General features: G+C 41.9%; 41 protein-coding genes and 1 tRNA gene (1 of these 42 running past the window's edge). 13 read left to right on the top strand and 29 right to left on the bottom strand.

Features of this window, described 5'->3' with window-relative positions; translation table 11 throughout:
• The 4 genes from M0Q51_06065 to M0Q51_06050 form a co-directional block, all read left to right on the top strand.
• Positions 1-967: the 3' portion of a hypothetical protein gene (locus tag M0Q51_06065; protein ID MCK9399544.1), read on the top strand. 26 nt of this gene lie to the left of the window's left edge; the window shows 967 of its 993 coding nt (coding positions 27-993); the start codon falls outside the window, past its left edge; its stop codon occupies positions 965-967.
• Positions 968-1,064: 97 nt separating this feature from the next.
• Positions 1,065-2,603, top strand: coding sequence for a YifB family Mg chelatase-like AAA ATPase (locus tag M0Q51_06060; protein ID MCK9399543.1), 1,539 nt, complete (start codon positions 1,065-1,067; stop codon positions 2,601-2,603).
• 185 nt (positions 2,604-2,788) lie between these two features.
• Positions 2,789-2,956 carry a lmo0937 family membrane protein gene (locus M0Q51_06055; GenBank protein ID MCK9399542.1) on the top strand — a complete coding sequence of 56 codons (168 nt, stop codon included), beginning with the start codon at positions 2,789-2,791 and terminating at the stop codon, positions 2,954-2,956.
• A gap of 92 nt (positions 2,957-3,048) precedes the next feature.
• Entirely contained in the window at positions 3,049-5,559 is a 2,511-nt protein-coding gene (locus M0Q51_06050; GenBank protein ID MCK9399541.1) for a tetratricopeptide repeat protein, read from the top strand.
• Positions 5,560-5,619: 60 nt separating this feature from the next.
• Here the strand turns inward: M0Q51_06050 and M0Q51_06045 are convergent, their stop codons facing one another.
• The 4 genes from M0Q51_06045 to M0Q51_06030 are packed head-to-tail and all read right to left on the bottom strand — an operon-like array spanning position 5,620 to position 10,683.
• Positions 5,620-6,267, bottom strand: coding sequence for a deoxynucleoside kinase (locus tag M0Q51_06045; protein MCK9399540.1), 648 nt, complete (start codon positions 6,265-6,267; stop codon positions 5,620-5,622).
• Between the two features lie 3 nt (positions 6,268-6,270).
• On the bottom strand, positions 6,271-6,768 hold the full coding sequence (folK, locus tag M0Q51_06040; GenBank protein MCK9399539.1) for a 2-amino-4-hydroxy-6-hydroxymethyldihydropteridine diphosphokinase: 498 nt from the start codon (positions 6,766-6,768) through the stop codon (positions 6,271-6,273).
• A 9-nt stretch (positions 6,769-6,777) separates the two neighbouring features.
• Positions 6,778-7,791: a type I glyceraldehyde-3-phosphate dehydrogenase gene (gene gap / locus M0Q51_06035; protein MCK9399538.1), complete on the bottom strand. Its 1,014-nt coding sequence runs from the start codon at positions 7,789-7,791 to the stop codon at positions 6,778-6,780.
• A 12-nt stretch (positions 7,792-7,803) separates the two neighbouring features.
• Entirely contained in the window at positions 7,804-10,683 is a 2,880-nt protein-coding gene (locus M0Q51_06030; GenBank protein ID MCK9399537.1) for a T9SS type A sorting domain-containing protein, read from the bottom strand.
• A gap of 240 nt (positions 10,684-10,923) precedes the next feature.
• Here M0Q51_06030 and M0Q51_06025 point away from each other — a divergent pair, with 240 nt between their 5' ends.
• On the top strand, positions 10,924-12,303 hold the full coding sequence (locus M0Q51_06025) for a dipeptidase (protein MCK9399536.1): 1,380 nt from the start codon (positions 10,924-10,926) through the stop codon (positions 12,301-12,303).
• A 139-nt stretch (positions 12,304-12,442) separates the two neighbouring features.
• Here M0Q51_06025 and M0Q51_06020 read toward each other — a convergent pair whose 3' ends face one another.
• The 14 genes from M0Q51_06020 to M0Q51_05955 all read right to left on the bottom strand — a co-directional run bounded on the left by M0Q51_06020 (position 12,443) and on the right by M0Q51_05955 (position 33,604).
• The gene (locus M0Q51_06020) at positions 12,443-14,572 is read right to left on the bottom strand and encodes a thioredoxin family protein (GenBank protein MCK9399535.1); all 2,130 of its coding nucleotides are present in this window, start codon (positions 14,570-14,572) and stop codon (positions 12,443-12,445) included.
• A gap of 212 nt (positions 14,573-14,784) precedes the next feature.
• Complete coding sequence (gene tilS, locus M0Q51_06015; protein MCK9399534.1) at positions 14,785-16,200, bottom strand: tRNA lysidine(34) synthetase TilS; 1,416 nt, start codon at positions 16,198-16,200, stop codon at positions 14,785-14,787.
• A gap of 29 nt (positions 16,201-16,229) precedes the next feature.
• Positions 16,230-17,891, bottom strand: coding sequence for a tetratricopeptide repeat protein (locus tag M0Q51_06010; GenBank protein ID MCK9399533.1), 1,662 nt, complete (start codon positions 17,889-17,891; stop codon positions 16,230-16,232).
• A 72-nt stretch (positions 17,892-17,963) separates the two neighbouring features.
• Positions 17,964-18,908 carry a substrate-binding domain-containing protein gene (locus M0Q51_06005; protein ID MCK9399532.1) on the bottom strand — a complete coding sequence of 315 codons (945 nt, stop codon included), beginning with the start codon at positions 18,906-18,908 and terminating at the stop codon, positions 17,964-17,966.
• Entirely contained in the window at positions 18,892-19,125 is a 234-nt protein-coding gene (locus tag M0Q51_06000; protein MCK9399531.1) for a hypothetical protein, read from the bottom strand. Before M0Q51_06000 ends, M0Q51_06005 begins: the two co-directional genes overlap by 17 nt.
• On the bottom strand, positions 19,122-19,940 hold the full coding sequence (locus tag M0Q51_05995) for a TonB family protein (GenBank protein ID MCK9399530.1): 819 nt from the start codon (positions 19,938-19,940) through the stop codon (positions 19,122-19,124). The genes M0Q51_06000 and M0Q51_05995 overlap by 4 nt, the downstream gene beginning before the upstream one ends.
• A gap of 32 nt (positions 19,941-19,972) precedes the next feature.
• Complete coding sequence (locus M0Q51_05990) at positions 19,973-20,596, bottom strand: biopolymer transporter ExbD (GenBank protein MCK9399529.1); 624 nt, start codon at positions 20,594-20,596, stop codon at positions 19,973-19,975.
• Between the two features lie 20 nt (positions 20,597-20,616).
• On the bottom strand, positions 20,617-21,219 hold the full coding sequence (locus M0Q51_05985; GenBank protein MCK9399528.1) for a biopolymer transporter ExbD: 603 nt from the start codon (positions 21,217-21,219) through the stop codon (positions 20,617-20,619).
• A gap of 21 nt (positions 21,220-21,240) precedes the next feature.
• Positions 21,241-22,047, bottom strand: coding sequence for a MotA/TolQ/ExbB proton channel family protein (locus M0Q51_05980; protein ID MCK9399527.1), 807 nt, complete (start codon positions 22,045-22,047; stop codon positions 21,241-21,243).
• A 677-nt stretch (positions 22,048-22,724) separates the two neighbouring features.
• A complete protein-coding gene (locus tag M0Q51_05975; protein ID MCK9399526.1) occupies positions 22,725-23,759 on the bottom strand; it encodes a 2-oxoacid:ferredoxin oxidoreductase subunit beta in 1,035 nt (344 codons plus the stop codon).
• A gap of 1 nt (position 23,760) precedes the next feature.
• Positions 23,761-25,611, bottom strand: a complete 1,851-nt coding sequence (locus M0Q51_05970) for a 2-oxoacid:acceptor oxidoreductase subunit alpha (protein ID MCK9399525.1) — start codon at positions 25,609-25,611, stop codon at positions 23,761-23,763.
• A gap of 218 nt (positions 25,612-25,829) precedes the next feature.
• Positions 25,830-27,359: a T9SS type A sorting domain-containing protein gene (locus tag M0Q51_05965; GenBank protein MCK9399524.1), complete on the bottom strand. Its 1,530-nt coding sequence runs from the start codon at positions 27,357-27,359 to the stop codon at positions 25,830-25,832.
• 170 nt (positions 27,360-27,529) lie between these two features.
• Positions 27,530-32,692: a hypothetical protein gene (locus M0Q51_05960; GenBank protein ID MCK9399523.1), complete on the bottom strand. Its 5,163-nt coding sequence runs from the start codon at positions 32,690-32,692 to the stop codon at positions 27,530-27,532.
• A 15-nt stretch (positions 32,693-32,707) separates the two neighbouring features.
• Positions 32,708-33,604, bottom strand: coding sequence for a T9SS type A sorting domain-containing protein (locus tag M0Q51_05955; protein ID MCK9399522.1), 897 nt, complete (start codon positions 33,602-33,604; stop codon positions 32,708-32,710).
• 770 nt (positions 33,605-34,374) lie between these two features.
• Between M0Q51_05955 and M0Q51_05950 the strand changes: the two genes are divergently transcribed.
• From M0Q51_05950 to nadB, 4 genes are all read left to right on the top strand, one after another.
• A complete protein-coding gene (locus tag M0Q51_05950) occupies positions 34,375-34,542 on the top strand; it encodes a 4Fe-4S binding protein (protein ID MCK9399521.1) in 168 nt (55 codons plus the stop codon).
• A 99-nt stretch (positions 34,543-34,641) separates the two neighbouring features.
• The gene (locus M0Q51_05945) at positions 34,642-37,497 is read left to right on the top strand and encodes a 2-oxoglutarate dehydrogenase E1 component (GenBank protein ID MCK9399520.1); all 2,856 of its coding nucleotides are present in this window, start codon (positions 34,642-34,644) and stop codon (positions 37,495-37,497) included.
• Between the two features lie 14 nt (positions 37,498-37,511).
• Positions 37,512-38,735: a 2-oxoglutarate dehydrogenase complex dihydrolipoyllysine-residue succinyltransferase gene (odhB, locus tag M0Q51_05940; protein ID MCK9399519.1), complete on the top strand. Its 1,224-nt coding sequence runs from the start codon at positions 37,512-37,514 to the stop codon at positions 38,733-38,735.
• A 31-nt stretch (positions 38,736-38,766) separates the two neighbouring features.
• A complete protein-coding gene (gene nadB, locus M0Q51_05935; GenBank protein MCK9399518.1) occupies positions 38,767-40,377 on the top strand; it encodes an L-aspartate oxidase in 1,611 nt (536 codons plus the stop codon).
• Between the two features lie 66 nt (positions 40,378-40,443).
• On the opposite strand, the gene M0Q51_05930 is transcribed toward nadB, so the two are convergent.
• The 9 genes from M0Q51_05930 to rsgA all read right to left on the bottom strand — a co-directional run bounded on the left by M0Q51_05930 (position 40,444) and on the right by rsgA (position 50,187).
• Positions 40,444-40,959, bottom strand: coding sequence for an OmpH family outer membrane protein (locus tag M0Q51_05930; protein MCK9399517.1), 516 nt, complete (start codon positions 40,957-40,959; stop codon positions 40,444-40,446).
• Between the two features lie 58 nt (positions 40,960-41,017).
• Entirely contained in the window at positions 41,018-41,758 is a 741-nt protein-coding gene (locus tag M0Q51_05925) for an OmpH family outer membrane protein (protein ID MCK9399516.1), read from the bottom strand.
• 77 nt (positions 41,759-41,835) lie between these two features.
• Positions 41,836-44,505, bottom strand: coding sequence for a BamA/TamA family outer membrane protein (locus tag M0Q51_05920; GenBank protein MCK9399515.1), 2,670 nt, complete (start codon positions 44,503-44,505; stop codon positions 41,836-41,838).
• Positions 44,506-44,516: 11 nt separating this feature from the next.
• A complete protein-coding gene (locus M0Q51_05915) occupies positions 44,517-45,272 on the bottom strand; it encodes an isoprenyl transferase (protein MCK9399514.1) in 756 nt (251 codons plus the stop codon).
• 35 nt (positions 45,273-45,307) lie between these two features.
• Positions 45,308-46,111: a DUF6089 family protein gene (locus M0Q51_05910; protein ID MCK9399513.1), complete on the bottom strand. Its 804-nt coding sequence runs from the start codon at positions 46,109-46,111 to the stop codon at positions 45,308-45,310.
• 54 nt (positions 46,112-46,165) lie between these two features.
• Positions 46,166-47,044 carry an NAD kinase gene (locus M0Q51_05905; GenBank protein MCK9399512.1) on the bottom strand — a complete coding sequence of 293 codons (879 nt, stop codon included), beginning with the start codon at positions 47,042-47,044 and terminating at the stop codon, positions 46,166-46,168.
• 64 nt (positions 47,045-47,108) lie between these two features.
• Positions 47,109-48,416 carry a hypothetical protein gene (locus M0Q51_05900; protein MCK9399511.1) on the bottom strand — a complete coding sequence of 436 codons (1,308 nt, stop codon included), beginning with the start codon at positions 48,414-48,416 and terminating at the stop codon, positions 47,109-47,111.
• Between the two features lie 159 nt (positions 48,417-48,575).
• On the bottom strand, positions 48,576-49,238 hold the full coding sequence (locus M0Q51_05895; GenBank protein ID MCK9399510.1) for a CBS domain-containing protein: 663 nt from the start codon (positions 49,236-49,238) through the stop codon (positions 48,576-48,578).
• Positions 49,239-49,254: 16 nt separating this feature from the next.
• On the bottom strand, positions 49,255-50,187 hold the full coding sequence (rsgA, locus tag M0Q51_05890; GenBank protein ID MCK9399509.1) for a ribosome small subunit-dependent GTPase A: 933 nt from the start codon (positions 50,185-50,187) through the stop codon (positions 49,255-49,257).
• A 67-nt stretch (positions 50,188-50,254) separates the two neighbouring features.
• On the opposite strand from rsgA, the gene M0Q51_05885 reads away from it, so the two are divergent.
• Positions 50,255-50,938: a PrsW family glutamic-type intramembrane protease gene (locus M0Q51_05885; GenBank protein ID MCK9399508.1), complete on the top strand. Its 684-nt coding sequence runs from the start codon at positions 50,255-50,257 to the stop codon at positions 50,936-50,938.
• 3 nt (positions 50,939-50,941) lie between these two features.
• Here M0Q51_05885 and dprA read toward each other — a convergent pair whose 3' ends face one another.
• Positions 50,942-52,048 carry a DNA-processing protein DprA gene (gene dprA / locus M0Q51_05880; GenBank protein MCK9399507.1) on the bottom strand — a complete coding sequence of 369 codons (1,107 nt, stop codon included), beginning with the start codon at positions 52,046-52,048 and terminating at the stop codon, positions 50,942-50,944.
• A gap of 51 nt (positions 52,049-52,099) precedes the next feature.
• Between dprA and M0Q51_05875 the strand changes: the two genes are divergently transcribed.
• Both M0Q51_05875 and lgt read left to right on the top strand, forming a co-directional pair.
• On the top strand, positions 52,100-53,212 hold the full coding sequence (locus M0Q51_05875; protein ID MCK9399506.1) for a hypothetical protein: 1,113 nt from the start codon (positions 52,100-52,102) through the stop codon (positions 53,210-53,212).
• 87 nt (positions 53,213-53,299) lie between these two features.
• The gene (gene lgt / locus M0Q51_05870) at positions 53,300-54,130 is read left to right on the top strand and encodes a prolipoprotein diacylglyceryl transferase (GenBank protein MCK9399505.1); all 831 of its coding nucleotides are present in this window, start codon (positions 53,300-53,302) and stop codon (positions 54,128-54,130) included.
• On the opposite strand, the gene M0Q51_05865 is transcribed toward lgt, so the two are convergent.
• On the bottom strand, positions 54,117-57,191 hold the full coding sequence (locus M0Q51_05865; GenBank protein ID MCK9399504.1) for a DUF2723 domain-containing protein: 3,075 nt from the start codon (positions 57,189-57,191) through the stop codon (positions 54,117-54,119). The two genes, lgt and M0Q51_05865, sit on opposite strands and share 14 nt — an antisense overlap.
• 141 nt (positions 57,192-57,332) lie before the next feature.
• Here M0Q51_05865 and M0Q51_05860 point away from each other — a divergent pair.
• Positions 57,333-57,405, top strand: a tRNA-Gln gene (locus M0Q51_05860).
• Positions 57,406-57,671 lie beyond the last annotated feature (266 nt).

Below are 57,671 nucleotides of genomic sequence, written 5' to 3'. Positions count from 1 at the left end.
CTGGTTTACATTAGTATTTATTGCTGCTGGTTGTCACCCGGGGATAAACACGCATGAACAGCAGACCCAGGTTGAGAAAGTCAGGATTGCCGATTACGGCAAGGCTCTTTTCGCGCTTGATCCTTTAAAAGTGAAGGAAGGTCTTGATTCCCTCTCAGGTGAGTTTCACTTTTTTATCGGAGATGACCCTGATACGCTGAAAGTGATCCAAATCCAGGATTTTATCAATGATCGGTTTAACCGTGAACTATTCAGAAAAAGCGGGGAAGTTTACCCTGACCTGAATTTTTTAGAAGATGGGCTGACAAAAACTTTCGGGAATATCAAAGCTGTTTACCCTGAATTCCAGATCCCTCGTGTATATACTTATATCTCCGGACTGTTATATGAGTTCCCGGTCCAATACATTGACAGTGTTATTGTTATTGGGATTGATATGTTCCTTGGTTGGGATTTCGAACAATACCGGGCAGCGGGCCTTCCTGTGTATTTGACACGCAGGATGGAGCCGGCAAATATCATCCCGGAATGTTCCCGACAGATTGCTTTTTCTTTACTGCCGGAAAACCCCCAGACCAAAACTTTGCTTGACCAGATGATTATTCATGGAAAAGTGTTGTATGCCATGGATTTATTCGTGCCTGGAACACCGGACAGCCTCAAGATCGGTTATACAAAAAGCCAGTTGAAATGGTGTTTTGAAAATGAATCAGAGCTCTGGCGTTTATTTATCGATCAGGAAATGCTATTCCGAAGTGATCCGGCATTGAACAGCCGTTTTATACAGGACGGTCCTTTCACGGCCGGGCTCCCTGATGGGTCACCGGCTATGCTCGGCAGATGGACAGGTTGGCAGATTGTCAGAAGCTTCATGAAAAAAAATTCTGGTATTACACTTCGCCAGCTATTTGAGCTTGCCGATTCACAGCAAATTTTGTCCCAATCGGGTTACAAACCAAAAAAATAAAAAAACCTTCCTGACCACCGGGTATATTTTACCTTTTTTCCGGATAAACAGACAAGGAAACCAGATCTGTTTTTCAAATCATTAATCCGGAAATAAAATGCTTGTAAAAACTTATGGATGTGCTCTTTATGGCATCAATGCCGTTACCATAACGGTTGAAGTAAATATCGAACAGGGGGTAAACTTTTTCATGGTTGGGCTTCCCGACAGTGCGGTCAAAGAAAGTCATCAGAGGATTGAGGCTGCACTCAGGTATATTGGTTACAGGATACCTGGTAAAAAAGTGGTGATCAATATGGCGCCTGCTGATATAAAAAAGGAGGGTTCGTCGTACGATCTGGCCCTTGCTATTGGTATTTTGGGTGCTTCAGATCAACTCATCCCAACTCATATCGGGGATTATGTGATCATGGGAGAGCTTTCTCTTGATGGTGGAGTTATGCCAATAAAAGGAGCACTTTCTGTTGCGATAGAAGCCCGCCGCAAAGGATTCAAAGGGTTGATCCTTCCCATGGCCAACGCCAGGGAAGCCGCTATTGTGGACGGCCTGGAAGTCCTTGGTATCGAAAATATTACCGAAATAATCGATTTTTTCAATGGCAAGACTTTGATAAAACCGGTTAAAGTGAACATTGAGGAAGAGTTTTTCCGGAACCTGAATAATTATGAGTTCGATTTCGCAGATGTGAAAGGGCAGGAAAACATTAAGCGAGCACTTGAAATTGCAGCGGCCGGCGGCCACAATGTTATACTCATCGGGCCGCCGGGATCAGGAAAAACCATGCTGGCCAAACGATTGCCGTCCATCCTTCCTCCACTGAGCATTGATGAGGCACTGGAAACCACCAAGATCCATTCTGTAGCGGGCAAATTGAGGAGAAACGATGCCCTTGTCACTATCAGGCCATTCCGGTCGCCGCATCATACTATCAGTGATGCCGGGCTGGTGGGAGGTGGGTCGTTTCCACAACCCGGCGAAATTTCTCTCGCACAAAACGGGGTGCTGTTCCTGGATGAACTGCCCGAATTTAAACGATCTGTCCTGGAGGTTTTACGCCAGCCTATGGAAGAAAGAGTGATAACTATCTCGCGAGCCAGGTCATCCATTGAATTCCCTGCGAATTTCATGCTTGTAGCCGCCATGAATCCCTGTCCATGCGGCTATTATAACCATCCAAAGCAGGAATGCGCCTGCTCGGCCGGGATAGTGCAGAAATACCTGAATAAAATTTCAGGTCCCCTCATGGACCGTATCGATCTGCATGTGGAAGTTATCCCTGTTCTATTCAGGGAACTATCTGCTTTTGCCCGTCCGGAAAGCAGCAGCATTATCAGGGAAAGGGTGATTAAAGCAAGGAAAATACAGGAACAGCGGTTTAAAGGAAGCCAGGGCATCTATTGCAACGCACATATCCCTTCTAAAAAACTGCTCTCAATCTGTCAGATCGGGGAAGAAGGTCAGGCTTTACTTAAAAATGCGATGGACAGGATCAACCTGTCAGCCCGTGCTTACAGCAGAATCCTGAAAGTTTCCAGAACTATTGCAGACCTGGAAGCAAGCAACTCCATACTTACCGAGCACCTGGCCGAGGCTATCCAATACCGGAGTCTTGACAGGGAAAGCTGGGGAGCATGATATAATTGCAGTAAAGTACAGGCCTGTTAAACACAAATGTGTGAATGATGTAACTAATTCCTATAATTATGTAACGATTGCCGGAATAGAGAGACCTATCTTTGTTAATCTAACAATATAATCACAAACTTTTTAAACTTACATTCATCGGAGATCTACTTTACATAATAGCAGTAATCTTAATTATCGGTTGGGCAGTCGGATTTTTTGCCTTCAGTGCTGGAAGCATCATACACATGCTTCTTGTTATTGCATTTTTTGCAATAATATTGAGGATTATCAGAGGAAGAAGAGTCTTAAAAAAGCATCGCTATATTAACAATATTTATATTTATCAGACAAAAAATAATTAACCTTTTTTTTTATTTGGATTTTTTATATTACTCCTTATCTTTGTATCTTAATAATTGCCAAATATTCCGTAATTAACCTAAAATTACTTCATATGAAAAAAATTTACGATTTTATTTTAAGTTGTATCATTGTATCAATGATTGGCATTTTACCCATCCTGACTTTTGCGCAGGATGAAGGGACAGATTCCACAATGACCAGAAAAGAGAAAAGGCAACAATTTGACAAGTACTTTTTCGTCAATCTGAATGCCGGAATCAAGTTTAATCACGCAGACATCGCCCTCGATAGATGGCCGGCCCCTATTGATAGCTGGCGTTTTGGTTATGGAGGCATGTTTGGCTGGCAGTTCCATCCTGTCTTTGGTGTCAGGACACAAGTTTCTGCCGGAAAACTCAATGGTGAGCGTAAGACAGAATGGTGGCTGCCTTATGATAAAGTTTATTATAATGCAAAAATTTTCGACTATGCCCTGGACGTTACTATCAACTTCAGCAATCTGATCTCCGGATACAACCCGGACAGGCTGCTTGATGTATACGGAATCATCGGTGCTGGCCAGACACAATGGAGAACCGAAGCATTCGATGCCACAACTGACCTTTTGATCAATAGAAATGGCTACGGTGATGATCCAGTAGAAATGGACGGAACAAAGAAAGGTTTTGGTGAGAGAACAATGGTACTTGAAGGTGTCACCGGACTTGGTCTGGCATTTCACCTGAGTCCCAAATTTGACATTAACGTGGAATATGAATTGAAATTTGTCGACTCCGACCGCCTTGACGGTTTTGCAGTTGGTTCAATGCCGGTTTATAGTGATATGTACGGCTATGGCTCTCTTGGTCTGACGTACAAATTTGGAAAGACTGACCCATTGAAGAAAATGGAAAAGGAATTCAATACAGTTATCTGGAAAGCTGAACCTAATCCGCTGGAAGCTAATGGTGGCAAAGTTGCTATCAAAATTACAGGCACGTTCCCCGATGGCTATTTCAGCCCGAAGGCCGCTATGTACGCCGAACCTTATCTTGTTTGCGACGGCAACAAGATCCCGCTGAAACCCATCCTGCTGAAAGGCACGGATGTCGGTGGAGAAGGGATTGTCATTTCAGAAGATGGAGGCTCTTTCACCTATGAAACAGTTGTGGATTACAATGAAAGTTGCCGGGTCGCTGAATTGTATGTCGAACCTATTGCTTTCATTCCTAAAACTGATCTTCCGGCAGATTTAACCAAAGAAGCCATCGAGAAGGATTATAAGTATGTGCAGCTCCCGGCTATAAAACTGGCTGACGGAACCATTGTCACCTCGACAAGGTTTGCTTTCAACCAGACAGGAGTAATCGTTCCTCACGGATATCAGAAAGAAGCCATCATCAGTAAAGAGGCTAAAATCTTCTTTGAAGTGAATAAATATAACCTTAATTGGAATGTGCCGTTGAACAAGGTGGACGCTAACAAAGCCAAGCTTGCCGAACTGGTTGAATTCGTAGGATTAGGTTATAAGATCAAGGACATCAATATCGATGGCTGGGCATCACCTGAAGGAGAAGAAACCTTTAACCAGGGCTTGTCAGAAAACAGGACCAAAACAGCTCAAGGATATATGATCGATAAGATCAAGGGTCTCATTAAAGCCAAAGGTTCCAAGCTGACTATCAAAGATGCAGCAAAGGATATCACTTACAACCTGGCTCATCACGGACCTGACTGGAACGGATTCATATATGGTATCCAGAATTCCGATATCAAGGATAAAAACATCATCCTGAACGTGATCAATTCCGCTGGAACCCCGGCTAAGAAAGAACAGGAAATCAGGAATATGGTTGTGATCTATCCTGAAATTGAAGCAAATTTCCTGCCGCCGCTCAGAAGAGCTGAGATCGTTGTGAATTGTTATGAACTTAAGAAGACTGATGAAGAAATCATCGGGCTTTCTACTTCAAATCCTCGTGGATTAACTGAGCAAGAGTTGCTTTATGCTGCTTCTCTCCAGAAGGATAAAAAGGCACGCCTCGATATATACAAATCTGCTATCAACATTTACCCTGACAGCTACAAGGGTTATGCTAATGCCGGAGCCATCGAAATTGAGATGAATGATCTTACAGCCGCCAAGGCTCACCTCGAGAAAGCTGCCAGCATGAACCCGAACAGCGGGGAAGTCCATAACAACCTGGGTATTATTTACGCCCTCGAAGGTAATTATGCAAAAGCCGATGAACATTTCACCAAAGCCGGTCAGCTTGGCACCGATGCCAGTTACAACCTGGGCGTGATCAGTATACAAAGGGGTGAATACTCCAAAGCTATCAGCCAATTTGGTAATAAAACCTGCGATTACAATGTGGCCCTTGCTTACATTGCATCCAAGAATTACCCGCCGGCTGAAAAGCAGTTGAACTGTGCCCCGAAAGATGCCCAGACTCATTACCTGATGGCTATCCTGGGTTCAAGGACCGCCAATACTGCTATGTTATTTGAGAACCTTGGCATAGCCATCCAAATGAATCCGGCTTACAAGGAAGAAGCTAAGATCGACAGGGAATTTATTAAATACTATGCTGATCCCAACTTTACCAGCCTGGTCAAATAATTGAAATTAGGATAATATGAAAAGAGGCTGCTTTTTTGAAGCAGCCTCTTTTTTTTATAATCAGATAAAAACACGATGGATACCAATGTCATAATCCGTGCCGATAACCTTCAGAAATGCCTGGTAATCCTTCTCATTTTCCATAAAATCGGCCTTGTTTGTATCGATGATCAGAATCCTTAGACCGTTGAGGGAACGAAAATGGTTGAGGTAACCGGCCTGAATCTTTCCCAGATAGTCATCCTGGATCAGTCGCTCATAATCCCTTCCTCGTTTATTTATATTTTCTTTCAACCGGGGAATATCAAGATAGAGATAAACCAGTAAATCGGGCCGTGGGAGAAAAGTGCTGATGATCTGAAAAAGCCTGGAATAAAGATTGAATTCGTCCGCTTTCAGATTGTTTTTGGCGAAAATCAGGGATTTGTCGATAAAGTAATCAGCAATGGTGATGGTCTTGAACAGCTCTTGCATGGCCAGTTTTTCTTTCAATTGCTGATAACGGTCGGCCAGGAAAGACATCTCCAGTGGAAAAGCATAAATATCAGGCTGTTCGTAAAATTTGGGGAGGAAAGAATTGTCTTCAAATCTTTCCAGGATTAATCTTGCGTTAAATTCTTCAGACAAGCGTTTGGCCAGCGTTGTCTTTCCTGCTCCAATATTTCCTTCAATTACAATAAAATTATATTTAAGCAATGATGTTGTCACTATTTATAATTTGGGTCGATAAGGGTAAACATTCAATGTATCCGGGCACTCTCTCATAAGGTCCGATATAGATTTCCGGGAACCAGGGTGAATCATGGACCGGTCTATTTCAGATAAGGGCAGCAAGGTGAACATCCTTTCCGGAATTTTAGGATGAGGGATAGTAAGTTTATCTTCTGAAATAATCTCATCGTTATAAAAAAGGATATCTATGTCGATCGATCTGGAAGTATAGCCCTGATCATCAGCACGATGCCTGCCAAGTTTTTTTTCGATCCTTAAAATTTCCTCAAGCACCTGGATGGGCCTGTACTTGGTTTCAATCCTGATAACCTGGTTCAGGAACCGATGTTCAGATTGAAAACCCCATGGTTCGGATTCATAAACAGAAGATTCCCGGGTTACGTTGCCGATTCTTGATGATATGGCTTCCTTTGCTCTTTCCAACAAGGCAGAGCGGTTATCCAGGTTGCTTCCCAAAAGGAGATAAGCGAAATTCATCGCGGCAAGTTAAATAAATTTTCCGATCAGTTCAACCAGGCGGGAAGCATATCCCATTTCATTATCATACCAGGCAACAATTTTAACCAATTTGTTTTTTTCTCCAAGTACGGCAGTCAAACCCGCATCAAATACTGCTGAATGGGTATTTCCAATAACGTCCACCGAAACAATCGGATCTTCGGTATATTCGAGTATTCCTTTAAGACTTCCCTCAGCGGCTTCTTTAAACTTTAGATTGATTTCTTCCCTTGTGGCTGGATTTTTCAATGTGCACGTCAGGTCAGTCAGTGAGCCATCCGCAACTGGTACGCGGATCCCTGCCCCGCCCAAGTTGTATTTCAGATGGGGGAATATTTTTGTAGCAGCTTTAGCGGCCCCTGTGGAGGTGGGGACAATGGAACAGGCTGCGGCCCGGGCTCTGCGTAAATCTTTATGAGGAGCGTCAAGAAGGTTTTGATCTTTAGTATAAGAATGAACTGTTGTAATAAACGCGCTCTCGATACCCCAGTTATTATCCAGGATCATGATGAGGGGGGCGACATTATTGGTAGTACAGGAAGAATTGGAGATGATGACATCATTTTTGTCTATGATTTCGTCATTTACCCCTAAAACGACGTATTTCACATCATCGCTTTCATTTTTAGCAGGGGCGGATATGATCACTTTGCGAGCGCCTGCCTCCGTCACGTGACGGATAGCATCGGGTCTTGACACAAACTTACCGGTGGATTCTATCACAATATCAATCTGAAGATTTTTCCAGGGTAATTTTCCGGGATCTTCTTCAGAGAAAACAAGGACTTTGGTATCGTTCACAAGGAGATAATCCCCGTTATTCAGGATGGTGCCCGGAAAACGCCCATGCACGGAATCATACTTCAAAAGATGGGCCAGGGTCTTTGTGTCGGCCAGATCATTGACAGCCACAACTTCTATCTGGTCATTTTCCAATAGTTTCCTGAAAGTGATCCTTCCAATCCGCCCGAATCCATTAATCGCAACCCTGGTTTTTGCCATGATAATGAACGGCTATTGCAATAATATCTTCCTGACCAACACCTTTTCTTCACCCACCAATTTCAGCAAATAGATCCCTTTCGGTTGGCCTTCGAGGTGGAAAGAACCCTTATAATCGCCGGAAGGAGGTGCCATGATAATCTGGTCAAATATTAAATTTCCGTGAATATCAGATAATTGCATATCAACATTTCCACTCAGGCCCTTCCACTCAACCTGAACTTTCCCGGTTGTTGGATTGGGATAAATATAAACATACGTCTCATCTGATGCCTCATTTACTCCCGAGCATTGGGCAAAGTCAAACGTTACCTGTATTGTATCTGTTCCAAAACAACCCAGATCATTTTCAACGCGTACCCAGATCTTCTTCATGTCGAATCCAATCCCGGTAGTCCCGATGGAAACGGATGATTCATCAGATCCGTTCGACCAGTAATAAGTCATTCCAGGCAGGTTAACGCTGAGTTTTACTGTATCATAAGGGCAAGCCAGGATATCTGTTCCCAGGTTAACCAGTGGAGGCTGTGAGACTTCCACATCCACCGATGCCCCGAAATAATTAAACTGGTCAAAAACCTGAACGGTATAAGTTGTGCTGAGGACCGGAGTAATAAATGGTTCTCCTTCCGTCGAAGAAAAGCCTGCAGGCAAAGAACTCCAACTGTACGTATAATCTGGATTTCCCCCGCTGGGCAAAGCATGAAGCTGAGTAGTTTCACCCCGGCAGATGACAGGATCGGTTATGTCTGCAGTAACGGCCAATGGCCCGCCAATAACCACGACTGTCACCAGGTCTTCCCCCGCACTCACGCAACCGGTAGTGTTATCGGTAATGCTGAGCCTGAAAAGCGTTGTTTCATATAATTTTACCGTTGTAGGGGTCGGTGAATAAGGGTTGATCAGCTTATTGAATGGTTCCCAGAACCAGGAATAATTTCCGGATCCTTGTGAACCTGAGCCATTTAAATAGCCCACGGTGCCATGCCAGATTGTATCGTTTTCGCCGGCCTCCGGAACAGGTAGGTTCATCACTTCTACGGTCACATTTCCTGTTACAGAATTATAGCCATCGTTAATCGTTATATAATAGGTTGTGGTCACTAAAGGCTCCACTATCGGGTCCGGAATATCCGAATTAAATCCCGGGGGACTAGAAGTCCAGGAATAGCTATAATTTTCCGAACCCCCGGCAGCGTAAGAGAAAAGATGTGATGACTCACCCGGACAGATTGCACCGGGATAAGCCACCGGGCCTACATTCAGGGGTCCCCCGGTAACAAAAAGAACCATCTGGTCAATATCCTGGCAACCACCCGCCAGGTCTGTGACCGTAAGTGTGAATTGAGTTGTCTGCTCCATCAGAATGGTGGTGGGCATCGCGTCGGTAGGATTAACTAACTTATCTGCAGGTTCCCAGCTATAGGTATATTCACCTGAGCCCTGGCTTGCTGAGCCCTGGAGGTTGGTATTTGTCCCGTAAGGGATACTCAAATCCTGTCCGGCATTGGATTTGGGGCCATTTACCGTAACCCTTATACTGTCGGTGGTCATGGAATCACATAAGGCAGTAACAGCGACATGATAGGTTGTAGAGATCAGCGGGCTGACAGTAATGTATTCTGTTGTATCACCCGTACTCCAGCTAATGGAATAGGGTTCAAATCCATTGATATTTTCAATGCCAATATTGGCCTGCGTTGCGCAATTGATTATGGTATCCGGCGTCATGTCCAGGGATAGCTTATAATCCATCAGGGTGATAAGAATTGTATCGTAATCAATGCCGCAAAGTGAAGAGTTATAAACGATCCGGATATTTTCAACCCATTCGGTGAACTGGTCAGGGATGGTGATAATATCCATCCATGCCTGGGTGTAACCTTGCTGAAAGAAAACAGAATCAGGAATTCTTTCATAATCAACCCCGTTAATGGCTGACCCGGATATTGTCAAAGGCAGGTAAAAATCCTGATCAGGCTGCTCCGACAGTGTGAACAGGATGGAAGCATCGCTGCAACCTTCAATGGTAAAATTTACATCAGGTTGTGAATATTCAATTGCCGATGAAATACCCACACTGGAAAAACTGTTGGCCTCCAGGAATACTCCGGAATCATAAATATGATCATACCCATCCCCAATGGCTAACTTGATATGATAAGTTTCACAGGGAATGACAGTGGCCCAGGCTCTGAGGACCGTTGTGAATGCATCGTATTGAGTAAACTGCTGGGTATTATTCACAAAAAACACGCAATTTTCACAATTATCAGGACAATTATAAGGGTTCCCGCAATTTACTGTATTGATTGAAACGGCTATCTCGGAAAGTGGGATCAGTGCAATATTCTTGCTGTCGTTGGAGTAAGGCCCAGTAATGCCAGGGCCGCTGATAAAGAAACCAAATGCATCGTTGTATTGTTGATTAACGTATTCGTGATATTCTTCGGAACCAAAAACATATTTAAATGAAACCGTGCTGGATTGGGGAATAAAGTCAAATTCAAGCACACAGGCGTCGAAGGTTGCAATTCCCGCGATAGCGGTCAGGTCCGGATCGCCGGGCTGGCCCGAATCTTGACCTGCATTGCCAGCATTGTTTGGCCCAGGTGCAATAGTTACATTACCGGAAGTCAGAATTATCCCATCCTCGATGCCAATATTTCCCGGACCACCCCAAAATTCCCCCCGTGAAATATTATTTCCTGTATAAGTAATATTACTCGTGACCACGCCTCCGCCGATAAGAATTTCCTGCACCATTTGCTCAGGTGTTATATTACTTGATACATGAAGCGTATCAGCTTTAACCTGAAATGATACGAAAAAGGCTACAACCATAAATGTTGTAAGCGATGTAGACAGTTTGCGGGAGTAAGAATTTTTCATCTGGAAAGGTATTTATAAGGGATTGATCTTATGGATTTAACATGATTAGATTCCCTCTGATTTGCAAATATAATTAAAAAAAAGGTCGTTATCAATCTTAAATAAAATGAATAAAATGACTTTGACACCACCAGGGTCCTCTTTTCAGCTATATTACAATATTTTGCCCTTCTTTCAGTTAATATTTTTATTTATATCATTTTACAATCAATGCTACATCATTCAAATACCAGTTAACCTATGGAAGATATTAAAAACTACATTGAGCAAAACAAAGAAAATTTCCTTGAAGAATTATATGGTCTGATTCGCATTCCTTCCATCAGCAGTGAGACTGCCCACAAGGATGATATGTTGAAAGCGGCGGATTACTGGAAAGAAACCCTGCTGAAAGCCGGTGCAGATAAAGCTGAAATTTTCCCAACTGCAGGCAATCCTGTTGTTTATGGAGAAAAGATCATTGATCACGCAAAACCTACTGTATTGGTTTACGCGCATTATGACGTCATGCCTGTTGATCCTGTGGAACTTTGGCACACCCCTCCTTTTGAGCCCCGGGTAAGTGAAGGGAAGATATTTGCCCGCGGAGCTGATGATGATAAAGGACAGTCTTTCATGCAGGCCAAAGCATTTGAATATTTTGTTAAATCCAACACATTGCCATGTAATGTGAAATTCATGATAGAAGGAGAGGAAGAAGTCGGATCGGCTAACATGGGAAAATTCTGTGATGATTATAAAGAAATGCTTAAAGCAGATATCATACTGGTCTCCGATACGAGCATGATCGCTCCCGATATTCCTTCAATTACCAGTGGGCTGAGGGGGCTCAGTTATATGGAAGTTGAAGTGACCGGGCCGAACAAGGACCTGCATTCCGGTTTGTTTGGCGGAGCAGTTGCCAACCCCGCGAATGTACTGGTCGAAATGATTGCTTCCCTGAAAGATAACAAACAACGGATCACCATACCTGGTTTTTATGATGATGTAATTGAAATCCGTCAAGAAGAAAGGCAGAAAATGGCCACAGCGCCTTTTAACCTGGAAGCATACAAGAAATCACTCGATATTAGCGAGGTTTGCGGTGAGGCAGGCTATACAACCCCGGAACGCACCGGAATCCGGCCTACGCTGGATATAAATGGTATCTGGGGGGGCTATACCGGTGAAGGCGCCAAAACAGTCATCCCTTCAAAAGCTTATGCAAAGATTTCCATGCGGCTTGTGCCCAACCAGGATCATAAGAAAATCAGCAAACTGTTCGAAGATCACTTCAAAGCTATCGCTCCGCCTTATGTGAAAGTAAAGGTAACGGCACTTCATGGCGGGCAGGGTTATGTCTCTTCAACAGATATGCCTGCATACCTGGCCGCAGAAAAAGCCTACTTTAAAACTTACGGCAAAATGCCCGTCCCTGTGAGAAGTGGCGGCAGTATCCCTATCATTTCGACTTTTGAAGATAAACTTGGTATCAAATCGATCCTCATGGGCTTTGGGTTGGAATCAGACGCCATCCACTCACCTAATGAAAACTTCCCGCTAAATCAATTCTTCAAAGGGATCGAAACAATTGTGTATTTCTATGGGTTCTATGCTGAAGCAATGAAAAATAGAAGTTGAATTGTTTTAATTTTTTTTAACCACTAAGACACTTAGACCACTAAGAAACACTAAGGATATCAGCAAATAAAAATATATTAACCATTCTTTGAAAATTTTAGTGCCTATAAGTGCCCTTAGTGCCTTAGTGGTTAAAATACTACGGATGTAGTTTCCTGAATTCTTCAATCCCTTTATCAAGAAAACTGATATAATCATTGATATCAGGTTCAAACCCAATCGCCGGCGTGAGTGTGTTGCCGTTATTATCCATCAGGACATAGTATGGCTGCGCATTGACACCAAAATGAGTGATCTGGAGATCAGTGTTCTTCCGGCCGATTGTCTTTTTCACCTTCCCATCAAAGGTTGAAGTGACCCATTCATTTTCCGGAAGTTCATGATTATCATCGACATACAATGCGATAATTACATAATCGTTCTGAAGTCTTTTAAGAACTTCAGGGTCAGACCAGACATTCTTTTCTATAACCTTGCAGTTAGTGCAGGCATACCCTTTGACATCGAGGAACACCGGCTTATTAAGCTTTTTAGCGCAGGCAAGTCCCTGTTCGTAATCGAAATACCCTTTTAATCCATAGGGCAGGTCATAACGGTCCGAATACTTAGGTTCATCACACAAACCGCTGTAATTACTGTTGCCGGGAGACACAACGCTGATATTTTGTGTACTTTCCCGGATGATCTCATCGAGATCCCAGGAAGATTCCGAGGGCAGGTAACCGGACACAGCTTTCAGCGGTGCGCCGAACAATCCGGGGAACAGGTATAGGACAAAAGTGAAGGAAGCAATGATTAACAAAAGCCGGGGCACAGCGATATGCTCTAACGGGCTGTCGTGTGTAAATTTTATCTTTCCCAGCAGATAGAAACCTAATAAGGTAAATAGCACCATCCACACGGCGATATAAACCTCACGGCTGATCCCCCATCCGAGGGCCTGGTTGGGGACGAGGAGATATTTCATGCCAATCGCCAGGATCAGGAAGGCAAGGACGACTTTGACTGAATTAAGCCAACCGCCTGATCTCGGCATTTTATTCAACCATGAAGGGAAGAAAGCCAGGATGGTAAAAACAATGCCGAACGCCAGCGAAAAGCCAAACATCCCAACGATTGGCTTGATGACCTGTCCGGTTGCCGCTTCCACCAGGATACCGCCCACAAAAGGCGCCGTGCAGGAAAATGAAACCAGGACGAGGGTCAATGCCATGAAGAAAGCTCCGACGTAGCCTCCTCTGTCAGCATGCCGGTCTGACTTGTTAGTCACTGAGGCAGGGAGAACAAGCTCGAACATACCGAAGAAGGATATGGCAAAAAAAGCAAATAATAGGAAAAAGATCAGGTTGGTGATCCAGTGTTCACTGACCTGTTTGATCATATCGGCACCGAATAAGGCAGATACCAACACGCCGATAACTGTGTAAATGAATATGATAGAGAGGCCGAATACCAGAGCCTGTAATCTGGCTTTCAGTTTATTCTGGCTGGCATTCATAAAGAAAGTTACGGTCATGGGGATCATCGGGTAAACGCAAGGGGTAAGCAGACTTATAAATCCAATCCCGAGGGCGATAAAAAAGAAAGTCCAGAGGGAAATGGAATCCTCTTTTCCCCGAACTTTTAGAGTTTGGGTTTCCTGAAATGAAGAGGAAACCAAAGGTTTTGAATCGATCGGGGTAATTGTCGGGGATGATTCGGTCCTGGACTTTCCAGGATCGCTGGGGGTATTTTCTTCTTTTGTTTTTAGGAGTGATGATGATTCCTCTGCTAACCGCACTTCTTTATTTTTTTCTTTCCTTGTTTTTTCAATACCGGGCAAGTTAAAAGAGAATTCAACAATTTCCGGGGGAAGACACCTTCTATCGTCACAAGACATATATTCAAGCTCGCCGGTAACCTGGAAAGGCTTATCAGATTTCATCTTCACCCTTTGTTTAAACTTAGCGTTATCATTAAAGTAACGAAGATCCATCTCAAAAGCATTGTCGTACTTTTCGATCGCTTTGGGCATTTCCAGTTTACCCGCCAGCTCATAATCTTCAGACGGGTTGAATTTGAAGGATGTTGGAATCGGCCCCCCCTTAGGGATATCGGTTCCATAAATATGCCATCCTTTGTCCATTTCGGATTTCAGGATCAGTTCAAATTCTTCATTATTGATCTTCTTCGTGTCAAAAGACCATTTTACCGGCTGCAGGATTTGGGAATTCGTGGTAAATAAAAATGCCAGGAGCAGGAATAGCGTTGAAAAGAGGACTTTTTTCATTTTAAAAATATTCGGTTTTCACAAGTTGACAAAAATATAAAATAATCGCAAACCCTTGCTTAGTAAAACCTCTACGAGGTATTAAAAGTTTAAGGGGTAACTGATATTTTACAATAACAAATCGCCTATGGCGAATTCTGCGTAGCAGATAAAGTATTGTAGTAATGTGATATGCGATTTGCAAATAATTCCCCGGAGGGGATGAACAAAAGTTAATCAGGTAATAATGAATCAGGATTAAGCGTGATTTTTAATATTTTTTTGGAAGATGAGGTGATTTTAAAACGGTCATCGATCCGGTGGCCTATGATCCAAACAATCTTTTTGCCACTGCATAAGAGCCATTTCTTTTCCTTTTCGATCCTGGAAAACTTCTGGTCTGTAAAAAAATCACTGAGCTTCTTTCGCTGCGACATCCCAAGGGGATAAAAAAAATCGCCCTTTTGCCATTTCCGGATGGTTACAGGAAAATCCAGCTTGTCAAGGTCAATGTAAGCGGTACTGCCCGGATCAGAATATTCTGCAGGAATCTCATGGAGGATTTCAAACTCAAGATTCAACGGGGACCTGATACTTTTCTGCTTCAGATCATACATTGATACCATGAATGTCGCTTCCTTGCCTGTTTCTTCCAATGGAGCAATGATGAGATACTCACGGTCTTTTAACAACCTGAAGGTGGTAGATCGAACTTCCTTGCCCGGGATGGCATCAGCCAGACAGGCAATATCCCTGATATTGGAAAGGTTGAAACCATAAGGGGATAAAAGCTCGTAAGCCCAGCTTGTCAGTGGCTCAAGACAGAAAAACTGGTCTGATTGGATGTAAATTTGATCTCCTCTTTCATGAAAAATCTCTCTTCTTTTCCGTTCGATGGTTTGGTTATAAATTTTTTCAGCATCACGGATAAAGCTGATGGTCTGTGTCAGTTCCTGCCTTAAGGCAGGATTAATTCTTTCCAGTTGCGGGATTACCTTGTGACGGATGCGGTTGCGGGTGTACTTCACTGAGCGGTTGGAAGAATCTTCGACATATTCAAGTCTATTTTCCCTGGCATAAGCTTCTATTTGCTGCCTGTCAGTAAACATCATGGGCCTGATTATTTTTCCCTGCCTGGGCAGGATACCGTGCAAACCGGCAATACCTGTCCCCCTCGTGAGGTTTATCAGGAATGTCTCAACCTGGTCGTCCAGGTGATGTGCGGTGGCAACCTGATCATAGCCATATTTTATCTGCAATTCATCAAACCATTCGTAACGAAGCTGTCTGGCTGCAACCTGGACTGAAAGTTTGTGAGAACGGGCAAACTTAGCGGTTTCAAAATGCTTAACAAAAACCTTTACCTTGTATTTTTCTGCCAGGCTTCTGACAAAGAGTTCATCCCTCCCGGATTCAGCTCCCCTGAGCCCGAAGTTGGCATGAGCAATACCAAAATGATATCCAGCCTGGTGGAACAAAGAGGCCATCACAACAGAGTCCATCCCGCCGCTCACTGCAAGCAGGGTATAGTCAGAAGGATGAAATAATTCTTCCTTAAGGATAAACTGTTTAAAATTATCAATCATCACATCAAAGATACAAATTGGCAGGAAAAAAAACTGCCCGGTCGTCGCAAACCGGGCAGGCATTATGAAACGAAAATAACTACTGTCAAAAATCACTTTTTCAGCAGATTTTGGAGAGCTGTTTGGGCCTGTTGATCTGAAGGGTCCAAATTCAGTATTTTTGTCCAGTAATTAAGTGAGTTGGTCATTTCTGCTTCGGATTCGGCGGGCTTTGATGAAAGTAATTTTTCTCCAAGCATGTAATGATAAAATCCAAGATAGCGATAGCATTCAATCAACAATTTCGGGGTTTTGGTGATGTCACCGGCTTCCAGTAACATCATAGATTTTTCATAAGCCGGCTTTGCCAGTCCTGAAGTAGTTTCCGGATCCAGCCTTGATAAAGCTCTTCCGCTCCAAATGTAGCCTATGTATGAATCCGGGCTGATAAGGGTCATGTTTTCAAAGCAACAATCAGCTTCCTGGTAAAGTTCTGCTTTAAAAAGTGAATCGTATGCTAATAAACTATCTTCAGCCATAAAATAAAAATTCCTGCCGATCTGGTAATATGAATTACTTTTATTATTCGCATTCAATGAAAGTAATTTCACATATGCATCTATAGCTTTCTGGTATTCTTTTTGTTTAGAATAGCTTTTCCCTATTTCATCATAAAGTTCCGTCTTGGTGGTGTCCATTTGCAATGCTGTTTCCAATTGGAGCGTTCCAAGGGAATCCTGTCCGTTTTTCATAAGGAGGTGTCCATAATAGATATAATCAATCGCTATAAACTTTGTCGTATCGTGATGAGTGAAAAAATATTCAAGATTCTTCAGTGAATTTGGGAAGTCACCTTTTTCGAAATCAATGTAAGCCGCAATCCTGTACATCACCGTATTATTCGTGTCATTTTGAATAACCTGATCAATCAATCCTCTTGACTGATCGTAGTTTTTAGTAAAGAAGAGGATGAATGCAAACCTTTCCTTGTCATCTATTGTATTATCCGATCTTCTAATATAGATTTCATAATCAGCTTTAGCTTCATCATATTTGCCAAAGGAATAGTAAAGATCTCCGCGTTCTTTATAAGCAAGGATTTGCGTGGAATCGATTGCAACAGCCTGATTGAAGGCATTTATGCCATCACGGTAATTATTGGCTTTTGCGTATATCTCTCCCATTTTAACAAAAGCCTGCACACATAAATCATTATGATAAATGGCTCTTTCATATTCATTGACTGCATCTCCCGGTGATTTTGAAGTGAGGTAAAGGTCTCCCAAACTGACCAGGAGCCGGCAATCCTTTGCATTTTCTTCTTTTGCTGCTTCAAGATATTTTCCGCTTAAATCGAAGTTTTGTGTTGTCGTTAAAAGGCAGACTTCTCCAGCTTCCAGGTTATATTCGAATAAATTATTGCTAAGTTTCCGGCCTTTGTCATAAAATTTGAACCATTCCGTTCTGTTCGATTTATTGAGCTGCATTTTCCCTAAACCCAGAAAATTGAATGGGTACTTCTCATCAGCCATTATGCCTTGCTGGTAAAAAATTTCTGCCGAATCGGATTTGCCTTTAAAATCATAAACCTTACCCAAATAATAGAGTGTTTTTGAATCTGATGGATCATTTTTCAGAATTGACCGGAAGATCTTCCCGGCCGATTCGTATTGTTTCTGCACGATATACCATTTACCTTTTTCAATATCCTGAGACAGTAAAGGATTGAATGACGGCAACAGAAAGCAAAGTATTATCAATAACTTCTTTTTCATCATCACTTGTTTATCTTCTGGTTTGACATATACTGTGGAAATTGACAGGTTCCGTGATCTATTAATTTCGAATCATAGGTTTTCTCTGACATTTACAATCCTGATTGGCGCAACAGACGGAACTATTCCCGACTTCAGAATAATCCTCTGACCCCGGTCGCTTGCAAGAAATGACATGAAACCGGTGGCAAGGCCATTCCGCGGCTCCGCATTTATCGCATAAACATCTCTTGTCAATGGATATAATCCCTGGAAGATATAAGCCTGGTATGGCTTATAACTGTTTTCCACAGCCGGTTGATCGCTTTTCGACAATGCAACAACACGGATACGATTTAAAAAAGACATCTGGGTAGAATCATCCGAATCGCTAACTAAGCTAACGCCTATAAATCCAATAGCATTCCTGTGATCAGCTACATAATTCACAACATCAATGGTTGAATCCAGGGCATAGGAATGCTTGGATAAATTAGAAGTCCGGCAGATCGAATCAAGGACGAACTGAAGGATGCTGGACTTCTTATTGTCAAAAATCACATCAATATTCCCAAGTGATGATTTTTGATTGATTTGAGCCCACTGTTTTATTTCACCTGTAAGAATTCCTTTTAATTCATTCATACTCAGCAAAGTATCAGCATTTTCCGGATGAATTATCACCGCGATTGCATCTGTAGCTATTTTCAATTCGCGAGGAATGATCTGCCGGTTCCGGAAGGATACTTTTTCATTTTCATACAAGGGCCTGTAAGTGATGATCAACCTGACGCTATCATCAAGGAGCATCTGAACACAATTTTCTTCTGTTGTATAAACCGGAGTTATTTTGGCATATTGATAAATGCCGCCGAATACCATCAACTCAGCTTCAGTTATAGGTTTAAAGGTTTCATCCACCCCTATGCTGATGATTCCTGTTGTTGGGGTGTCGGCATATGGATTTCTGTTGATGCCTCCGCAACCAAACAAAAGACTCACTGCAATGAACATGAGAACACTATGCCGGATTGTCATGTTTTAAGCTTTTAATGGCTCTGTAAGCCCTGAAAATTCCATAAATTAGTAAAATGATCCCAAAAAATAATTTTGCATTCTGATTTAATGCAGGAAAAAACTGAGTTGAAAAAATAAATAATAAGCCGATAACCAAATAAAATACCACCATGAAAAAGCCAAAATATTTGACGATTTGGTGAGTAAAAAGTGGCACCCTGTTAAATTTTTCTGTCATTTCAGAATAAAATTAATGGGGAGGGTAAACCAAACTGGTACAGGCATACCATTCTGTTTTCCAGGTTTCCATGCAGGCATTTTCTTTACTACACGGATTGCTTCTTCATCGCACCCGGCACCTATTCCTCTAAGCAAAGCTATATCGGAAATTTTACCATCTTTATTAACTACAAACTTAATGAACACCCTACCTGTAACACCTGATTCTCTGGCCATTGGTGGATATTTTATATTTTGTTCCAGGAATTTATACAACTCCGATTCACCTCCTGGAAAATCAGGCATTTGCTCAACAACAAGGAAAGGCTCCATCTTTTCTTCCACGATCTGCTTGTCTTCAGCAGGCATCACTTCAGGCATTTCAGCTGTTGGATCATCGGTACCCTTATCATAATCTATACTCCCGATAGCTGCTTTACTTTCAACCACTTCATCCTGCATCTTTGGCTGCTCTTCGTCTGCGACTTCCTCATCAGCTTTGATGACAGGGGCAGTAAATTTAATAACGTTCTTCAGCGGAGGCGGTGGTGGCAATGCTTTGACGATTTCATCGACCTTCTCTTTTGGTTTATCTAACTTGATATCAGTCAGCGTCCTGACTGAAACATCTTTCTCTTTTTTCTCATGTGTCATAACCCTGATTATTGATGGTGTACTGACAGCAAGGACGAATATCACAATGCCGATGGCCAGGGAGATCGCATGTCGCCTGGATGATAGTTTTCGAAGCAGGTATCCTCCATATCCCTTATTCCTGTCCTGGAAGACCATTTCTGTCCATTCATCCGAAAATATATTTAAGTGTGAGGCCATAACTGGGACAATTTTGCTGATTATTTATAATTTCAGATATTACTGGCCTTGATCAATTCTAAATCATATTCTGTTAAATCAACGATGGCGTATCTGCCAATATTACATATCGCCATCTCGTCGAGAATATCGATCAGGTTCTTATATGTTGCCTCATCGGTTGCCTTAATAATCACAATAGGAGCTTTCTTATCCGACATGATCTCAAGCTTTTTCTTTTCGAATTCTTCCTGAGGTATTTGCTTGTCAAGTTCTTCCTTCTGAAGATTTTCCACTTTTAGCATGACATCATAATTTCTCTCAATGAGGAATTTTCGAATACCCGTAGAAGAGAAATCTGTTAACACAACTGTCGGATCAATCTCATTTTCCCGTGTTCCTTCATAATAATATACCTTATTATCTTTTCCAAGGATGATGGTGATTGCCCTGGAAGCCTTGACTTTAGTCTGTTCCTCTTCAGGGACCTTTTCTTTCGAAGGCATGGCTATTTCCATGGTCTGAGGCTTGATCATCGTTGTTGTCAGCATAAAGAACGTGATGAGAAGAAACCCAAGGTCAACCATCGGCGTAAAGTCAATACGCGTGGAAACCTTTTTGGCGCCTTTCTTTTTACCTTTTTTTGATCCCGAACTTTCGGTGTTTACTTCTGACATAGCTATTCAATTACTGATAATTATTCCGGAGTTTGTTCCAGGCTTGTGATCAGGTTGTACCTATTCTCATCAAGGTCCTGGAGAGTATTCATAACATTTTTGATGACAGGATAAGCCAGGGCTTGATCCGCCTTTATTGCAATCCTTAACTGAGGGTTAACAATACGAGAAAACCTTACCCAATTCTTAAACTGGTTATCCAGCGAATCATAAGGAATGCCCAAGGCATTTTCCTGAAGATCCTGGTCGGCAGGCTTTAATGCAAGGAATGCTTTCATTTGTTGAATGGGCACACCAAAGCGGTTTATCAGACTGAATTCTTTTAATTCCGCATCGGTAAATGAGAAGGAATAGGCTTCGCCCATTTTTTTGAGCAGATCAATCCTTTTTTCCTGGCCGTCGATACCGAAAAATAGCTTGCCTGACTTATCTATAAGAATAGTCATGATATTTCGTTCAGGAATTTTTATTTCTGAAATCGAAGATGGCGTATTAACCATAACGGGTTCCTTTTGTGTGAAATTCGAAGTAAGCATGAAAAACGTAAGCAGAAGGAATGCCACGTCACACATTGCCGTCATATCGATAGCAGTGCTTTTCCTGGGAAGTTTAACCTTTGTCATTTGGTAGCGTATTTATCATGATCAATGGCGTGCAGCGTAAGTCTGAACGATCGTGAAACCAGCTTCATCAATACTGTAGATTAATTTATCGATTTTATTGGTATAATAGTTATACATGATAACAGCGAGAGCTGCTGTAGCAATACCAAAGGCCGTGTTAATCAAAGCTTCTGAAATACCTGTAGCCAATGCGACCGAGTCAGGTGCACCGGCATTGGCCAAAGCGGCAAAAGCTCTGATCATGCCAAGAACTGTCCCAAGCAGCCCCATCAATGTTGCGATAGATGAAATCGTAGCCAATATGACAAGGTTTTGCTCAAGGCTTGGCAATTCCAGAGAAGTAGCCTCTTCGACATCCTTTTGTATGGCAATTAGTTTTTGTTCTTTGCTCATCGCTGCTTCGGGTTCAACATTCTGGTATTTAATCAATGCTGATCTTACGACATTGGCTACGGATCCCTTCTGATCTTCGCATGCTGCAATCGCATCATCGATCTGATTTCTGTTAAGCATATTCTTGATGTACTTGACAAACTTCAGTACATTGAGCTTCCCGGTAGCTTTTTTGAGGGTTATAAATCGTTCAATGCTGAAGGTGATGACGGTGAGTAACAGGCACATTAAGATTGGAACAATAAATCCTCCCTTATAAATTACTCCAAGATAATTTCCAGGTATTGGCGCATTTTCAGGGTTATTGCCCTGAAAATTAGATGGTGCTCCCATCACTGTCATATAAACAATAATCGCAACTACCAATGCAATTGGAATGACTGATGCGGAAAATGCGCCCTGAAAACTTCTAAAAAATTCATTCATTCTTTTCATTGTAATAATTTTAGATTTTTTAAATGGTTAGAATAAAAACTAATTTGCTTTAACTAAAAGGTGACTTTGGAAATACCGATAAAAATTGAATTTCGATTCCTGAGCATAACACTAATAAATGTCAGACTCTCAGAATAAAAGCCTAATCTCTTCTTTTAAAGAAGATTAAAAAAAATTGGGAAGATTAAATCCTGAAGCTGTATAAATTGCAAAGCAGTGCCTGCTTACAGCTATTTGGTATAGAAAAACAATAAGTAGAAAGAATTGAACTAAAGCTAACTCCGGCAATACACTCCGGAAGGGTGAGAGACATCACATGGCCCGAGTTGAATTTAATTTCAGAATTCAGATTCCTGTGTTCCTCAAAAACAGTAATGTTAGCGTTGATGTTTTTGAATTCTGAATCGAAAATAAATTGATCAATCAAATCAGATTGTGCTTCTGTAAAAGACAGCACATCAGGTTGCTCATTTTCCTTAAAAGTAGATTCCCATTGAGTGTCACTGGAGAAAAATACTTCAGCATATAATGCAAAAACATTATGAAAAATTAAAACTGTTACGACCGAAAGTACTAAAAAGTTTTTCAATTTAAATGACAAAATAGACAGTAAAAATAATATATTTTCCTAATGGATGATTAAAACTTATTGAAAATATTTCTTAAAAAATAGATAATCAAAGGTCCAGCACATTACCTGAATTAATCAAATCATCCATATTTTTGATTTTGCTTTTTCTTTTGGCTTCTTCCATTTGCTTCTCGAGCAACTGGTCATAAGCTTCGTTGCAGTCACATGACCGGATTACGCCCATTGCAACGGGGAAATCAGGCAATCCCATCCTGACAAGGGTATAATGGGTCATATCTTCCGGGTTAGTCGGGTCATGGACCAGAATATCCTCCCTTCTCACTCCCTTTTCACCAATGGTGGCTACCCGGAGTTGATTATTCTTAAAGATCAGGCCTTTATCCTGGTTTTTCCCAAAGATCATGGGCTTTCCTGCTTCAAGATAAATCTGGTGATCATCTTTGGTCTCTTTATTTGTAATGGCGGCATGGATCTGATTATTGAAAATCACGCAGTTCTGAAGGATTTCCACCACTGATGTTCCTTTATGCAATGCGGCTGCTTTCAGGACCTCGCGCATCATCTTCGGCTCTGTATCGACAGCACGGGCGAAGAAAGTGCCCTGTGAACCCATCACGAGTTCTCCCGGGGTAAACGGATTCTCGATCACGCCTTCGGGCGAGCTTTTCGTCACCAGGCCTCTGGGAGAAGTAGGTGAATACTGGCCTTTAGTGAGACCATAAATCTTATTGTTGAAGATCACAATATTCATGTCTATATTGCGCCTGATCGTATGAATAAAGTGATTACCGCCAATAGCCATGCTATCGCCGTCGCCGGTTATATGCCAGACCTGTAATTTCGGATTGGCAATTTTGATTCCGGAGGCGATTGCCGCTCCTCTTCCATGCAAGCCATGGAAGCCATAGGTATTCATATAGTATGGAAAACGGGAAGAACATCCTATCCCTGAAACGAAGACTATGTCTTCTTTTCTGCCGCCCAGTTCGACGAGCACTGTCTGGATGGCAGCAAGAATAGCGTAATCACCGCATCCCGCACACCATTTAACCGTACCTTCCGGTTTAAAGTCATCCCTTGTGAGGGTATATACAGCCTGCTTTGATTCTTCTGGTGTCATATCAGTGTTCCTTCAGAATTTCGTTGAATTTCGATTTAAGCTCATTGATCATGAATGGCAATCCCTGGATTTTGTGATAGGTAAGATATTGATATTGAGGAAACATTGCCCTCAGCCAGTATATGAACTGCCCGTTGTTGAGTTCGCAAACAACGATTTTTTTAAACCCTTTCAGGACTTGTTCCGCGTTTTTCGGAAGAGGGTAAATGTAATTAAAATGTGCCAGGCTGATGCTTTTACCTTCTGTCTGCAAATCTTTCACAGCCGAAACAAGGTGCCCATAAGTACCTCCCCAACCGACCACCAGCAAATCGCCCGTATTTTCGCCATAAACTTCCAGTTCCGGGATCACATTGGCTACCCTGTAAACCTTTTCCTGCCTGAGCCCCACCATTTTCTGATGATTCAGCGGGTCGTGGGAAACGGTTCCGATCACATCTTCCTTTTCCAGGCCGCCAATTCTGTGTCTTAGTCCTTCCTGCCCGGGAATAGCCCATGAGCGGGCCAAGGTTTCGGGATCCCTGAGGTAAGGTTTATAATTTGGATCATTATCTTTGACAAATCGAGGGGTGATCGTTGGGAGCTCCGCCATTTTAGTAACTTTCCAGAGTTCTGAGCCGTTGGCAAGGTAACCATCAGTCATCAGGATGACAGGGACCATATGTTCCACTGCGATTTTCGCTGCCATAAAGGCATAATCGAAGCAATTGGCAGGGGTGCTGGCAGCCATTACAACTACAGGGCTTTCGCCATTCCGGCCAAACAGGGCCTGCAAAAGGTCTGATTGTTCGGGTTTTGTAGGCAAACCAGTAGAAGGGCCACCTCTTTGAACATCTATGATGACTAAAGGCAATTCGGTAATCATAGCTAAGCCTATAGCTTCACTTTTCAATGCCAGACCAGGGCCTGAAGTAGATGTGGCAGCCAGTTTTCCCGTAAAAGCAGCCCCGATGGCACTGTTTATCCCAGCAATCTCATCTTCTGCCTGAAGTGTTATAACCCCAAGGTGTTTCCGATGGGCAAGTTCATGCAAAATTTCAGTAGCAGGGGTTATAGGATATGAACCCAGAAATAATTCAAGTCCGGCTTTTTCCGCTGCCGCCATGAGGCCCCAGGCAACTGCCATGTTGCCGGTCATGTTACGGTAACGGCCTTTCATATCTTCACTGGGCTTGAGCCGGTAAGTGATATCAAACTCTTCAACGGTCTCCGCAAAATGATACCCCGCGCGGAGAACTGCTTTATTTGCTTCCGACACCAGTGGCTTCTTTCCGAATTTTTCTTCAAGGAAATTTTCCCCCAGGTCAATATCTTTATTGAACAGGTAATACAACATGCCTAAAGCAAACTGGTTTTTGGTCCTGTCAGCCGATTTCGCATCAAGGCCCAGTTCGAGGCAGGTTGCCTGGCTCAGGCTGGTAATGGGAGCTTTGACCACTTTATACCCGTCGAGGGTTCCATCATCCAGTGGATTTTGCGTAAAGCCTGCCTTAACAATATCTTTCTGTTCGAAACTATCCACATCAACGATAATGGTTGCTGCGGTTTTGACCCATTTCATATTAACTTTGAGAGCGGCAGGATTCAATGCGATCAGCACATCCGCCAGGTCACCCGGTGTTTCAACCTTGATTTGCCCAAAATGAAGCTGGAAACCGGATACACCGGCCACAGTTCCCTGTGGTGCGCGAATTTCTGCAGGGTAATCAGGAAAAGTTGCCAGGTCGTGCCCATCAATTGCAGTTGTATCAGAAAACTGTGATCCGCTCAGTTGCATCCCGTCGCCGGAATCACCCGCAAGTTTAACCACAACATGCTCCAGTTCAATGATCTGGTGATTTTTATTATCCATCACAAAAAAATATTTAGCAGGCAAAATTACATGAATTACCTGACGGGAGAGCAGTAATTCTGATTTATTTTGGCGTTGGGTCTCAATTGCTGCGGAAAGCTATGACTTTACCTTAAAAAACAGGACAATTTCAAAATCTTATTTTTATATTAAGTTCAGGTAAACAACTACCACCAACTATTAATTGCTAAATGAAATTGACAACTAATAATTTCAATTTACCTTGCAATCAAAAACTTTCCGGTATAAACGACTTTTTGTCTTTCACGTATAACCAGGAGATAGAGACCCTGGGGAAGGTTTGAAACATTAAAATCATACGATTCCGTAATCATCGGCACTTTAACTCTATCCACAAGTTTTCCAAACACATTGAATATTTCCAAATCTCTATTAGATAACCAATTCGGCCTGTTTTCCCGGAATATAATGTGAATCCAGTCTGATGCAGGATTTGGCCACAACTCCAAGATCCCATGCTCCCATGCCTCCATGCCCCCATGCTCTTCATGAATTCCGACAGTTGTATCACAACCTGATGAATCACAGCCAATGCTGTCCAATTTCTGCACCCAGATGGATTGCTCCCATTCGGGATCACCTAAAGCCATACCTGTAATGATTATTCCATTATCGGATGTGATCCTGAGATCATTAAGGTGGTTTTCAAATGTAGGATAATAACTGTATCGCCTCATCCAGATACTATCACCATTTTCCTTTGTTTTTAATATCCAACCATAATTACCAAATCCGTCAGCAAAAGCACCTGTTCCAGAAACGATAATACTTCCATCGCCCAGTTCCTCTATTGTAGAACACCACCCCAGAAATGTCGTATCACTATATTTCCTTTCCCATATAACATTTCCTGCGGTATCTGTTTTAAATATCCAAACCTTAAGATCCGGGTAATCCGGATGGGGTTGTGACACGGCATATGTACTTCCAACAAGGTAATTACCATCTTGTGATAGTATAACGACGGAGTGTCCATCATCATAGATACCTCCATAATATTTAATCCAAATTTGGTTTCCAAGACTATCAACTTTGAGAAGACCTGGATCCCTTGAAGTGTTATTTCCAACTTGTTGCCTATCTAATCCGATTAAAAAATTACCTTCGGGCAATGGGATTAAGGAATAACCAGCATCTAACCAATGTAGTTGACCATATGTATGAAACCATTTTATATTTCCAAGATTATCAGTCCTTATGAGTAATATATCATCATCATCTCCTGATACATGTACATAACCAGTAATGAGAAATCCATTATCAGGTAATTGTTCACAAACCGTAAAAATGGTAGCTGTATAATCAATCGAGGCAGAATCACCATAAATTCTGGACCAGAGTGAATCGCCATTTTCATCAAATTTTATCAATAATCCGACATCTCTAATAGAATCTTCTATACTCCCACTTATAACAAATCCACCATCGGATGTACTAATACATCCCCGTATTCCACCGGCATAATAATTGTGGAAATCTTCTCCGTAAGTTTTCCACCATAACTGGTTTCCCTGGTCATCAATGGAAGTAAGGACAATTCTTTTAAAAATATAATCATTGGAAACCACACCACTAACTCCACTAATAACATACCCTGATTCCGTTTCAAGAATACTCAATGCTGCGCTCCAGTTATCATTGTTAAAGCGGTTGTTAAAGTAAGTGTATTGGCCTTTTAAGTCAAATAATCCAAAGAACAATATAAATAAAAATATGAACTTTTTCATATTTCCTTTTTTGAACAATTTTTCAATAAAAATAATGTAAATCCTTCAATAACTTGCTGATCAACCCAATAATAATATTTTGTGAACTGATAACAATAAAACCCTGCCTATTACAGCAGGGTTTAAAAATTTAGAAAATATTAAATTTTAATTGATTGGAATTTAAACACTTACCTTATTACATTTAATTTCAATGCTTTCTCTAATTTGCCATTGATATTTAATTTGATGGTATATAGGCCTGAACTATAGGAAGAAGTCCTTCTAATAAGTTGATTTTGCTGACCTTCAATAAGTCCTTCTTCGATAATCCTTCCTGATGGATCACTGATTGAATAAGATGCTTGTCCTGGAATTATTTCAAAATAATATTCCATAATGAAATAATCATTACATGGATTTGGATAGACTTTGAAAACATTTTCATGATCCAAACCAGTATTAAAATTTGGATTCTCAGCATCATATCTTCTTAAAACAGGACCAGATGCCGGTAAAATATAAACTTCAGGATAGCTGGCAGAATCAATGTGTTGCAGAATATTTTGAGCCATGATTGCCGGTCGTGAATCATTCTCAGCCATTTGATACAGAACCTGGCGTGATGTATTATCAAGAGAATCCAATGGCTTGCCCTGCTGTGTAATATTGCTAACCATTGTAAATAATGTCAGGTAATCCTGGTGTTCAATTTCCTGTTCCGAATCCATCACAAATTGATTTGGTAAGCTAGTGAGGACTGTAAACGCATTTGAAATATTTCCTTGCTCCAGGTATCTGGTTGCCAGGTAATAATTGTTATTTAAGTTCCCATGATTTGTAATCAATGAAATGATACTGTCTTCTGCTGAAGTTGAAATATCTTCTGCCAAATAAATTTTCATGAGCTTATTGAATGCTAAGGCTCGTTCTTGTTCATACCAGGCAATCTCACTTTCACGTTGTTCCTTTAACGCTATAGAATCCAATCCTGCCATGATCTCTGCCATCATGTATTCTGGTAATGGAGGCACTCTTTGTTCAAGAGCTTCAATCAACTCTTCTTTCTTTACGCCATGAGGATTAGCCACCATAATATCCCTGATCATAGCATTGACCAAAACTTCTTCCTTTGCAATACTTGTGGATAGAACAGTGTCAGAAAGATAAGGGGAATCTGCCATAAGCTCATCATAAATTTCAAGTGATTCTTCAGGAGTAGAAAACTCAACTTCATAATTCAATTCCGGAGTATTCCCGGCATCAATCCATAGACTGAGTACATTTGCAGTTGAATCTCTCAAATTCTCCATCAAAGACATTCTTGCTATAAGTTCTTCTTCATCCATCACAATAGGTTCAGATTTTAACTGCCCACCTCCGAAACTAAAATTAGGAGGACAAACATCATCATAAGTAGTATAACGAATGTATCCATAATGCGTGATATTTTGATGATAAAAAGGAATCCATGCATCTTGAGGAGATAGACTATCATGATGGAAATAATAAATCCATTGCCGGGATAAGGTATTATTAAAATCACTGTATGGGTTATTATTGTTAGCATGAGAAAATAAATTCCCAGCAGGTGCAGTTTCATCGCCATAAATATACGCCCCTTGATAAATTGAAATTCCCTTGTTTGCCGATGCCGTATCCGCTGTCACAGCAAAATCGCCCCGGTTATCGGTACAAATATTACATTTCAACTTTAATCCTGTAAAATTAGAGGTTCCCCTGTTTCTATTTTGTGCCAGTATGCCCATATGTAAGAGGTTAAAAGTGTTACGGTAGATCATATTCAAATTGTCTTTCGAATTGTTAACCGTAATTCCAATACTAAGAATTTCATCTGGGTAAGGATATTCGTCCTCATTATAAAAATTATTTTCCTCAACAGTGTATCCTGTGCAGTTATCTAAATATAATCCACCAAAAATATCGTCCGGACCATGGAATATACTTATATAATAAACATCAAAATCATTAAATAAAATGACTGAATTATGAATATTTTTACTATAAATACCTGTCATATTGTTGATGAAAGCCGAATGAGTAATTTCAAAAGTTCTTGTTGTTGTGAGATCGAAAGTCTTAATACCATAATTCAAATTACTAAATGAGCTGGAATCAGTTACAGTAAAATCTGCATCTTCGCTATATATGCCAATCCCTCTGTGACTCATTGAAGCTTCTTCTTCCGGTCTGGAGTTAGTAAAGCTACATCCATAAACGTTTATACCTTTTACGCCATATAAATAAAGGAAATTTTCAGGTACACTTTCATCAGCCAGTTCAGCATTGGTGAGGAATTCTGTAAAATGAAAATAACTGAGATTATCCATTTCAACACCGGAGACCATATTTCGGTATGGGAAAAACCTGACACCAGCTCTGTTATTTATGAAATGTGCGTCATTTGTCTGAATAATACCACCTTCGTAACCAGGTGCATATTTTAGGCCATCGGTTCTTGCAAGAACCACTGCCATTATAGCATTTTCAATAGTTCCTCCATTTTCAATTGTAATTTTACCTTGTGCTCCGGATGTGGACTGGGAGGCAGTTGTTGTTCCCCAAACTTGGATGCCTTTCCACATTTTTTCACAATTGTTAGTGATTTTACCACCATCTATAATAAGTTCACCTCCCCTCTCAACAATAATTTTGCTCATATAAGGCATACTCAATGTGTTAGTAATTGTTAGTTTTCCTGTACTTGTAATTCGCAAATCCTTTGTCATTGCTTGAATCCCATCCCACGTAATATCTTCCGAAATAATTCTCTCATTATCATATCCATTAGATGGCAATAGGTCACCTTCCCAAAGTCCTCTTCCAAATGTTGCAGCTCTTAACTTATTGGAACAGTAATTTATTTTAAGTTCTGTCACACGAACATTCGGAAAATCGCCATATTTTTCCCAATCTATCATAGTGCTATCTTTTACATAAATCCCAGCATCCGTTGCAATATAAAGTCTATCATCAGTACCAGGTTGATATACTATATCATTGACCGGAAGATTATTTAAGGAATTATTAGGATCTTCATTCGTCCAAGAAGTTCCATCAAATGACCAGACTTTATATTCATCAATAAAACCAGAGAATGTTATCCATATCTTTTCTGGATTAGTCGGATGAATTACAATCGATGTGATTACGGGAAATGGGTCAGTTCCATTTCCGGGAAAATCTAAACAGGTAAAATGAGACTCATCCTCATAGTCTCCAAAATTCATTCCAGTGTTGCTATAAAATAAGTGAGATTCAAGATCCCAGATTTCAGCTTCACCATTATAAATTCCAAGAGTGACGATATAAACATAATTTGTGTCAGCCGCAGAGATTTCAAAATCGATGATTTGCCTACGCCATTGGCCATCTCCATCAAGACAAGATACATTATCATTTTTAGCAATATCAGATCTATTTTCCCATGCAACTTCTGGAAGAGCAGGAGGTAATTTACTTTTCCTTTTATATACCTCCGTTAAGCCCATATAAATTGAGTCCTTTTGTGGGTGCTGTCTGAGTTGAAATGATTTCACAAATTCAGCTCTCTCCGAAGGCCTCTTGCCATCATAAGGAACACTGTTTACTTGTTCAGTTGCGCTAATTTGGGTTAAATAATCGTATCTGTAAACTTGATGCTTGATATTTTCAGAATTAAATGTATTTTGCTTAAATAGAAAAAATTGTTCAGGATATATTATTGAATTTTGTATTCCATATCCATCACCATCCCAATTTTTATAAAACCATTTATCTGTTCCATTATTATTATAAAGAAACATGTAACCATTATCTTGATGACCAGTCCCAATCCATTTTTCATTATAATTTGAAAAATCATGGACGAACATTGTACTAACCTGCAAGCCATCATATTTATAAGACCATCCATCCGTACCTGGTGTTATTGATAAGACTTTTTCGCTTATACCACCATCGTGGGCGCAAAGAATTTTATTTGTATTAATTGGATTATACTCCAATCCATGGACATCTGCATGAAAACCATTTCCTAAATAAACTGACCATTCCACCGGATCATGGATTCTATAGTCTCGTGTACCGTACAAAATTGTGGTACCATAACAGAACTCATATTCATCTACAGGTGAAATTTCAAATGCCATTCTATCCCATGCTACCACTCTAGAAACACCGGGGGCTATATAATGATAAATCTCAACTTCATTCCAAAGTTGTGTTGCAAAATTGTATTCCCAAATGTATAAGGATGTGCCACCAGTTTCTTTGCCAACTATATAAGCCAATAGTTTATTTGGATTTGCAACAGTGACTGCGATGTTAATTCGGCGTACGATAAAATTATTTCCTAAATCATTTAAATCTAATCCTGTGCCCGGACCCGTGATCGAATGCCATGTATCTCCTTGATCGTCAGATAAATAAATATCTCTTCCACTTGCAATAATGTTTCCATACGGATACAAAGGTCTGAATTCCAGACCATATAACTCATTATCATTGATGTCTAAATTATTTAAAACATGATTCCATTCAGGTTGAGGATTTAGCGCATCATTTGTCCTGTATATACCATTTGATCCGCAAATAAATGCTTGGCTAGAATTGCTAGGATTGATTATAATCCTTCTTAAAGCAACCCCTATTTCAAAATCTTCATTTATGTTTTGTGTAATATTATTCCAAGTCGTACCAAAGTCATCTGATCTATAAACACCCGAAGTGAAAATTGGATTTATTTTTGCAGTGTTAACTTCATAAATAATTATACCCTCATCACATAAGCCAGTTGTTACGAAAATAGTATCGGAAGAATTAGGATCAATTGCAATATCGCCGACTGAAGTGGTTGGTAAAAGTAAATCTGTATTTACATTTTCCCAAAAGTCTCCATCATTAAGGGATCGCCATAATCCACCAAAACCTGAGGAAGCATATATAGTTTGATTGGTATTCCCATTATAAAAAGGATCAAATTCAATGCGATGCATCCTTCCTATCCCATTACCGTTTTCCGGTAAACCTGTTGGCCCTAGACAAATCCAATTAGGAGAATAATTCGATCCTGAAGGTTGAAAATTAGAACAATAATTCATGAAAACTTCTGCAGCGAGTGAAGCATCACCGGAAGGTGAAAGTCTTGGAACCCAAACATCTTTTAATCTTTCAGCATTGGAATTAGAGCCTCCTTCAGACGTGTCTGAAAAGTTATAATTTAATGAATCAAACCAATATTCGACAAAATCGTAAAAATTATCGTCATTGGATATTGGATCATATTCCTGCGAATATGATGCATTGCTAAAAAATATCATTCCTAATAACAGGATTACGGCAATTTTTTTCATAACGAAGCACTTTAATCAATAAGTACAAATTATTTTCTTTGTGAATAATATATTTCGGTCGGAAATCAATTTCAGATAGTAATATCCTTGATTTCTTAATTTAATGACCTCATTTTCTTTAAAAATGTCACCCGATTGTATACATTCTCCTATGTAATTATAAAGACTGTAGTGCCAAACATACCTGCTGGAGTTATGTGGCTGGATTGTAAAGCTTCCTCTGCAAGGATTTGGATAAATCACGAAATTTGAATTTATAGAGTTATCATCAACTTGCACATAATAAACAGAACACTCTTCATCAGAACCTACACAGTAATCGATCAATTCTGAGTAGTAATAATTTATTTCCTTTGTAACAGGCATAATTGGATTCTCAAATAATCCTGCAAGGTGACCGACACCCTCTATAAAATCAATAGTATGTGATGCTGTAAAATTTCTTCTGAGCTTGCCAAAATAAAATGTTGTATCCACACTATATACAATTGAATATTGTATCGGATTAGTAAAACATATCAATAAGGTGTCTCCAAGTTGACAAGAAAAATCATATAATCGGAATTCAGAATTTATTGTATCACATCCTCCGGAAGATTCGTAAAATTGAATGGCGTAAACTAGTTTATTTTCAACGTTCTCCCTCATAACACCGAACAAATATTGAGTATCTATTACATTGGAATTATAGTCTTGAAAATGACGCTTAAAGACTTTTTTATATTGATAACCATTTATTAAAGTATCTCCTCGTAGCAACCAGCCGAACATTTCAGTAGGATCAGACTCATAGTAATAAGCGACCCGCCATTGTGCATTTTCAATGACAAGGCTATCATATTGCTGAGATTTTACGGAGATACTAAGGGATAGAATAAAAAATCCAACTAAAGAAAGAGTTAATTTCATCATTAGAAAAGTTATTTAATTTTAGCATTTAGTGCATGGCATTTTATTTCAGAATCATGGACATTAATGTTTACAACTAAAATGAAATGATGATCACAATTTTTAAAAATCCGTAATGTAACATTTCTAAAACAGAATCCCTGACGAAGAAAAATAACTTGTTTTCGGAGGGTGGATTAACGATTACAATATACAAAAATTTTCACTAAAATCAAGGGGGATTTGATAAATAAATTCAATTTAGATGGGTTCTAAATAATTTTTATTGTGATGACGTTATTTATGCAATTAATTGAATTTGTTTTGGCTTGTTTAAGTTTCCCTGTATGTTTCCCCAAAGTTCGGCCATTTTAAAGCCTAATTAAAAAATTCAGATAATAGCCAGCTTCGGTTTTCAGCCCCTATCCCTATCCCTAACCCTTTCCCCATCCGGGGAAAGGGAATATTTAAGAAACTCCAAGTCTCTTATGTTAAATCCAGGATCAAATAATTCAGATAATAGCCAGCTTCGGGGAGCAGCAAAAAAGCCCGCGGCGAAAGCCGGCGGGCTTTTTTGATATTCGAAAGCACGATACGATCTAACGATATTCGAAGTAATATTCGATGGGACATTGTTCATTACTTCGAATATCGAGTATCGTCACCTCTTTATTTCGTTATTTCAATATCCGTTGGAATAAATTTAATTTTTCATGATGAAAATTAGATGATAACCATGAAAAAACTACTTTTGTATTTAGCATTAAATAACAAACATTTTAAATAATTGCAATATGGCTTATAAAATAACTGATGACTGTACAGCTTGTGGCACCTGCATCGATGAGTGCCCTGTTGAAGCTATTTCGGAAGGTGATATCTATGTGATTGATCCTGATATCTGCACCGACTGTGGTTCCTGTGCAGACGTCTGCCCGGTAGATGCTATCGAACCGGCATAAAAAATCTATAGGTAAAAGAAAGGCTGTCCGGAAAAGGGCAGCCTTTTTTATTGGCCGTCATTTTGTATCTTTGCCGATGCTTTTGTTAAATAGCTTTTTATGGATAGGTTTTCATATCTGCATGCTGCTGACCCGGCCATTGTGGAAGAACAATACAGGAAATTCCTGGAAGACCCGGTATCCGTGGATGAAAGCTGGAGGCAGTTCTTTGATGGATTTGAATTTGCCCTGAAACATTATCCTGTTCGCAAAAAAAGCGAAGAAACCGTCTATCCGTCTGAATTTAAAGTCATTAACCTTATAAATGGGTATCGGCAGCGGGGCCACTTATTTACACGGACCAATCCGGTCAGAACGCGCAGGAAATATACTCCCACACTTGACCTGGAAAATTTCGGGTTAACCCAGGATGATCTCCTGAAATCATTCGAAGCAGGCCATGAGATCGGGATCGGTAAAGCCTCATTGAAAGAGATATTGGATCATCTTCAACAGACTTACTGCCAATCGGTTGGCGCAGAATTTTTCTATATCCGCAATCCTGAAGTCCGTCTCTGGCTGCAAAACAAGATGGAACAGTCGAAGAACACCTACCCTTTTACACTGGATGACAGGAAATATATCTACCGCGATTTGGCAAGAGCTGTTATGTTTGAAAAATTTATCCATAAAAAATTCCCCGGTCAGAAGCGTTTTTCCCTTGAAGGGGCCGAAGCGCTTATTCCTGCTTTGGACGCCATTATGGAAAAAGGATCGCAACTGGGCACGGATGAATTTGTGATCGGTATACCGCACAGGGGCAGGTTAAATGTACTGGCCAATATCCTGAAAAAACCCTTCAGGGAAATTTTCAATGAATTCAAAGGCATGAAATATGACGATGAAACCCTTCTCGGGGATGTTAAATATCATCTCGGATTCACAGTGGAACGGCTGACAACCCTTGGCAAACGCGTAAAAATGACGCTGTCCCCCAATCCATCACACCTTGAAGCCGTCTATCCGGTTGTCGAAGGGATAGTCAGGGCCCGCGCCGACAAGGACTATAAAGGTGATTTTAACCGCATCGCTGCTATCCTTATCCATGGCGATGCATCAATTGCAGGACAGGGAGTGGTCTATGAAGTGATCCAGATGTCGCAGCTCCCGGGTTATAAAACCGGAGGGACCGTACACTTTGTTGTTAACAATCAGATTGGTTTTACCACCAACTACCTGGATGCAAGGTCCAGCACATACTGCACTGACGTGGCCAAGGTCGTTCAATCACCGGTTTTTCATGTCAATGGTGATGACGTTGAAGCGCTGATCGCCACTATTCAGATTGCCATGGAGTTCAGGGCAAAATTCCAGCGGGATGTTTTTATTGACATTCTCTGTTACAGGAAGTACGGCCATAATGAAGGTGATGAACCCCGGTTTACGCAACCCATCCTCTATAATATTATCGAAAAGCATCCGAGCCCGATGGAGATCTATAAACAGCAATTGCTTGAAAAGGGGCTGCTTGAACGATCATTTTTTAATGAAGTCGATGTCAGGATCCAGGATAATCTCGAAAAAGACCTGGAGGAATCGAAAAAGATTGAAAAAGCTCATATCAGCTCATTTCTTAGCCATGTATGGAAAGACATCCGGAAAGCCATACCCCGGGACTTTGAAGCATCACCTGACACTTCCGTCGACCTTGAAAAGCTCAAGATGATCGGTCGCCGGATTGCCCATGTGCCTAAAGGTGAAAACTATTTTCGTAAATTGGTTAAGCTCCAGGAAACGCGCATGGAGATGATCGAAATTACGGGAATGCTTGACTGGGCAATGGGAGAACTGATGGCCTACGGCACTTTGCTGGAAGAAGGGTTCCGGGTTCGTATCAGCGGCCAGGACTCCATCAGAGGGACTTTTTCGCACCGGCATGCTGTTTTAAAAATTGAAGATTCCGAGAAAGAGTATTACCCTCTGAATCATTTAAGTGACACCCAGGCCCGTTTCGAAATATACAACTCCCCTCTTTCAGAATATGGCGTGCTGGGATTTGATTATGGTTATTCTCTGGCATCACCTGATACATTGACCATCTGGGAGGCCCAGTTTGGTGATTTTGCCAATGCAGCCCAGATCATATTCGACCAGTTCCTTTGCAGTGCAGAAGACAAATGGAATGTAATGAACGACCTGGTCATTTACCTTCCCCATGGATTTGAAGGACAAGGGCCGGAACATTCCAGCGCAAGGATCGAGCGATTTTTAATCCTGAGCGCTGAATACAACATGCAGGTGGCTAATATCACCACCCCGGCTAATTTTTTCCATTTGATCCGCCGGCAATTGCACCGTGAATTCAGGAAACCGCTTATCGTTTTCACTCCCAAGAGCCTGCTGCGCCATCCCCGGTGCGTATCACCGCTTTCAGATCTGTCAACAGGAGGATTCCGTGAATTAATTGATGATCCTGCGGCTGAACCTGATCTGATTAATAAGTTAGTTTTCTGCACCGGGAAAGTATATTATGACCTATTGGAAGAAAAAGAGAAGATCCATGCAAATGATACGGCCATCATCCGGATAGAGCAACTGCATCCTTTTCCCCTGAACCAGGTCAGGAAGATCATGGCAAAATATCATCAATCAACTGATACTTTATGGACACAGGAAGAACCTGCCAATATGGGGGCATGGACATTTATCCAGCAACAGATGCAGGAGTTCACAACAAGATTGATCGCCCGACCTTCCAGTGGAAGCCCGGCAACCGGTTCGCACGAGTTCCATGAAATCAGGCAGCGTAAGATCATTGAAAAGACTTTCAGCAGTTGCGACTGCCCGAAAGTTGCGGAAGAATGCCGGATGATCTGCATTGGGAATCGCTGGAAGACCTTTGAGAACCAATTGTTAAAAACTGGGGTGCCTATCACCAGCAAGTCTGTTTCCGCAATTAAAAAACTTGAAAGCTAATATCTTATCTTAAAATGATCATAGAGGTAAAAGTTCCCAGCCCGGGTGAGTCGATCAACGAAGTCCAGTTAGCTAACTGGATGGTTGAAGACGGCTCCTTTGTTGAAAAAGATCAGGAAATCGCCGAGATCGATTCGGATAAAGCCACGCTCAGCATCAGCGCTGAACAGTCGGGAGTTATTCGCATCCTCATCAGCAAGGGCGAGAGCATAGCAGTAGGATCAGTCGTTGCAAGGATTGAAACTGACGGAAAAGCACCCTCTGAAAAGCCCATGAAAGTAGCAACTTCGAAAAAGCCTGTTTCAAAGGATGAGGATCCTTCAATCAAGCTCCATCTTTCTCCATTGGCAAAAAAGCTTCTTGAAACGAACCTGGTCAGCGAGGAGGATTTTATCGAATTTATCAGGCATTACCGTTTTTCAAAGAATGATGTCTCTTTTATCCTTGAGGAGAAAGACAAGGTTAAACCCGCCCAATTACCTGCACAACCAGAAAGCCGGGGTGGAAGCCGGGATACAGAGCGCAAGAAAATGACCACTTTGCGCCTGAAGCTTGCTGAACGCCTGGTATCCGTAAAGAATGAAACTGCCATGCTCACAACTTTCAATGAAGTGAACATGACCCCTGTCATGAAAATACGCCAACAGTATAAAGATTCTTTTAAAGAGAAGCATGGAGTATCCCTGGGGTTCATGTCGTTCTTCACGAAGGCCATCACCGAAGCTTTGCAGCATTTTCCGCAAGTCAATGCACAAATTGACGGGGATGAGATTGTTTTCCACAATTATGCCGATATAGGCATAGCAGTGAGTACGCCGAAAGGCTTGATGGTACCTGTTCTGAGGAATGCCGAGCAAATGTCGCTGGCTGAAATTGAACTGAAAATAAAGGAACTGGCAACCCGAGCACGGGATAACAAGATCAGCCTTGATGATATGAAAGGCGGCACCTTTACGATTACGAACGGCGGGGTTTTCGGATCCATGTTATCCACTCCGATTCTCAATCCGCCGCAAAGCGCCATCCTGGGCATGCATAATATTGTCGACAGGCCCATAGCAGTCTACGGGCAGGTAGAGATCCACCCCATCATGTACGTGGCTCTATCCTATGATCACAGGGTCATAGATGGCAGGGAGTCAGTCAGTTTCCTGGTAAAAGTCAAGGAGATGCTGGAGAATCCTGCAAAGATGCTGTTCGGTGGAAATGATCCGATCGTTGCATTGCTTGGGCTTTAGGAAATTGTTAAATTGTTAAATTGTTAAATTGTTGAGAAAAACTGTCGATTTTCTGGTCATTGGTTCCGGTATAGCCGGTTTGAGTTATGCACTGAAAGTCGCAGACCACGGGAAAGTCTGTATCATCACCAAAGCCAGTGCTGATGAAACTGCAACGAAGTATGCCCAGGGGGGTATTGCAGCCGTGATGTACACACCGGACACTTATGCCAAGCATATCCTCGATACGATCAATGCCGGTGATGACCTGAGCAATCCTGAAATCGTCCGGATTGCCATAACAGAATCAACTGAAAGAGTCAGGGAACTGGTAGAATGGGGAGTCGAGTTTGACAAGAAAGAATCAGGCCGTTTCGATTTGCATAAGGAAGGCGGTCACTCCGAATTCCGTGTACTTCATCACAAGGATCAGACCGGGGCTGAGATAGAGCGCGCTTTGCTGAGTAAAGTTAAAAGCCACCCGAACATCGAAATTCTTGAAAATCATTATACCGTGGATATCATCACCCAGCACCACCTGGGAATTGATGTCAACAGGAGGACACCGGATATCACCTGCTATGGGGCCTACGTGTTAAGTCCTGGTACCAGGGAAATCCATACCATTTTATCACGTATGACTCTCCTGGCAACCGGCGGTGCAGGAATGGTCTATGGTCACACAACCAATCCTGAAATCGCCACGGGGGACGGTATTGCCATGGTTTATCGGGCGAAAGGGGTTGTTGAGAATATGGAATTTATCCAGTTTCATCCCACGACCCTTTATAATCCCGATGAAAAGCCTTCATTCCTGATCACAGAAGCCCTTAGGGGTTTTGGCGCCATCCTGAAAACCAGGAATGAGAAGGAGTTTATGAATAAATATGATCCCAGGGGTTCACTGGCCCCGCGCGATATTGTTGCCCGTGCAATTGATAATGAGATGAAACTTTCGGGTGATGATTACGTTTGCCTGGATTGCCGCCATCTGGATTCAAATGAACTTATCAAACATTTTCCTACTATCTATGCCAAGTGTCTGAGCCTCGGTATTAATATCACTAAAGAGATGATCCCCGTAGTTCCGGGTGCTCATTACACCTGCGGGGGTATCAAGGTAGATGAATATGCACGGAGCAGCATCCTCAACTTATACGCTACCGGAGAATGCGCTTCCACGGGTCTCCATGGGGCTAACAGGCTCGCGTCCAACTCACTTCTCGAGTCAGCTGTTTTCTCACATCGGGCTGCGCTTGATTCAGTTAAAAGAGTGTCAGACATTCCTGTAAGAAATGATGTCCCTGACTGGAATGCTGAAGGGATGATCCTGAACGAAGAAATGGTTCTGATCACACAGAGTCTGAAAGAGGTCCAGGCCATCATGACCAGCTATGTCGGGATTGTGCGGTCCGATTTGCGTTTGATGCGGGCTTTTGAAAGGCTTCAGATCATTTACCGGGAAACGGAAGATCTGTACAACAAGTCGATTCTGACAGTTAAGCTATGTGAGTTAAGAAATATCATCAATATCGGTTACCTGATCATCAAGATGGCTTTAGCCAGGAAGGAAAGCCGCGGACTGCATTACTCGATTGATTATCCAAACCCCAAAGTAAAGGAACATGATGTTCATCAGGGAAACGGCCTCACGGATTATTAATTCATTGGAATCAAAAAACCGCTCCGGGTATTGCCTTAAGCGGTTTTCAACAATAATATCCTGGTATTATTTTAATCCAAGTTTAACTTTTACCAACGGCAGGATATTTTCACCCTTTTCATAAAACAATACAGCGCCGGTTCCAACATCGAAAATGTAGGTATAACCGTTTTCTTTCGCAACGGCTGTAATGGCGCCTTTTGCTTTATCCAGCAATGGCTGCAGCAAAGTAACCTGTTTTTCCTGTAAATCAGTATCGGCTTGTTGCTGGAAAGTCTGTATCCGCGTTTCAAGGTCTGCAAGTTCCTTTTCTTTTGTCTGACGGATAATGTCAGACATGGTACGGGAATTAGTCTGGTAATCCTGAACTTTGGTCTGATATTCAGCATACATGGTTTGAAGCTGTGTTTCCAGAGATTTTCCATAGTCCTGAAGGACTTTCTGAATAGAGTCTTTACCCGGCATCATTTCGAGCAGTGCATTGGAATCAATATAACCCAATTTAGCATTCACCTGGCTGTATCCAGTGCACATTAATGCACATAACATGATCACCAGGACTGGTCTTAAGAATTTTTCCATTTTTTTGTGATTAATAATTTAAGAGTCGGCAAAGATAGGGAAATTTATGAAATGGTCATTATTTAGGCTTTTTTTCACCGGGAGGCGGCATGGGGGGATTGCTGCCGGCATTTGGATTCACGCCTGTATTACCCTTATCGCCAGTTCCTGTGCTACCCTGGCCTGGCCTTTGCTGAGGCACCATTTGACCGGGTGTTGGCTGGCCGGTAGTACCTTTTCCTGACGCCGCCTGGCTAGCTCCCAGCTGGACCGAAGGCCTTGTTCTGCTTTCTCTCCTGACCGTCTGCATTACAGTACCGATTTCATCCAGCACATCATCGCTTATATCAAATTTTGCATCAGCAAAAAGCAGGGCAGCTCCGGAAGCTTTATCAAAAATGAATGCATAATTGCGGGTAACGGCCATATCCTGAATAGCATTGAACAATTTCTCCTGTATAGGCTGAACCAGTTCAATTCTCTTCTTAAACAGATCACCATCCTTACCAAATCGCTTTTTCTGCAGATCCTTGGCCTCCTTCTCCTTTTGGATGATCTCATTCTCTCTTTGTTTCTTGAGGTCTTCCGGCAACAAAATTGACTCGGCCTGATAATCCCGGTATAATTTATCGATCTCCTGGAACTTGCCTTCAATTTCTTTTTGCCATTCAGCTGACAAGTCATCCAGTAAAGCTTGTGCATCCGTATATTCAGGTATATTATTCAGAATATAATCGGTATCGACAAACGCATACTTCTGGCCAAAACCGGGAAGAAAGGCCATCACAAGAAGTGAACAAATAATAATGATCTTTTTCATATTTTGTCCTCCAAATAAATTTAGTTTAAATACTTTGTTATTTAGTACAATAAACCTGCCATTTTTCTGCTGAATAATTAATCGATAGATGAATTAATAGAAAAATGAAATTGTGATCCATTCGCAGAAGGGATGCCGCGGACCGGATCGAATCCATAGCCCCAGTCGAGCCCCAATAAACCAAACATGGGCAGGAAAACCCTAACGCCAAAGCCGGCCGAGCGGTATATGGCAAAGGGATTAAAATCGGCAAATCCAAGCCAGGAATTACCTCCTTCCACGAATGCCAGGGCAAAGATGGTTGCACTGGGGTTGAGTGAGAGGGGATAACGCAGTTCAAGCGTGTACTTGGTAAAGATGGTGCCCCCGATATTTTTATTCAGATAATAATCCGGGGTAATGGATTCATTGCGATAACCTCTCATGCCAATGATTTCCCGGCCATCAAGATTGTTATAACCTGACAGGCCGTCGCCTCCAAGGTAAAAGCGTTCAAATGGCGTTATGCCGATGTCCTGGTTGTACAGGCCCAGGAATCCAAACTTTGCACGGGTCATGATCACTGCTTTGCTGAAAATTTCAGTATAGAAGGTGGCGTTCACTTTCCACTTATGGTATTCTATCCATTTATATTTTTCCTCGGGTTCCATGATTGAGTAATCCTTATCATTGAAAAGGGAATAAGGCGGAGTCAGCTCAAGGGACACTGAAACATCAGATCCGGATGTAGGATAAATGGGTTGGCTGATAGAGCTTCTGCCAAAGATGATATTATAATTATAATTATTATATGTACCTGTCCCGGATCCAAAAACAAAGATCTGGGAATACTGATAAAGATCATAGCGTTGCAGCGTAATGGCCTGATAAAGGGTAAAAAAGTCATCGGGCCAGGTTAGCCTCTTTCCTAAACCGAGTGTCAATCCATTGATTACAAACTCGGATCTGAGCGGGTCCTTTTTTGATTTACCGTTGGAATAAAGAGAATGCCAATATGTTACGCTAAAAGCATTGGGTTTTTTGCCTCCCAGCCAAGGCTCTGTGAAGGAGGCGCTATAACTCAGATATCCTTTTCCATAAGATTGTAACCTGAGGCTTAGCTTCTGGCCATCTCCAGCGGGCACTGGTTTCCAGGCTCCTTGAGCAAAAATTTTACGTATTGAAAAGTTATTGAATGATAAGCCCAGGGTCCCGATAATCCTGCCATAGCCCCAACCGCCGCTCAACTCGATCTGATCGGATGACGTTTCTTCCACTTTATACGTAATATCAACAGTACCATCTGCTGCATTCGGTAAAATATCAGGGACGATCTTCTCCGGGTCAAAATACCGGAGCTGTGCCAGTTCACGGGTAGTCCTGATAATGTCAGTGCGGCTGAACAATTGACCCGGCCTGGTGCGCAGCTCTCGAATCACGACGTGGTCATTTGTTTTAGTATTCCCACTAATGGATACTTTATTAATCCGGGCTTGTTTTCCCTCCCGGATACGAATCTCAATATCGATAGAATCATTTTCAACTTTAACTTCGACGGGATCGGCAGCAAAGAATAAATAGCCATCATCAAGATATAAAGCACTGACATCCTGCTCATTGGGATTAAATGACAGGTTAGTTTCCAGTATTTCCCTGTTATACAAATCGCCTTTTTTTATCTTAAGTACGTTATTCAATTGTTCTGCCGTATATTTCGTATTTCCGACCCAGGTAATATTCCTGAAATAGTACTGCGGCCCTTCATCTATATATAAATCAAGGCTAAGTGTCTTATCCTCGTTACGATATAGCGAATCCCTTGATATAACAGCATCCCTGTAACCCATGTTGTTATATTTTGCGATAACCTTCATCAGGTCTTCGTCATACTTATCTTGTATAAACCTTGAAGGTTTAAAAATCCGGATTTTCACCGTTCGGTTGAGGTGTGCCATGGTAGAATCGACTACCCCCTGTGTGTTTAACCGGAAAATTTCCTGCAGGTCATAGAGAATGGTCAGTTCAATATCCTGCAGTGGGTTAAATTTCCCCATTTCCTTAGTTTCTTTCAGGGTATTTTTAATTTTCTGGGTATTAAATTCTTTATTACCATAAACATGGATCTTCTTGATTTTGACCCTGCTATTTTTTTGGATGTCGATATCCAGGATAACATTGTTAGCCCGCGTTGTATCCGCCGTCTGTTTAATATCTACTTCCGTGTCAAGAAATCCCTTATCGCGAAAATGTTCTTTGATCCTGTGTTTAGTATTCATCAATAAACTTTCAGTAATGACATCTCCCCGCGTAATTTTAATCTTTTCACGAAGATTATCAGCTTCTGTTTTATTGATCCCTTTCAGGGAGAACCTTGATAAGCGGGGTCTTTCTTTCAGGCGCATTTCCAGGAACACATTTTCTCCCTGGACATCAGTAATATAAATACCAATATTTTCAAAGAGGCCCTGGTCCCATAGTTTTTTAATTGCTTTGGAAATTTCCTCGCCGGGAATGGTCACTTTCTCTCCAACGTTTAAACCGGCCAGCATCACCAGGACATTTTTATCGAGGTATTCTGCTCCTGAGACAGTAATTCCTCCTATTACGTATTCAACGGGTCGGGTATAATCAACTAAGGTGCCGTCCCCTAAAGAAACCTGGGAAAGAGCCTGATTTGGGCTCATAAGAAATGAAATCAGGGCGAGTGAAATCAGCCCGCAAATTCGCAGATATTTCCAGCATGACGGAAAACTAATTCCCCTCATCATTCTTACCATTTTCATCCATTATGATTTTCCGTGATCTGATCACTCGTTTTGCCAAACCGCCTTTCACGGTGCTGGTAATTGTAAACTGCTTCGTAAAGGTCCTCTTTTCTGAAATCAGGCCAATATTTATTACAAAAAAATAACTCCGAATAGGCAATTTGCCATAACAAAAAATTACTTACCCGGTATTCACCGCTGGTTCGGATCAGCAATTCCGGTTCCGGTAGGGGATAAGAAGGGAGCCGGGTGGTAAATAAATCAGAAGTAATATCTTCGTCAGTAATGCGATGATGAGCCAGATCCCGGGCAATACTTTTCACGGCCTCAAGGATTTCCCACCTCGAGCTGTAACTAAGCGCCAGGGTGAGTGTCATCCGGTCATTGCCGGATGTATCATTCATAGTCTGGATAAGTTGTCTGTGAATGCTTTCCGGAAGAGCTTCAAGGTTGCCAATGGCATGAAGGCGGATCCTATTTTTATTCAATGTCTTGGTTTCCTTATTAATTGTCTGGAGGAGCAAATGCATCAGGGCATCTATTTCAAATTTCGGTCTTTTCCAGTTTTCAGTAGAGAAAGCGTACAATGTAAGATATTTGATACCGATTTCAGCGGCAGATTCAGCAGCTTCCCTGACAGCCGTAACGCCCTGTTTATGACCGAAAGTCCTGGGCTTGCCCCTCGCTTTAGCCCACCGCCCGTTACCATCCATTATTATGGCCACGTGATTGGGCAAGTTGTTCAGATCCAGTTGTTCTTTAAAGCTCATTACATTCTTGTGCCTGCTTCTTATATGCCATCTGGCTAGTTTGGTGTAGACCTCAGTTGATCAAGGCATTTCTTGTTGCCAAAAAGACGGAATTTATAGGTCAGCGAAATACCGGTAAAATTATACCAATCGTTCGTTGTCGGATTTCCTCTTTCCTGCCTGGCTGTATGCAGAAATGTTGGATCAGACAAGACCTCTTCAGGTTGACTTACATCGATTTGTGAACCATCAAGATAATAAGTCGTACTTACGTCATCCAGGTAATCTGTGAACGTTTTCCTCAAACCCCACTCCGCTGAAAGACATAATCGGCTGTTAATACTATACTTGGCACCTATTCCGAAAGGTACACTGAAAGTAAATAACTTATATGGTTTACGGCCATCAAATCCAACATTCTGACCTTCGGTTCCGATACTTCTTAAATCTACCCCGTCAGCCGTAGGCTTGAAAAAAAACACTCCAATACCGCCAAAGATACAGGGCGTTATGGTATTCCGCCTGCTCCCGGTGAAGTAATCGAAAAAGTTGAATTCAGCAGTAATGGAAATATCAGTTATCCTTGATTCAAATTTAAGGCCGCGTAAATCATTGGTACGGCCCATCCGGTCATCTCCTTTGACTTTGCCCCTGAATGCACTGGCCTTGATCACCCATCTTGAGTCAAGCTTATACCGGGCAAGAACACCATAGGCTGGTTTAGGAGCGAGAAAATGGATGCCCGGGTTCAAATCGCCAAGGTAATAAGATAAACCTCCAAACAGACCCACTTCCATGGTTTGTGGTAAGGCTGTCATTCCAATTAGGGCAAAAGCGAAAGTTAAAAAACGTTTCTTCATTTTTTCATGCAGGACGCAAAAGTACCAAATATTTTAAAAGATTTAACGCCAGGATCAGTTTCGGGCATCCAAACCCCATTTAAGCTTTTCCCTGATCGTCATAAAAAAGTCCTTTCCTTTCATCTGAACAATATTGACTTTAAAATCTGCTTTTTCAACAATCAGTTCAAAGTTTGAGTAAATGATGGCCCTCCTGGAATCGAGGCTGACGAGGAATTGCTCTTCCCTCGCTTCCACGATAATCCTGATCTTTGATTTGTCAGGTATAACGACCGGCCTGACGGTTAAATTGTGCGGGGCAATTGGGGTCAGCACAAAATTCTCGGAACCGGGTGTCAATATTGGGCCTCCGCTACTGAGGGAGTAGGCAGTAGAGCCTGTAGGAGTGGCAATAATTAACCCGTCAGCCCAGTATGAATTCAGGAACATACCATCGATGTATACATGCAGCACGATCAGGGATGCGGTATCTCTCCGGGTTATGGTCAGTTCGTTCAACGCATAATTCATTTCACCGAAAAGATCTTTTGGTTGGCTTAGCCTCACGAGGGTACGTGAATCGATCTGGTAATCCCGGGCAAGGACTTTATCAATGGCAGGCAGTATTTCATCTTTTGCAATACTTGAAAGGAATCCAAGCCGTCCGATATTAATCCCCATTATGGGAATTCCTGAATCTCTGACCATTGATAAAGCATCAAGGATCGTCCCGTCGCCGCCAATAGAGAAAAGAAAGTCAACTTTTCCTTCAATATCCTGATAATCAACGAAAAAATTGACTTCTGAAGGAAACTCAACCTTATCTTGTAACATTTCAAAAAAAGGCTTATAAATGATCAACCGGCAATTTTTTAAGATCAGTTTATCGACAACGCGTTGCACATACTTCAGGTTTTCCAGGGAAACCGCTCTTCCGAAAATGGCTATCACCATAGCAATCGAATTTAGTTAACAAGTACACAAAAATAGCTAATATATGGTCATTCTTAGCTGATCATCAAATTGGCGCCATGAAATGCAGGAAAATACCGGTTTCATTTTTGAAGTTCACGGAAAATTCGAGCCTGATTACAACATCATAATAAGTAACAAAATCAAGGCCGGTACCGTAGCCGAACAGCAAAGTGTTTTGCAGATCATTGGTCTCCCGGCCGAAATCCTGGTTATAAACCCCATACCCCCCATCAATAAATACGTTCAGGTATAAAGCATAAAAGATCTTTCCAAACTTTTCAGTCTTGATAAAGCTGATATCCTTAACCTGATTGGGGATCAGGGCAAATTTGATATTATTCCTGAGTATGACGAAATGCTGGGCATCGACGAGGTAATACTCATAAGAACGGATAACATCACGATCGTATCCGATACCCCGCATAATGAAATATGGCTGTATGCCGGCGGATATTTTCCCGTTGAGACCGGTTGCAAAATAAACCCTGGGATGTAATTCCCAGAATTTCCTGTAAGTTGCCAGCAGATGGAATGTATTTAAAGTATTATGATTGAAAGTCCACAAGCCATGTTTTATAATCTCGAAGTCAAAATAATAGCCTTTTAGCGGATATGATTTGAAATCGCGATGATCGCTTTTAAAAAAGTACCTGAAGGAGATATATTTCAATTCACTCGCTCCATCTGATGTAAAATGTTCGTTTTCTTTTAAAAGGCTGTCAGAAAAATGATGCTGGTCATACCTGAGTTCCAGCATATGTGTATTATAAATATTCCGCCTGACCAGGAATTGGCCATAAGCATAGTAATCCTGCCGGGCAAATCCTTCCGGGTTTTTGAAAAACTGCTGTTTATTGTTAACAGTTTGGAAAGCCGTTTCCTTTTGTCTCGCAAAACCAAAGCCAAAACCAATGCCCAGGGTTTTCTTTTTATTCAGGTAAGGTATAAGATATTGAAGATTGATGACCCGGTTATAGCCCCACTGAAGTCTCAGGATAAGGTGTTCTTTTCGTCCCCTGAAATTTTGCCAGTCCACATAGAAGCCATAGCTTAACCTGCTTAAATCTTTGGTTTCCCACCAAACATTGAAGTTACGGTCGGAAAGCTTCAGGATCGGAGTAGGCCAGATATACCAACGTTCAATGACTTTCACATTAATAATTACATGAACGCTGTCAGGGATAGGGTAAGATTTGTTCAGCTCAACGAAATTAAAGAGCAAAGTATTCAGCAGGTTCTCCCTTGAACGGGAGATAAGGGAATCAAGCCAGTCAAGGCGCAGTGAATCGCCCGCATTGAAAATGATTTCGCGAAGGATGACCTGATCCCTTGTTATTTTATTACCTGTCAAGACAATGGAATCTATCCGGCAAAAATTTTTCCCCGTATTAGGGATTATCTTATCTGACTGTGCAAAGGAATTTGATCCAAATGTGATAAGGATAACAAGACATATTGCCTTCAGGACGCCTTTGTATATTATCAGGTTAGAATTCAATGAAGGCGGCTTTCAAATGCTCAGGTAATTCATCAGGGCATCATATCGTTCCTTCAGGTCATCCAGGTCGTCTTTTTCTGCAAAAGTCGCTTTTATGGTATAATTATACCGTTGAAAGGTCTGAATGACAGGATTCAGATCAATATCATTAATCTTCAAAGTGAGGTCGATCAAAGTAGAATCGGGATGGGTAGTAAAGAAAGCGCCAATTATCCGTGCATTGTTGGACTCGATGATTTGGGAGATTTCAGCCATGGAATAATTATTTTCAGCCACTTCAAGTACAATCAGGCCGCCGGGGTTCAACACAGAAATGTTCATGGTAAGATACTTTAACAGGTTTGGCAGGGTGATCACGCCGGTATAGGAATTTCGCTGGTCAACGACGGGTAGGAGCGATAATTTCATTTCCGTTATCATCTTCATCGCATCAAAAACATGCTGGTGATCAGAAATGAATGCATGGGGCAATGAAAGTTTAACATTACCGACAGGGTCATGGAGGTCAAGATGATTGACCAGGTCAAATTCGGCCACCACGCCAAGCAATTCCCTTTCATTCACCACAGGCATGTGATTGACCCTGTTCTCCTCCATGGCATTCAAAGCGAAGGAACAGGTATCGGAAGTTTTCAGCGGTAATATATCGTCGGAAGCTATTTCTTTCGCTATCATATTCGTAATTTTTATACTAATTCCATTTTTCCTCGTTCCAGTCTCTGCCGTAAAAAATGCTAAGGTAATTATTATACCTGGAAGGATGTATCCTTCCCTCTTCCAAAGCTTTTATGACCTCGCAGTCCGGTTCATGCGAATGGGTGCAGTTACTGTAACGGCAAAGATGCATCAACGCCCGCATTTCGGGGAAACGTTCAGCGACTTCCTTCTTATCGAAATGTGTCAGGCCAAATTCTTTAATCCCAGGGGTATCGATGATATAACCACCGAAAGACAGCGAATGCATCTCCGGAAATGTCGTCGCATGTTGTCCTTTTAAATGATAGGAAGATATTTCCTTGATCTTTATATTGAGACCTGGCTGCAAAGCATTGATAATGGTGGATTTACCGACACCGGAATGCCCGGAGACCAGACTGACCTTGTCTTTTAAAACGGCCCTGAGACTTTCCAATCCTTCCCTGGTCTTAGCAGACACCCTCAGGCAGGGGTAACCGGCATCAAGATAAATTTTTTCCGTCTCTTCAAGCCAGGGGATCAATTCTTCAGTATAAAGGTCTGTTTTGTTAAACAGGATGATGGCAGGAATATGATAAGCTTCGGAGGTAACCAATACCCTGTCGATGAAGCCGGTGGATGTCCTCGGAAAGGCAAGGGTGGCAACCAGTATGAGCTGGTCAATGTTAGCAGCAATAATGTGTGATTCTTTGGAAAGGTTTGTCGCCTTCCGGATAATATAATTTTGTCGTTCGAGAATCCTTATAATTGTCCCGATGGTCATATCTGCCTCCATTTCAACTTCCACCCGGTCACCAACAGCGACCGGATTGGTCGTACGAATGCCTTTTAACCGGAAGTTTCCTTTAAGCTTGCAAGGCACCGACATCCCACTTTCTGTCGATACTGTGTGCCAACTGCCCGTTGAGCGCGTTACAATTCCTATCAAATTATAAAAATAATTTGTAAAATTACAAACTATTATTAATTTTGATTCACTAATCCACTATCAGCTTATGGAATACTTAAAGTTCACCTCGTTTATCATAGCGCCGCTAATCGCTGTTCTCATTTATATATATCTCAGGTATAAGTTCAAGCGGTTTTCTTATTCACTGCTTTTCAAATCCTTCCTGTGGGGAATGATAAGTATCTTGCTTGTATTGGCGATGCAGGTTTTTGCATCCTATTTTGGGCTTGATAACCTGAGTAATATCCGGAGGGTGTTATTTTATGCCCTGGTAATCATGGCATTTTTTGCTGAATTGGGAAAATTTTTCTTCCTCAAAGGATTCGTTTACACGAAGCCGGAGTTCAAAACACCTGTCGATGGCATCATTTTCGCCGTGATGATCTCTATGGGTTTCGCGACGATGAACAATATTCTGTATTTCATCAATATCCCCAACCTGAATGTTAATTTAGCCAATGCATTCACGGCCGGACCCGCCAATGTCATCTTCGGAGTCATGATGGGCTTTTTCATTGGATTGGGAAAATTAAGGAAGATGCGTTTCATTGATTCAATGACCGGACTAGCTGCTGCTGTATTTTTCCACGCCCTGTATGATTTTTGCCTTTTAACCAAAGATTACAGACTGCTGTGGGCATTTTTTATCGGCTCGTCTATCGTTGCCATTTCCCTTTGTATTGCAGGACTGCGCATCCACCAGGATGCGAAAGCCCAGGAAGGATTCTAAGCCTCAACCGTTGATCTTATATCTTTTCCCGGGAAGGCTCCTGATCAACCCTTCAAATTCGAACTTCAGTAAGATGGCTGCCACCTTACTGGCTGTCATGCCTGAATTCAGGTAGATCTCATCGATATCGGCTTCTTTTCTGACTTCAAGGATTTCGAAAATTTTCTTTTCCTGTTCATCCAGCTCGGTAAACAATTTCTGCTGAATATGCACCAAATGGGGCGACTGGTCCCAACCCATCATGAAACAAATATCAGCGGCGCCATGGATCAGCGCAGCCTTATTGGTTTTAATCAACTGGTTGCAACCGCCTGATTTTGGATCTGTCGCCCGCCCGGGAAGAGCAAAAACATCGCGGCTGTAAGAATTAGCGATATCTGCCGTTATCAGAGCCCCTCCTTTCTGAGCCGATTCAATCACCAGTGTCGCATCAGCCATACCTGCAATGATCCTGTTGCGCCGGGGAAAATAATCACGGTTCAGGCTGGTTTGACTAAGGAACTCTGTCAATAAGCCACCATTTTCGATCATTTTTTCCGCCAGTGGACGGTTGACAAAAGGATAGATCTGGTCAAGTCCATGAGCCAGAACCCCTATGGTAGGCAGGCAGGCCGCCAACGAAGCCCGATGGGCCATCGTGTCAACGCCATAAGCTAATCCGCTCACGATTAGAACCCCCTGTTCAGAAAAATCCTGTATGATCTGTTCACACATAGCTTTGCCATATTCCGTTGGCATACGGGTACCGACGATACTCAATATCCTTTTCTGGCTCAGGTTAGCCTTGCCCTTGAAATATAACATCATAGGCCCGTCTTCACAATGTTTCAGCCTGTCGGGATAGTCAGGCTCCAGATAGAAAAGAGGGGCAATCTGGTATTGCCTGATAAAATCCATTTCTTTTTCGGCCCTTGTGAAAATATCCTTTTTATGTAAGGAATGAGCCATGACTTCCCCTATTCCCGGAATTTTAAGAAGGTTTTTCTTCTTTTCCCTGAATATGGCTTCCACACCGTTACAATAGGCAATAAGTTTTTTCCCCTGTAAATCGCCAATCCCGGGAACCAGCGTCAGGGCAATCTGATAAATCAATGATTCATTCAAAGGCATAAAAATTAGGTTTTTCTTTATTAATACCTTTGTTTAACAAAATATACCCGGTTGGTTAAAAATTTTCCCAGGATTTTATTCTGCCCGCTCGATTGGGGCATTGGTCATGCCACTCGCTGTATACCTGTTATCAGGCATTTACTTCAGAAAAAGTATGAAGTTGTCATCGCTGCAGACGGCAGGCCTCTGGACTTCCTCAGGGAGTATTTCCCAAACCTGGAGTTTATCCGCCTGCCTGGTTTCAGGGTGTCCTATCCTGCAGGAAATAAAATGGCCATGAAGATGGCAACTCAATCTCCTGTCATCCTGTGTGAGATATACAAAGAGCATCGGCGTATAAAGAAAATTATCAGGGATTACCAGGTTGATGTAGTCATTTCAGACAACCGATTCGGAATATGGTCGAAAAAAGCCTGGTCGGTTTACATGACTCACCAGTTATTGATCAAAGCCCCGGAGACGATGAAATGGGCAGAGCCATGGTTATACAAAGCACACCAATGGTTTATCAGTCACTATGATGAATGCTGGGTACCTGATATACCTGGCGGAACAAATCTTTCAGGTGATTTAAGCCATCACCATCCTCTGCCCAAAAATGGCCATTTTATAGGGATCCTTTCGCGCTTTGAAAACGCTATCAGGCCGATTAAACCTGCTGATGACAATAAGGCGCCGGAACTGCTCATTATGCTTTCAGGACCTGAACCGCAGCGAACTATTTTCGAGAATTTTATTTTAAATGACTTGGCCCTTCATCCTCAAAAAAATGTTATTATTCTCCAGGGCATTCCGGGTAAATTGCATCAGTTTTCTCCTCTTCCCGGAGTGGTAATCTTTAACCATTTGCCCGATAAAGAGATAGTCGAATTTATCGGTCGTGCCAGGGTGATCATCTGCCGCCCCGGCTATTCGACCATTATGGACCTGGTAACGCTTGGCAGAAATGCCATTCTTGTGCCTACTCCAGGGCAGACCGAGCAGGAGTACCTGGCCAGGCACCTGTCAACAGACGGATTATTTTACTGGATGGAACAGGAAAGATTCAGGGTCAGCCTGGCTTTACAAGCCGGTCAGAAGTTGCCAAAATCTATTGATTTCCAAAACAACCGGTCATTATTGGAAACCAGGATCAACGGGTTTCATCTTAAAATTCAAACTTAATCATGACGAATCTTTATTATTTTTACCGGTAACATCCGGAATTCCTATTTTTGGCCTGACATTAACATTATCCAGAAAAGATAAAATATGATCCTGACAACCATCACCTGGACTGCCGATCCTGAAATCTTCCGGGCAGGGAATTTTGCTATCCGCTGGTACGGGGTTTTATTCGCCCTCGGCTTTGCTATCGGCTATTTTATCATGCTGAAATTTTTTAAAAAAGAAAAAATACCGGTAAAGCTGCTGGACCAGCTGACTACATATATGGTCATTGCAACAGTGATTGGCGCGAGGCTCGGGCATTGTTTGTTTTATGAACCTGCCTATTACCTCAGCAGGCCGGTTGAGATCCTGAAAGTCTGGGAAGGCGGGCTTGCCAGTCATGGTGCGGCAATCGGGATCTTACTTGCGGTCTTTATCTTTGCCCGTAAAAATAAGGTATCGTATTGGTGGGCGATGGACAGGATTGTTATAGTTACGGCACTGGCAGGATTTTTCATCCGGATGGGCAACCTGATGAATTCGGAAATATTCGGCAGGCCAACTTCTCTTCCCTGGGGGTTTATTTATGCAAACGCCAGCAACCCTTCGCAGAGGCTTCAGCCTCGTCATCCGAGCCAGATATATGAGGGCCTCGCATACCTATTGATCTTCGTAATACTGATGCAGTTATATTACAGGAAGAATGGAAAACCCAGGGAAGGTTCATTGATAAGCCTCTTTTTGATATTGGTATTCACGGCCAGGTTTTTCATTGAATTCCTGAAAGAGCCCCAGGTCGGATTTGAAGAGGGTATGGCACTTAACCTGGGCCAGTGGCTGAGTATCCCCTTTGTCCTGGCGGGCTCTGCGGGTTTATACCTTATTTTCAGGAAGAAGGACCAGCGTTCAAGAGAGAAAGTTATTCACCCCTGAAAGCAGTGACCGCATCTTCGGCCCTGGTTGCAAGGTCATCCTGGCCATTTGCTTTGGCCATCTGGCTGAGGTTCCTCATGACACGCATGTTTCTATCGATGGCATCCATGTAATATTTTTTCACGAAACTGGCTTTCAGAGTCTTGTAATACCTCAGATCGTCACTGAAAATTTCAATCAGCCTGGAAACGATAGCATTGCCTTTTTCAATTTCACCTGCATTATAATAAACATCTGCAAAAGGGATCATCATCAGATCATAGGGGATCTTGCTATCAGGAAAAAAATACTGGCATGTATCCAGAAGTTTTACCGCTTTTTCTTTCTCACCGCGCATTACAAAGGTCTCTGCCGCCCTGAGGTAATTTTGCCTGGGAAGCCGGCTGTTGCGGCTACTCTCCCGGTCAACGGTCACATTCGGGTCATTCAGGTTCCCCCATCTGCAATTGGTGAAAATTTCGTAGGTTTTGTCGGGATTGACGCCTCCAATACCCTGGTAATAATTATCGGCTTTGACAGGCATAAATTTATATACCATTCCTTCCTGGTGCATGTACTGGTCGATGCCCAGGATATTAGTAAGACTGGAAGGATTAGCGGTATAAATCGATCTTTCCCAATTAATTGAAGCAATAAAGTCCAATACCGCGAGGTCGTTTTTAAATAATGCGTTCTGCTTGATCTCCCATTCAATATAAGGTACGATCTTATCAGCCATCTCTCTTGGCACAATGCCGTTTTCGATGCATTTCCTGGCATCGACGGTCAATCTCACCTTTCGTGAAGGAAAGTAATTTATCTTTTTCCCTCCTGATACCGAGATTTTGGACCGGTCATCATCCAAAGCGACAAAACCAATCAACTCGGATAGTTCAGTGTATTTATCTTCGAGGCTTGGATGCTCATAAATCGGGATATAATTATTGATCCCGTTATCATATTGTTCCTTTTTCAGCATGAACGGCAACGGATCAGAATCGTATAGTTTTGAAAACATCTGCTGTACGTACCAATGACCGGAAGCCAGCATGTGGTTGACCACGCGGACATCAGTCCGGTAACCTTCCACCTCCTGGACATACCATAATGGAAAAGTATCGTTATCCCCGAAAGTAATCAGCACGGAATTCCGGTCGCACCCTTTCAGGTAATTGACAGCAAAGTCATGTGCCGCATACTTTCCTGACCGGTCATGGTCCTCCCATCCCTGTTGCGCCATGATCCCCGGCACCAGGATCAGGGTCGCCGCGACAACTGAACCGGCAATGACCAACTCCTGTTTTTTCAGCTTTTTCTGGAGTAATTCGATCAATCCCATGACCCCCAGGCCGATCCAGATTGCAAAAGCATAGAAGGACCCGGAATAGGCGTAGTCACGCTCACGGGGTTGAAGAGGATATTGGTTAAGGAAAATGACAATGGCGATTCCCGTCATAAGGAAGAGAAGGAAAATCACCCAGGTATCATTACGGTTCTTGCGGAGATGATAGAAAAGGCCCCCTAGGCCAAGTATGAGCGGAAGCATATAGAACTTGTTGTGAGAGGTATTTTCACGGCTGATGGGCAGGTCTGACTGGTTTCCAAGCCTTGCGTTATCCAGGAAGTTAAACCCGGTGATCCAGTTGCCGTCTTCAGGTTCGCCCTGGCTTTCTATATCATTCTGCCGCCCCGAGAAGTTCCACATAAAATAACGGAAGTACATGTGGCCCACCTGGTAGGAGAAGAAGAACCACATGTTTTCAATGAAAGTAGGCTTATATAATGTTTCCGTAGATCCATCTGATTTTTTGACAGTCACCGGCGTTCCCTTAACCTTGCCGTATTCTTTGTAATATTTGATATGCCCGCTTTTCTGGTTGCTCCACATACGGGGAAAGATAGTTTCAAAACGGGTGTCATAAACCGGGAGCGATTCTTTCCGGTCATCAGTTATGACATATTTTCCTTTAGCTTTATCTTTCACATATACCGGTGTTCCATCCTGATAATCCACAACCGGTGCATTATAATACGGGCCATAATACAGCGGGTAGGTGCCATATTGTTCGCGATTGAGATAGCTTAAAAGGCCGATGGCATCCTGAGGGTTGTTTTCATTGATAGGCGTACCGGCATTGGAACGGATAATCAGGATAAAAAATGAAGAATAGCCTATAAGCAGAAACACAAAAGCAAGGATGATGGTATTCAGGATGCTTTTGTTTTTCCTCACCGAATATAAGTGGCCCCACACAATAATGCCTATAAGCAGGGCAAAATAGATAATGGTGCCTGAATTGAAAGGCATCCCGATTGAATTGACGAAAAACAGTTCAAAAGATCCGGCCAGCTTAACGATACCCGGAATAAAGAAATACATCATTACGGCAAGGATGACAATGGAAACCAGTCCGGCCATCATCATCCCTTTATTGGTGGGTTTGTATTTCCTGAAATAGTAGACAAAAGTGATAGCGGGGATAGCCAGCAGGTTTAGCAAGTGGATCCCGATAGTCAGCCCGATTAAGAAAGCGATAAGAATAAGCCAGCGCAATGAATGCTTATCATCGGCCACTACTTCCCATTTGAGGATGGCCCAGAATGTTATCGCAGTGAATGCAGAAGACATAGCATAAACTTCACCTTCGGAAGCCGAGAACCAGAATGAATCGGAAAAAGTGAACGCCATTGCACCGACAAAGGCACTCCCAAAGAGGGTGATTACCTGGTTGAGCGAAAAACCTTCTTCGGCTTTGATCAGCTTACGTCCCAGCAGCGTAATAGTCCAGAACAGGAACAAAATGGTCAATGCACTGGAAAATGCCGACATGGAATTAATCATCATCGCTACATTGGAAGTATTCCCGAAAGCAAATAGTGAGAAGAATTTTCCAAATATCTGGAAAGTAGGTGCACCAGGAGGATGGCCTACCTGCAGCTTGTAAGCCGTGGCAATGTATTCGCCGCAATCCCACCAGCTGGCCGTCGGTTCCAGTGTTAACAGGTATACGATAAATGCGATAAGGAAGGAGGCCCATCCCAGGATGGTATTCCAGCGTTTAAAATCTTGATGTGTGATCATGTTCTCTGAATTGGAGGTGCGAATTTAGAAAGAAAAGTGAAACCCATCAACAGAATATTACTCCTTTAATAATTCTCTTAGCCAATTTTATAAAATTCAAAAAATATTTTCTATCTTTGCACGCCCAATTTGGGGACAGTTTGTCCGATAGTGTAACTGGCAACACGTCTGATTTTGGTTCAGAAGACTCCAGGTTCGAGTCCTGGTCGGACAACCGGATTAATGAAATATTTAATCTTACGGGGAGGGGACTGCGGTCCCCTTCTTTATTGTAGTGTTGAATTTTAAGTTTTGAGGTTTAAGTTGGAGACTATCCTAAAAAAATCCCGAACTTAAACCTTAACCCTTAAACCTTGAGTCCCCTCCGAAAAGTCGGGGAGACGAATTTACAATATTTTAAACATGTTTGTCTTTAATAGTTATAAACAATTGATTGTCAATAACTTAATTTAGTTTGTATGATTTTTCTTTTTATCTTTA

The sequence above is a fragment of the Bacteroidales bacterium genome (assembly GCA_023229505.1).
GTDB lineage: Bacteria > Bacteroidota > Bacteroidia > Bacteroidales > JAGOPY01 > JAGOPY01.
Note: the sequence above shows the minus strand (reverse complement) of the source record. Positions and strands in the feature narration are given on the sequence as shown.

Coding starts and splice junctions, on each gene's coding strand:
- M0Q51_06060 (MCK9399543.1), top strand. CDS start 1,065: ATGCTTGTAAAAACTTATGGATGTGCTCTTTATGGCATCAATGCCGTT.
- M0Q51_05885 (MCK9399508.1), top strand. CDS start 50,255: ATGGAATACTTAAAGTTCACCTCGTTTATCATAGCGCCGCTAATCGCT.
- M0Q51_05895 (MCK9399510.1), bottom strand. CDS start 49,238: ATGATAGCGAAAGAAATAGCTTCCGACGATATATTACCGCTGAAAACT.
- M0Q51_05865 (MCK9399504.1), bottom strand. CDS start 57,191: ATGATCACACATCAAGATTTTAAACGCTGGAATACCATCCTGGGATGG.
- M0Q51_05985 (MCK9399528.1), bottom strand. CDS start 21,219: ATGACAAAGGTTAAACTTCCCAGGAAAAGCACTGCTATCGATATGACG.
- M0Q51_06020 (MCK9399535.1), bottom strand. CDS start 14,572: ATGAAAAAAGTCCTCTTTTCAACGCTATTCCTGCTCCTGGCATTTTTA.
- M0Q51_05980 (MCK9399527.1), bottom strand. CDS start 22,047: ATGAAAAGAATGAATGAATTTTTTAGAAGTTTTCAGGGCGCATTTTCC.
- M0Q51_06000 (MCK9399531.1), bottom strand. CDS start 19,125: ATGACAGAAAAATTTAACAGGGTGCCACTTTTTACTCACCAAATCGTC.
- M0Q51_05910 (MCK9399513.1), bottom strand. CDS start 46,111: ATGAAGAAACGTTTTTTAACTTTCGCTTTTGCCCTAATTGGAATGACA.
- M0Q51_05960 (MCK9399523.1), bottom strand. CDS start 32,692: ATGAAAAAAATTGCCGTAATCCTGTTATTAGGAATGATATTTTTTAGC.
- M0Q51_06005 (MCK9399532.1), bottom strand. CDS start 18,908: ATGACAATCCGGCATAGTGTTCTCATGTTCATTGCAGTGAGTCTTTTG.
- M0Q51_05950 (MCK9399521.1), top strand. CDS start 34,375: ATGGCTTATAAAATAACTGATGACTGTACAGCTTGTGGCACCTGCATC.
- lgt (MCK9399505.1), top strand. CDS start 53,300: ATGATCCTGACAACCATCACCTGGACTGCCGATCCTGAAATCTTCCGG.
- M0Q51_06030 (MCK9399537.1), bottom strand. CDS start 10,683: ATGAAAAATTCTTACTCCCGCAAACTGTCTACATCGCTTACAACATTT.
- gap (MCK9399538.1), bottom strand. CDS start 7,791: ATGGCAAAAACCAGGGTTGCGATTAATGGATTCGGGCGGATTGGAAGG.
- M0Q51_06050 (MCK9399541.1), top strand. CDS start 3,049: ATGAAAAAAATTTACGATTTTATTTTAAGTTGTATCATTGTATCAATG.
- tilS (MCK9399534.1), bottom strand. CDS start 16,200: ATGCCTGCCCGGTTTGCGACGACCGGGCAGTTTTTTTTCCTGCCAATT.
- M0Q51_05975 (MCK9399526.1), bottom strand. CDS start 23,759: ATGACACCAGAAGAATCAAAGCAGGCTGTATATACCCTCACAAGGGAT.
- M0Q51_06025 (MCK9399536.1), top strand. CDS start 10,924: ATGGAAGATATTAAAAACTACATTGAGCAAAACAAAGAAAATTTCCTT.
- M0Q51_05920 (MCK9399515.1), bottom strand. CDS start 44,505: ATGATGAGGGGAATTAGTTTTCCGTCATGCTGGAAATATCTGCGAATT.
- M0Q51_05930 (MCK9399517.1), bottom strand. CDS start 40,959: ATGGAAAAATTCTTAAGACCAGTCCTGGTGATCATGTTATGTGCATTA.
- M0Q51_05905 (MCK9399512.1), bottom strand. CDS start 47,044: ATGGTGATAGCCATTTTCGGAAGAGCGGTTTCCCTGGAAAACCTGAAG.
- M0Q51_05965 (MCK9399524.1), bottom strand. CDS start 27,359: ATGAAAAAGTTCATATTTTTATTTATATTGTTCTTTGGATTATTTGAC.
- M0Q51_05955 (MCK9399522.1), bottom strand. CDS start 33,604: ATGATGAAATTAACTCTTTCTTTAGTTGGATTTTTTATTCTATCCCTT.
- M0Q51_06010 (MCK9399533.1), bottom strand. CDS start 17,891: ATGAAAAAGAAGTTATTGATAATACTTTGCTTTCTGTTGCCGTCATTC.
- dprA (MCK9399507.1), bottom strand. CDS start 52,048: ATGCCTTTGAATGAATCATTGATTTATCAGATTGCCCTGACGCTGGTT.
- M0Q51_05970 (MCK9399525.1), bottom strand. CDS start 25,611: ATGGATAATAAAAATCACCAGATCATTGAACTGGAGCATGTTGTGGTT.
- odhB (MCK9399519.1), top strand. CDS start 37,512: ATGATCATAGAGGTAAAAGTTCCCAGCCCGGGTGAGTCGATCAACGAA.
- M0Q51_05915 (MCK9399514.1), bottom strand. CDS start 45,272: ATGAGCTTTAAAGAACAACTGGATCTGAACAACTTGCCCAATCACGTG.
- folK (MCK9399539.1), bottom strand. CDS start 6,768: ATGAATTTCGCTTATCTCCTTTTGGGAAGCAACCTGGATAACCGCTCT.
- M0Q51_05945 (MCK9399520.1), top strand. CDS start 34,642: ATGGATAGGTTTTCATATCTGCATGCTGCTGACCCGGCCATTGTGGAA.
- M0Q51_05995 (MCK9399530.1), bottom strand. CDS start 19,940: ATGGCCTCACACTTAAATATATTTTCGGATGAATGGACAGAAATGGTC.
- M0Q51_05990 (MCK9399529.1), bottom strand. CDS start 20,596: ATGTCAGAAGTAAACACCGAAAGTTCGGGATCAAAAAAAGGTAAAAAG.
- M0Q51_05925 (MCK9399516.1), bottom strand. CDS start 41,758: ATGAAAAAGATCATTATTATTTGTTCACTTCTTGTGATGGCCTTTCTT.